The sequence below is a fragment of the Pseudomonas sp. KB-10 genome (assembly GCF_018221585.1).
GTDB lineage: Bacteria > Pseudomonadota > Gammaproteobacteria > Pseudomonadales > Pseudomonadaceae > Aquipseudomonas > Aquipseudomonas yangonensis.
Window position 1 is genome coordinate 565428 of the sequence record NZ_QYYB01000002.1, and the last position, 55683, is coordinate 621110.

At 64.6% G+C, this 55683-nt stretch carries 53 protein-coding genes (1 of these 53 cut by a window edge); 21 read left to right on the forward strand and 32 right to left on the reverse strand.

Annotated features, from left to right (window positions below):
• From DXK50_RS07615 to pap, 4 genes are all read right to left on the reverse strand, one after another.
• Positions 1-760, reverse strand: the 5' portion of a protein-coding gene (locus tag DXK50_RS07615; RefSeq protein WP_212629878.1) for a LysR family transcriptional regulator. It extends 164 nt beyond the left edge of the window; only the first 760 of its 924 coding nucleotides appear in the window; it begins with the start codon at positions 758-760; its stop codon lies beyond the left edge, outside the window.
• A 43-nt stretch (positions 761-803) separates the two neighbouring features.
• Positions 804-1424, reverse strand: a complete 621-nt coding sequence (locus DXK50_RS07620) for a LysE family translocator (protein WP_212629879.1) — start codon at positions 1422-1424, stop codon at positions 804-806.
• Positions 1425-1527: 103 nt separating this feature from the next.
• The gene (locus DXK50_RS07625; protein ID WP_212629880.1) at positions 1528-2715 is read right to left on the reverse strand and encodes a thiolase family protein; all 1188 of its coding nucleotides are present in this window, start codon (positions 2713-2715) and stop codon (positions 1528-1530) included.
• A gap of 279 nt (positions 2716-2994) precedes the next feature.
• Complete coding sequence (gene pap, locus DXK50_RS07630) at positions 2995-4482, reverse strand: polyphosphate:AMP phosphotransferase (RefSeq protein ID WP_212629881.1); 1488 nt, start codon at positions 4480-4482, stop codon at positions 2995-2997.
• Between the two features lie 145 nt (positions 4483-4627).
• Between pap and mnmC the strand changes: the two genes are divergently transcribed.
• Positions 4628-6589 carry a bifunctional tRNA (5-methylaminomethyl-2-thiouridine)(34)-methyltransferase MnmC2/FAD-dependent 5-carboxymethylaminomethyl-2-thiouridine(34) oxidoreductase MnmC1 gene (gene mnmC / locus DXK50_RS07635; protein ID WP_212629882.1) on the forward strand — a complete coding sequence of 654 codons (1962 nt, stop codon included), beginning with the start codon at positions 4628-4630 and terminating at the stop codon, positions 6587-6589.
• 35 nt (positions 6590-6624) lie between these two features.
• On the opposite strand, the gene DXK50_RS07640 is transcribed toward mnmC, so the two are convergent.
• On the reverse strand, positions 6625-7518 hold the full coding sequence (locus DXK50_RS07640; RefSeq protein WP_212629883.1) for a DMT family transporter: 894 nt from the start codon (positions 7516-7518) through the stop codon (positions 6625-6627).
• Between the two features lie 148 nt (positions 7519-7666).
• On the opposite strand from DXK50_RS07640, the gene DXK50_RS07645 reads away from it, so the two are divergent.
• From DXK50_RS07645 to DXK50_RS07660, 4 genes are all read left to right on the forward strand, one after another.
• Positions 7667-9580 carry a DEAD/DEAH box helicase gene (locus DXK50_RS07645; protein WP_212629884.1) on the forward strand — a complete coding sequence of 638 codons (1914 nt, stop codon included), beginning with the start codon at positions 7667-7669 and terminating at the stop codon, positions 9578-9580.
• A 20-nt stretch (positions 9581-9600) separates the two neighbouring features.
• A complete protein-coding gene (locus DXK50_RS07650; RefSeq protein WP_212629885.1) occupies positions 9601-10497 on the forward strand; it encodes a LysR family transcriptional regulator in 897 nt (298 codons plus the stop codon).
• Between the two features lie 106 nt (positions 10498-10603).
• A complete protein-coding gene (locus DXK50_RS07655) occupies positions 10604-11719 on the forward strand; it encodes an alkene reductase (protein WP_212629886.1) in 1116 nt (371 codons plus the stop codon).
• 9 nt (positions 11720-11728) lie between these two features.
• Positions 11729-12916, forward strand: coding sequence for an MFS transporter (locus tag DXK50_RS07660; RefSeq protein ID WP_161865119.1), 1188 nt, complete (start codon positions 11729-11731; stop codon positions 12914-12916).
• 217 nt (positions 12917-13133) lie between these two features.
• Here DXK50_RS07660 and DXK50_RS07665 read toward each other — a convergent pair whose 3' ends face one another.
• The 4 genes from DXK50_RS07665 to bglX all read right to left on the reverse strand — a co-directional run bounded on the left by DXK50_RS07665 (position 13134) and on the right by bglX (position 20551).
• On the reverse strand, positions 13134-13664 hold the full coding sequence (locus DXK50_RS07665) for a cytochrome b (RefSeq protein WP_161897887.1): 531 nt from the start codon (positions 13662-13664) through the stop codon (positions 13134-13136).
• A gap of 255 nt (positions 13665-13919) precedes the next feature.
• Positions 13920-16469: a glucans biosynthesis glucosyltransferase MdoH gene (gene mdoH, locus DXK50_RS07670; protein WP_212629887.1), complete on the reverse strand. Its 2550-nt coding sequence runs from the start codon at positions 16467-16469 to the stop codon at positions 13920-13922.
• Positions 16462-17997, reverse strand: a complete 1536-nt coding sequence (locus tag DXK50_RS07675; RefSeq protein ID WP_161865122.1) for a glucan biosynthesis protein G — start codon at positions 17995-17997, stop codon at positions 16462-16464. The genes mdoH and DXK50_RS07675 overlap by 8 nt, the downstream gene beginning before the upstream one ends.
• Before the next feature lie 259 nt (positions 17998-18256).
• Complete coding sequence (gene bglX, locus DXK50_RS07680) at positions 18257-20551, reverse strand: beta-glucosidase BglX (protein ID WP_212629888.1); 2295 nt, start codon at positions 20549-20551, stop codon at positions 18257-18259.
• A 219-nt stretch (positions 20552-20770) separates the two neighbouring features.
• Between bglX and DXK50_RS07685 the strand changes: the two genes are divergently transcribed.
• Both DXK50_RS07685 and DXK50_RS07690 read left to right on the forward strand, forming a co-directional pair.
• Positions 20771-21643 (forward strand): helix-turn-helix domain-containing protein, encoded by an 873-nt coding sequence (locus tag DXK50_RS07685; RefSeq protein ID WP_161865124.1) that lies wholly within the window; start codon positions 20771-20773, stop codon positions 21641-21643.
• A 146-nt stretch (positions 21644-21789) separates the two neighbouring features.
• The gene (locus tag DXK50_RS07690) at positions 21790-24420 is read left to right on the forward strand and encodes a DEAD/DEAH box helicase (RefSeq protein ID WP_212629889.1); all 2631 of its coding nucleotides are present in this window, start codon (positions 21790-21792) and stop codon (positions 24418-24420) included.
• Between the two features lie 15 nt (positions 24421-24435).
• Here the strand turns inward: DXK50_RS07690 and DXK50_RS07695 are convergent, their stop codons facing one another.
• Positions 24436-24930, reverse strand: coding sequence for a phosphate-starvation-inducible protein PsiE (locus tag DXK50_RS07695; RefSeq protein WP_024309068.1), 495 nt, complete (start codon positions 24928-24930; stop codon positions 24436-24438).
• Between the two features lie 261 nt (positions 24931-25191).
• Here DXK50_RS07695 and DXK50_RS07700 point away from each other — a divergent pair, with 261 nt between their 5' ends.
• On the forward strand, positions 25192-25455 hold the full coding sequence (locus DXK50_RS07700) for a YebG family protein (protein WP_013716633.1): 264 nt from the start codon (positions 25192-25194) through the stop codon (positions 25453-25455).
• Positions 25456-25494: 39 nt separating this feature from the next.
• On the opposite strand, the gene DXK50_RS07705 is transcribed toward DXK50_RS07700, so the two are convergent.
• Positions 25495-25737 carry a hypothetical protein gene (locus tag DXK50_RS07705; protein WP_161865126.1) on the reverse strand — a complete coding sequence of 81 codons (243 nt, stop codon included), beginning with the start codon at positions 25735-25737 and terminating at the stop codon, positions 25495-25497.
• Positions 25738-25819: 82 nt separating this feature from the next.
• Between DXK50_RS07705 and DXK50_RS07710 the strand changes: the two genes are divergently transcribed.
• Both DXK50_RS07710 and DXK50_RS07715 read left to right on the forward strand, forming a co-directional pair.
• Positions 25820-26224: a DUF488 domain-containing protein gene (locus DXK50_RS07710; protein WP_161865127.1), complete on the forward strand. Its 405-nt coding sequence runs from the start codon at positions 25820-25822 to the stop codon at positions 26222-26224.
• A 284-nt stretch (positions 26225-26508) separates the two neighbouring features.
• Positions 26509-27384 (forward strand): DMT family transporter, encoded by an 876-nt coding sequence (locus DXK50_RS07715; protein WP_212629890.1) that lies wholly within the window; start codon positions 26509-26511, stop codon positions 27382-27384.
• Here DXK50_RS07715 and DXK50_RS07720 read toward each other — a convergent pair.
• Positions 27381-28403 (reverse strand): Leu/Phe/Val dehydrogenase, encoded by a 1023-nt coding sequence (locus tag DXK50_RS07720; protein ID WP_212629891.1) that lies wholly within the window; start codon positions 28401-28403, stop codon positions 27381-27383. The genes DXK50_RS07715 and DXK50_RS07720 overlap by 4 nt on opposite strands.
• Before the next feature lie 100 nt (positions 28404-28503).
• Between DXK50_RS07720 and DXK50_RS07725 the strand changes: the two genes are divergently transcribed.
• Positions 28504-29307 (forward strand): SirB1 family protein, encoded by an 804-nt coding sequence (locus DXK50_RS07725; RefSeq protein WP_212629892.1) that lies wholly within the window; start codon positions 28504-28506, stop codon positions 29305-29307.
• A 16-nt stretch (positions 29308-29323) separates the two neighbouring features.
• Here the strand turns inward: DXK50_RS07725 and DXK50_RS07730 are convergent, their stop codons facing one another.
• The 3 genes from DXK50_RS07730 to DXK50_RS07740 all read right to left on the reverse strand — a co-directional run bounded on the left by DXK50_RS07730 (position 29324) and on the right by DXK50_RS07740 (position 30611).
• Positions 29324-29680 (reverse strand): PilZ domain-containing protein, encoded by a 357-nt coding sequence (locus DXK50_RS07730; RefSeq protein WP_017362687.1) that lies wholly within the window; start codon positions 29678-29680, stop codon positions 29324-29326.
• A 59-nt stretch (positions 29681-29739) separates the two neighbouring features.
• Positions 29740-30162: a DUF4124 domain-containing protein gene (locus DXK50_RS07735; protein ID WP_212629893.1), complete on the reverse strand. Its 423-nt coding sequence runs from the start codon at positions 30160-30162 to the stop codon at positions 29740-29742.
• Between the two features lie 74 nt (positions 30163-30236).
• Positions 30237-30611, reverse strand: a complete 375-nt coding sequence (locus DXK50_RS07740) for a tetratricopeptide repeat protein (RefSeq protein WP_212629894.1) — start codon at positions 30609-30611, stop codon at positions 30237-30239.
• Between the two features lie 151 nt (positions 30612-30762).
• Between DXK50_RS07740 and DXK50_RS07745 the strand changes: the two genes are divergently transcribed.
• The 3 genes from DXK50_RS07745 to pyk all read left to right on the forward strand — a co-directional run bounded on the left by DXK50_RS07745 (position 30763) and on the right by pyk (position 34070).
• On the forward strand, positions 30763-31569 hold the full coding sequence (locus DXK50_RS07745) for a tetratricopeptide repeat protein (protein WP_212629895.1): 807 nt from the start codon (positions 30763-30765) through the stop codon (positions 31567-31569).
• Between the two features lie 69 nt (positions 31570-31638).
• A complete protein-coding gene (locus DXK50_RS07750) occupies positions 31639-32547 on the forward strand; it encodes a universal stress protein (protein WP_212629896.1) in 909 nt (302 codons plus the stop codon).
• 71 nt (positions 32548-32618) lie between these two features.
• Positions 32619-34070, forward strand: coding sequence for a pyruvate kinase (gene pyk, locus DXK50_RS07755; protein WP_161865134.1), 1452 nt, complete (start codon positions 32619-32621; stop codon positions 34068-34070).
• 63 nt (positions 34071-34133) lie between these two features.
• Here pyk and DXK50_RS07760 read toward each other — a convergent pair whose 3' ends face one another.
• From DXK50_RS07760 to DXK50_RS07770, 3 genes are read right to left on the reverse strand one after another with little or no spacing between them, the layout of a single operon-like run.
• On the reverse strand, positions 34134-34907 hold the full coding sequence (locus DXK50_RS07760; protein ID WP_212629897.1) for an enoyl-CoA hydratase: 774 nt from the start codon (positions 34905-34907) through the stop codon (positions 34134-34136).
• Positions 34908-34964: 57 nt separating this feature from the next.
• Positions 34965-35903 carry an iron-sulfur-binding ferredoxin reductase gene (locus tag DXK50_RS07765; protein WP_212629898.1) on the reverse strand — a complete coding sequence of 313 codons (939 nt, stop codon included), beginning with the start codon at positions 35901-35903 and terminating at the stop codon, positions 34965-34967.
• Positions 35896-37023 carry a GGDEF domain-containing protein gene (locus tag DXK50_RS07770; RefSeq protein ID WP_212629899.1) on the reverse strand — a complete coding sequence of 376 codons (1128 nt, stop codon included), beginning with the start codon at positions 37021-37023 and terminating at the stop codon, positions 35896-35898. Before DXK50_RS07770 ends, DXK50_RS07765 begins: the two co-directional genes overlap by 8 nt.
• Positions 37024-37312: 289 nt before the next feature.
• On the opposite strand from DXK50_RS07770, the gene DXK50_RS07775 reads away from it, so the two are divergent.
• Complete coding sequence (locus DXK50_RS07775) at positions 37313-38836, forward strand: fumarate hydratase (RefSeq protein ID WP_024309079.1); 1524 nt, start codon at positions 37313-37315, stop codon at positions 38834-38836.
• A 364-nt stretch (positions 38837-39200) separates the two neighbouring features.
• Here the strand turns inward: DXK50_RS07775 and dsdA are convergent, their stop codons facing one another.
• The gene (gene dsdA / locus DXK50_RS07780; RefSeq protein WP_212629900.1) at positions 39201-40559 is read right to left on the reverse strand and encodes a D-serine ammonia-lyase; all 1359 of its coding nucleotides are present in this window, start codon (positions 40557-40559) and stop codon (positions 39201-39203) included.
• Between the two features lie 138 nt (positions 40560-40697).
• Between dsdA and DXK50_RS07785 the strand changes: the two genes are divergently transcribed.
• Positions 40698-41372, forward strand: coding sequence for a DUF1028 domain-containing protein (locus DXK50_RS07785; RefSeq protein ID WP_212629901.1), 675 nt, complete (start codon positions 40698-40700; stop codon positions 41370-41372).
• A gap of 237 nt (positions 41373-41609) precedes the next feature.
• On the forward strand, positions 41610-42950 hold the full coding sequence (locus DXK50_RS07790; RefSeq protein ID WP_212629902.1) for a beta-galactosidase: 1341 nt from the start codon (positions 41610-41612) through the stop codon (positions 42948-42950).
• Here the strand turns inward: DXK50_RS07790 and zapE are convergent.
• Genes zapE through DXK50_RS07805 form a run of 3 tightly spaced genes read right to left on the reverse strand, consistent with a single transcriptional unit; the run spans position 42945 to position 45528 of the window.
• Positions 42945-44060, reverse strand: a complete 1116-nt coding sequence (zapE, locus tag DXK50_RS07795) for a cell division protein ZapE (RefSeq protein ID WP_212629903.1) — start codon at positions 44058-44060, stop codon at positions 42945-42947. The genes DXK50_RS07790 and zapE overlap by 6 nt on opposite strands.
• Positions 44057-44941 carry a carbon-nitrogen hydrolase family protein gene (locus tag DXK50_RS07800; RefSeq protein WP_212629904.1) on the reverse strand — a complete coding sequence of 295 codons (885 nt, stop codon included), beginning with the start codon at positions 44939-44941 and terminating at the stop codon, positions 44057-44059. The genes zapE and DXK50_RS07800 overlap by 4 nt, the downstream gene beginning before the upstream one ends.
• Complete coding sequence (locus DXK50_RS07805) at positions 44941-45528, reverse strand: GNAT family N-acetyltransferase (protein ID WP_212629905.1); 588 nt, start codon at positions 45526-45528, stop codon at positions 44941-44943. The genes DXK50_RS07800 and DXK50_RS07805 overlap by 1 nt, the downstream gene beginning before the upstream one ends.
• Before the next feature lie 113 nt (positions 45529-45641).
• Between DXK50_RS07805 and DXK50_RS07810 the strand changes: the two genes are divergently transcribed.
• A complete protein-coding gene (locus DXK50_RS07810) occupies positions 45642-46040 on the forward strand; it encodes a nuclear transport factor 2 family protein (RefSeq protein WP_143500849.1) in 399 nt (132 codons plus the stop codon).
• A gap of 335 nt (positions 46041-46375) precedes the next feature.
• On the opposite strand, the gene DXK50_RS07815 is transcribed toward DXK50_RS07810, so the two are convergent.
• From DXK50_RS07815 to DXK50_RS07855, 9 genes are all read right to left on the reverse strand, one after another.
• Positions 46376-46678: a ribbon-helix-helix domain-containing protein gene (locus DXK50_RS07815; RefSeq protein ID WP_212629906.1), complete on the reverse strand. Its 303-nt coding sequence runs from the start codon at positions 46676-46678 to the stop codon at positions 46376-46378.
• A 90-nt stretch (positions 46679-46768) separates the two neighbouring features.
• Positions 46769-47353, reverse strand: coding sequence for a DJ-1/PfpI family protein (locus DXK50_RS07820; protein ID WP_212630003.1), 585 nt, complete (start codon positions 47351-47353; stop codon positions 46769-46771).
• A gap of 93 nt (positions 47354-47446) precedes the next feature.
• Positions 47447-48055 (reverse strand): DUF2846 domain-containing protein, encoded by a 609-nt coding sequence (locus DXK50_RS07825; RefSeq protein ID WP_212629907.1) that lies wholly within the window; start codon positions 48053-48055, stop codon positions 47447-47449.
• A gap of 136 nt (positions 48056-48191) precedes the next feature.
• Positions 48192-49103, reverse strand: a complete 912-nt coding sequence (locus DXK50_RS07830) for an SDR family oxidoreductase (protein ID WP_161865147.1) — start codon at positions 49101-49103, stop codon at positions 48192-48194.
• 112 nt (positions 49104-49215) lie between these two features.
• Entirely contained in the window at positions 49216-49548 is a 333-nt protein-coding gene (locus tag DXK50_RS07835; protein WP_161865148.1) for a hypothetical protein, read from the reverse strand.
• Positions 49549-49635: 87 nt separating this feature from the next.
• Complete coding sequence (locus DXK50_RS07840; RefSeq protein WP_212629908.1) at positions 49636-50166, reverse strand: DUF1569 domain-containing protein; 531 nt, start codon at positions 50164-50166, stop codon at positions 49636-49638.
• Positions 50159-51052, reverse strand: coding sequence for an alpha/beta fold hydrolase (locus tag DXK50_RS07845; protein WP_212629909.1), 894 nt, complete (start codon positions 51050-51052; stop codon positions 50159-50161). Before DXK50_RS07845 ends, DXK50_RS07840 begins: the two co-directional genes overlap by 8 nt.
• Positions 51049-51825 (reverse strand): class II aldolase/adducin family protein, encoded by a 777-nt coding sequence (locus tag DXK50_RS07850; protein ID WP_212629910.1) that lies wholly within the window; start codon positions 51823-51825, stop codon positions 51049-51051. Before DXK50_RS07850 ends, DXK50_RS07845 begins: the two co-directional genes overlap by 4 nt.
• A gap of 206 nt (positions 51826-52031) precedes the next feature.
• Positions 52032-52481, reverse strand: a complete 450-nt coding sequence (locus DXK50_RS07855; protein ID WP_161865152.1) for a flavodoxin — start codon at positions 52479-52481, stop codon at positions 52032-52034.
• A 102-nt stretch (positions 52482-52583) separates the two neighbouring features.
• Between DXK50_RS07855 and DXK50_RS07860 the strand changes: the two genes are divergently transcribed.
• Entirely contained in the window at positions 52584-53030 is a 447-nt protein-coding gene (locus tag DXK50_RS07860; RefSeq protein ID WP_161865153.1) for a PAS domain-containing protein, read from the forward strand.
• Positions 53031-53096: 66 nt separating this feature from the next.
• Positions 53097-53705, forward strand: coding sequence for a PilZ domain-containing protein (locus DXK50_RS07865; RefSeq protein WP_212629911.1), 609 nt, complete (start codon positions 53097-53099; stop codon positions 53703-53705).
• 26 nt (positions 53706-53731) lie between these two features.
• Here DXK50_RS07865 and DXK50_RS07870 read toward each other — a convergent pair whose 3' ends face one another.
• Positions 53732-54685, reverse strand: a complete 954-nt coding sequence (locus tag DXK50_RS07870; protein WP_212629912.1) for a MerR family transcriptional regulator — start codon at positions 54683-54685, stop codon at positions 53732-53734.
• A gap of 406 nt (positions 54686-55091) precedes the next feature.
• On the opposite strand from DXK50_RS07870, the gene DXK50_RS07875 reads away from it, so the two are divergent.
• Positions 55092-55658 (forward strand): antibiotic biosynthesis monooxygenase, encoded by a 567-nt coding sequence (locus DXK50_RS07875; protein WP_212629913.1) that lies wholly within the window; start codon positions 55092-55094, stop codon positions 55656-55658.
• The last annotated feature ends 25 nt before the right edge of the window (positions 55659-55683 follow it).

A 55683-nucleotide genomic window follows, 5' to 3' on the forward strand; every position in this document is an offset into this window, starting at 1 on the left:
CGATCTCGCCGCGCGCCACTGCGGCAGCCACCTGGTAGGACAGCACGCGGGTATAGCCCCAGCCCAGGCGCGCGGCGCTGATCGCCGCCTGGTTGGAGCTGACGGTAAAGCGTGGCGCAGGGGTGAAGCCGAAACCGCCATCGGCGCCAACGAAGTTCCAGTGCGTCAGCAGACCGCTGGCACTGGACATGACGATGGGCGCATCGCGCAATTCATCCGGGTGGCGCGGGCGCCCGACGCGGTCGAGAAAATCTGGCGAAGCGCATACAACCGGACGAATCTGCCCGACCTGCAATGCCGGGTGATCACCCTCAGGCAGCGAGCCGATGCGCACGGCAACGTCGATGCCCTCCTCCATCATGTTCACCACGCGGTCGACCAGCAGCGCATTGATCTCCACGTCCGGGTAGCTGTCGAGGTACTGGGTGATGCGCGGAATCAGGAACAGCTCGCCGAACATCACCGGCGCGGTCACGGTGAGCCGGCCACGCGGTCGCACGCTGCCACCGGCGGCCAGCTCCTCGGCTTCTTCCAGCTCCAGCAGGATGCGCCGGCAGTCCTCGACATAACGCTGGCCGGCTTCGGTCAGGCGCAGACTGCGGGTATTGCGCGCCAGCAGCAGCGTGCCGAGGCGCGCCTCCAGCGCCGCGACGGCGCGGGTCACGCTGGGCGGCGAGATGCCCAGCAGCTTGGCACCGCCGGCGAAGCTCTCGGCCTCGGTCACGGCCAGCAGCACCTTCATTTCCTGAAACCGATCCATCGTCACCGCCCGTTTCGTTGCCGCGAGAGCACAGGATAATGCCTCAGCGCCTGCTCAATGCCAGGCGCGCGGCGAACAGCAGGAAGATCAGCCCCGTGCTGCGATCCATCCACCTGATCACCGCCTCGCGCCGCAACCAGCGACCGAGCGGCTGGGTAGCGCCGATCAGCAGCGCCGCCCAGACCAGGCTGAGCGCCACATGGATGCCCACCAGGCCGAAGGTCCAGGCGATCAGCGGCTGCCCCTGCGGGATGAACTGCGGCAGAAAGGACAGGTAGAAAATGCCCACCTTGGGATTGAGCACGTTGCCCAGCAGGCCGCGCAGAAACCAGTTGGCGCCGGGCCGGCCGCCGGCCTGCGCTGGCGTCAGGGAGTTGCGCGGGCGCAGCAGCATGTTCAGCCCGAGCCAGGCCAGATAAGCCGCGCCGCAGTACTTGAGCAGGTTGTAGCCGAACTCGGACACCGCCAGCAGCGCGCCCAGGCCGAAGGCCACGGCGGCGCCCCAGATCAGGCAGCCGGCATTGATGCCCAGCGCCGCGCGAAACGCCTGTCGCCGGCCTTCGACCGCCGCGGTGCGCAGCACCAGTGCGGTGTCGATGCCCGGAGTAAGGGTCAGCAAGGTGGCCGCCAGGGTGAAGGCGATGAGGTTTTCGGCAAAGGGCATCGGCGCAGGCTCTGTCTAAGCAGGCGCCGATTATAGACAGAGCCGCGGGTGCGCCGCGCGTACCGGGAAAACCGCCCGGGGCGCACGACGTGCCCGCCGTCGCTTAACCGCGATAGGCCTCGAACAGCCCCGTGGCGCCCATGCCGCCGCCGACGCACATGGTGACGATGCCGTAGCGCAGCTCGCGGCGCTGCAGCTCGCGCACCAGATGACCGACCTGACGCGAGCCGGTCATGCCGAACGGGTGGCCGATGGAGATGGAGCCGCCGTTGACGTTGTATTTCTCGTTGTCGATCTCGAGCTTGTCGCGGCAGTACAGGCACTGCGAGGCGAAGGCCTCGTTGAGCTCCCACAGATCGATATCGTCGACCGTCAGGCCCTTGGCCTTGAGCAGCTTGGGCACCGAGAACACCGGGCCGATGCCCATTTCGTCCGGCTCGCAGCCGGCCACGGTGAAGCCGCGGAAGTACGCCTTGGGTTTGAGTCCCAGCTCCAGCGCTTTCTCCAGGCTCATCACCAGGGTCATGGAGGCGCCGTCGGACAGCTGCGAGGCGTTGCCGGCGGTGACGCTACCGGCCGGGTCGAACGCCGGCTGCAGCTTGGCCAGGGATTCGAGAGTGGTATCCGGACGGTTGCAGTCGTCGGCCTCGACCACGCCGTCGAGAATCTTCCTCTCGCCGGTGGCCTTGTCTTCCACCTGATACTTCACTGCCATCGGCACGATCTCGTCGGCGAACAGACCTTCGGCCTGGGCGCGCGCGGTGCGCTGCTGGCTCTGCAGGGCGTAAGCGTCCTGGGCCTCGCGGCTGATGCCGTAGCGGTTGGCGACGATCTCGGCGGTCTTGCCCATGGGGTAGTAGATGCCGGGGTTGTCCTGCTGCAGCAGCGGGTTGAACAGGTTGTCCATGTTCATGCTTTTCAGGGTCATGGTGATGGACTCGACGCCACCGGCGACGATGATGTCGCTGCAGCCGGATGCCACCTGGTTGGCGGCGATGGCGATGGCCTGTAGGCCCGAGGAGCAGAAGCGGTTCAGCGTCATGCCCGCCACTGGATTGCCCAGGCGCGACAGCACGGCGACGTTGCGGCCGATGTTCATGCCCTGCGCGCCCTCGTTGGAACCGGCGCCGACGATGCAGTCGTCCACCAGCGCCGGATCGATGCCATTGCGCACCAGCAGCGCATCGACGCAGTGGGCGGCCATGTCGTCCGGCCGGGTCATATTGAACTTGCCGCGGAAGGACTTGGCCAGGCCAGTCCGCACGCTGTCGACGATCACCACTTCACGCATGACGCACCTCGTTGTTATTGGATGGCGAATGGCGGGAAGATAAATCCAGCCCATAGCTTGGCGCGACCATCATTGATCTGGCGTATACGGGTCGATGCAGGACATAGCCCGGATGCAATCCGGGGCCACCGGGAACGAAACAAAAGCATCGCGGCTGAAGCCGCTCCTACAGAAGGTACACCCGTCCGTAGGAGCGGCTTCAGCCGCGATCAAAGCAGAAACCCATTGCAGCCTGCGGAAGCGGCCGGGCGGCATTCCGCTTCAGCCGCGAGTGAAGCTTCAATCCCTGGCGAACGCCGACTCGATGGCCTCGTTGATGGTGCGCAGCACCTTGACCCGGGCGAAGCGCTTGTCGTTGGCCTCGATCAGCGTCCAGGGCGCGATCTCGGTGCTGGTGCGGTCGACCATGTCCCCTACCGCATCAGCGTAATCGTCCCACTTGTCGCGATTGCGCCAGTCTTCTTCGGTAATCTTGAAGCGCTTGAACGGGATCTGCTCGCGCTCCTTGAAGCGCTCCAGCTGCGTCTGCTGGTCGATGGCCAGCCAGAACTTCACCAGAATCACCCCGGCGTTGATCAGTTGCTCCTCGAAGTCGTTGATTTCGCCATAGGCACGCAGCCAGTCGGCCTGGCTGCAAAAGCTTTCGACCCGCTCCACCAATACGCGTCCGTACCAGCTGCGGTCGAAGATGGTGAACTTGCCGCGCGCCGGAATGTGCCGCCAGAAGCGCCAGAGGTAGGGCTGGGCGCGCTCTTCCTCGGTCGGCGCTGCCACCGGCACGATGCGGTACTGGCGCGGGTCGAGCGCGCCGGTGACGCGACGGATGGCGCCGCCCTTGCCGGCGGCGTCGTTGCCCTCGAACACGGCGATCAGCGCGTGCTTGCGCATGCGCTTGTCGCGCATCAGGCCGGACAGGCGTGCCTGCTCGGTGGCCAGCTGCTCCTTGTAGTCGTCCTTGGCCAGCGCCTGGGCCATGTCCAGGCTGGCCAGCAGACCCCGATTCTCCAGACTGGAGGCCAGCGGGGCAGCATGCGGTTGCAACTTCGACCGCTGAGGGTTGGCCAGCGCCGCCTGCAGACCCTCGAGCAGAATGCGGCCGACGGTAAGGCTGCGGTAATAGTGGTCGACGCCCTCGACCACGTACCAGGGTGCGTAGTCGCGACTGGTGCGGCGCAGTATGCGCTCGCCATAGTGGACGAATTTGTCGTAGGTCTTTGATTGCTGCCAGTCCAGCGGGCTGATGCGCCAGCTGTGCAGCGGGTCATCCTTGAGCGCTTCCAGGCGCGCTTTCATGTGCTTCTTGGACAGATGGAACCAGAACTTGAAGATCAGCGCGCCCTCGTCGCAGAGCATGCGTTCCAGGCGCTCGGCGCCGTCGATGGCCTGGTCCAGTACGGCATCCTTGAAACGTCCATGCACGCGCCCCTGCAACATCTGGCTGTACCAGTTGCCGAAGAACACGCCGATGCGCCCCTTGGGCGGCAGCTGCCGCCAGTAGCGCCAGGCCGGCGGCCGCGCCAGCTCCTCGTCGGTCTGTAGATCGAAGGTACTGACCTGGATCAGCCGCGGGTCCATCCACTCATTGAGCAGCTTGACCGTTTCGCCCTTGCCGGCGCCTTCGATGCCGTTGATCAGCACGATCACCGGAAAGCGCGCCTGCTGCCTGAGCTCGTACTGCGCTTCCAGCAGCGCCTCACGCAGCGCCGGCTCTTCGGCCTCGAAGGTGGCCTTGTCGATACTGCGGCCGATCTCGGCGGATTCGAACATGCAGAAAACCTCCCTGGAATGATCGTTAAAGCGTAATGGATTGGCCGCGACTTTGCCTGGCGGCAGCTCGCCACGGATTGACCTGCGCCGGATAAAGCGCATGCGCAGCGGTTAGAATCGGCGCCTGTTTGATCGGGATGCAACCATGTCCGAAACCCTCAACGCCCAGCTCGACTGGGACGAACACGGCCAGCCGCTGTCGCGCAGCTATGGCGACGTGTACTTCTCCCGCGCCAACGGCCTGGAGGAAACCCGTCACGTCTTCCTCGCTCACAACCAGATCGTCGAACGCTGCCAGGCCCTGCCGGCCGGCGGGCGCCTGGTGATCGGCGAAACCGGCTTCGGTACCGGACTCAATTTTCTCTGCGCCTGGCAAGCCTTCGCCGAGCATGCTCCGTGCGATGCTCGGCTGCACTTCGTCAGCGTGGAGAAATTCCCCCTGACCCAGACGGATCTGCAGCGCGCCCTGGCCCTGTGGCCGGAGCTTGCGTCCTACGCCGAGCAGCTGGTGGCGCAGTACCGCGCCATCCATCCCGGCTTTCAGCGCCTGCTGCTCGACGGCGGCCGCGTGGTGCTGACGCTGATGGTCGGCGACGTGCTCGAATGCCTGCCGCAGCTGGACGCCAAGGTCGATGCCTGGTTCCTCGACGGTTTCGCCCCGGCGAAGAACCCGGAGATGTGGACAGAGGAACTGTTCACCGAACTGGCAAGACTGTCGGCGCCCGGCGCCACGCTGGCCACCTTCACCAGTGCCGGTTTCGTTCGTCGCGGGCTGATCGCGGCGGGCTTTGCCGTGGTGCGAGTCAAGGGCTTCGGCCACAAGCGCGAGATGCTGGCCGGCCCCTTCCAGGCGCAGCAGATGCAGCACACGGCGCCCTGGTTCTCGCGCCCGACGCAGACAGCCGACGCACGCCACGCGGTGGTGATCGGCGCCGGCCTGGCCGGTTGCGGCACCGCCGCCAGCCTGGCCGCACGCGGCTGGCGCGTGACCCTGCTGGAGCGCCATGACGATGTCGCCCGCGAAGCATCGGGCAACCCCCAGGGCGTGCTCTATCTGAAATTGTCGGCCCATGGTACGGCGCTGTCGCGGCTGATCGTCGCCGGTTTCGGCCATACCCGCCGCCTGCTCGAACGCCTGCAGCGCGGCGTCGACTGGGATGCCTGCGGCGTGCTGCAACTGGCCTTCGACGCCAAGGAAGTCGAGCGTCAGAACAAACTGGCCGCAGCCTTCCCCGGCGACCTGCTGCACGCGTTGCCCAAGACCGAAGCCGAGGATCGTGCCGGCATCGGCCTGCCGGCCGGCGGCCTGTTCTACCCGGATGCCGGCTGGGTGCACCCGCCAGCGCTGTGCCGGCAACTGGTGCAGCACCCGCGGATCGAATTGCGCCCCTATCAGGAGGCGCTGAGCCTCAGTCGTCAGCAAGAGCGCTGGTGCATCGAAGGACAGAACGGCGTGCTGGCCGAGGCGCCGGTGCTGGTCCTGGCCTGCGCCGCCGAGATCGGCCGCCTGCTGCCGGAGGCGAATCTGCCGCTCAAGCGCATCCGCGGGCAGATCAGCCGTCTGCCGGCCAGCGAGTCCAGCCGCGCGCTGCGCACCGTGGTCTGCGCCGAAGGCTACGTCGCCCCTGCGCGCGACGGCGAACACACCCTGGGCGCCAGCTTCGATTTCCACAGCGACGATCTCGCGCCCAGCGTGGCCGAGCACGCCGGCAACCTAGAGCTGCTGCGGGAGATTTCTCAGGACCTGGCCGAGCGCCTGGATACGCAGACGCTCGATCCGGCGACGCTGCTGGGCCGCGCCGCGTTTCGCTGCACCAGCCCGGACTACCTGCCGCTGGTGGGCCCGCTGGCCGCTGGCCAAGCCTTCGCCGAGGCGTACGCCGTACTGGCCAAGGACGCCCGCCAGGTGCCGGAAACGCCCTGCCCCTGGCTGGAGGGCCTGTATATCAATAGCGGCCATGGCTCGCGCGGGCTGATCACCGCGCCGCTATCGGGCGAGCTGATCGCCGCCTGGCTGGAGGACGAGCCGCTGCCGGTGCCGCGCGAGGTGGCCGAGGCCAGCCATCCCAACCGCTTTATGCTGCGCAAGCTGATTCGCGGTAGCTGATACGGTGCGCAGTGCGCACCGAAACGACCGCGCGATTACGCCCTGGCCTCGGCGAGTACCGGCTTGGGCTTGCGAAACACCAGCACGTTGCCCAGCATCACCAGGCCCAGGCCAAGCAGCGCCGGGGCCGTCCATTGATAGCCCTCGGCGAACACCGAAATGTTCAGCGCCACCACCGGGAACAACACCGTACAGTAGGCGGCGCGCTCCGGGCCCATGCGCCCGACCAGCGTCAGATAGGCGGTAAAGCCGATCACCGACCCCGGAATGGCCAGGTACAACAGCGAGCCGACATAGCGCGCGTTCCATTCGAAGGCGAACGGCGTGCCGCTGACCAGGCAGATGCCCACCAGCATCAGCGCGCCATAGAGCATGCCCCAGGCGTTGGTGGTCAGCGGCTTGAGCCCGGCCTTCTGCTGCAGGCTGGACAGCATATTGCCGGCCGAGAAGAACAGCGTGCCGCACAGCGCCAGGCCGATGCCCAGCAGGCTTTCGCGGCTGGCCTCGTGCCCGGCCAGTTCAGGCCAGAACAGCAGGCCAAGGCCGGCCAGCCCCAGCGCGCCGCCGAGCAGCACGTTGGCAGCGATGCGCTGTTTGAAGAACAGCCGCGCATTGATCGCATTCCACAAGGTCGCGGTGGAGAAGATCACCGCAATCAGGCCGCTGGGTATCCATTGGCTGGCGGTGTAGAAACACAGGAAGTTGAGGCAGAACAGGCACAGCCCCTGCACCATGCAGATGCCCTGCCCACGGCGATCCAGCCGCTGCAGGCGGCCGCTGAACCAGAGCATGGCGAACAGCACGGCCGAGGCCAGCGCGAAACGATAGGCGATGGAGGCGGCTGCGGCCACCTCGCCCATCTGCAGTTTGATGGCGATCCAGGTGGTGCCCCAGATCAGTACGGTCAGCAGGTAAAGCGACAGGTTCATGGCGTCCTCCGAAAACTGACTCCAGTCTGAAACCCGTACGCACCGGGCGCTTGCACAAAGTTGCGCATTTATCGAAGGGCCACCCTTGTCTGCCATCGCGCCCCAGGGCTTATCATTCCGGTTTTGCCAGCCAGGTCATCACCTCCGCATGCTGTCCGCCGTCGCGCGCTACAAACAACTGCTGTCCAGCGCCCTCGCCCGTTACTTCCCCCGCACCACCGCCTACCTGCGCGCCGAGCGCGAAGCTGCGCAGCCACGCAAGCCCGTCCGCAAACAGAACAAGAAGAAGTCCACCGGCAACAAGAAGGCCGGCAGTCGCAAGGCCCCCAGCGGCAAGCCTGGCCCCGCCGGCATCTACCCGGCAGTCCGACTGAAGATCGAAGATGCGCAGGTAAAGGCCATGCGCGAGCGCGTGGCCCAGGCGGTGAGCGCCGGGCTGATCGGCGCACCATCGGAGGAGCAGTGGGCGATGATCCTCTGCCGCGCCCCGCTGGCGCGCATCTTCGCCGGCGCCGGCTCGGGCAAGTCGAGCACCCTGGTACTGCGCGTGGTGTTCCTGCTCTGCCACCTGGAGATCGAGCCGAAACGCCTGACGGTGATCTCCTTCACCAACGCCTCCTGCCACGAGCTGCGCGAGCGCCTGCAACGCCTGCTCGACTTCTGGCACTACCCGCACGACGCGCGCCAGTGCGTACGCACCTTTCACGCCGCCATGGCGACGCTGGCCAAGGAAAGCCTGGGCAACCCGCGCTGGTTCGAGCAACTGGACGAGCCCGGCGACGAACCGGACAACCCGCTCGCAGGCACGCGCCTGCGCCCCGCGCAACAGCGCCTGCTCAAGCAGGCCTACCAGAACGCCTATGCAGGCGATGCGCGCTTTCGCGCCCTGACTCACCGCCTGCTCAAGCTGCCAGAACCCGAAGAGCCGCCACAAGGCAAGGCCAAGGCGCCGCTGGATGCCTGCAAGCTGCCCGGTGAGTTCGCCGCTCTGCCGCTGTTCGAGCTGCTGCACGGGCAGATCGACTTCGCCGAGAGTCTGGGCATTCGCCTCGACCGCCTGGACGTGAAAGCGCTGGGCTGCGGCCCCCGCGAGCGCGATTTCATCGAGGCCATGCAGCGTTTCCACCAGCATTTCAGCGCCCTGCTGCACAGCCAGGGGCTGACCAGCTTCAACGGTGCGTTCGCCCAGCTGAGCGAGCGACTGAGCAGCGACGGCGGCAAATGCGGCCCCGCCCTGCTCGCCCTGAGCCACCTGCTGATCGACGAATTCCAGGACATCTCGCCGCAGATCGTGCTGTGGCTCCAGGCCGTGCACCGTCGCCTGCACGCCACGGGCGAACGCATCAGTCTGATGGCCATCGGCGACGACTGGCAATCGATCTACGGCTGGCGCGGCAGCTCGCCGGAGCTGTTCATCGATTTCGACCGCCACTTCCCCAGTCGCGGACGCGGCAAGAGCACCACCCTGCTGCTGGGCACCAACTATCGCAGCATCGAACCGGTGATCCGCGATGGCGAGAAAGTGCTGGCGGAGGTAACGAACAAGCAGGCCAAGACCTGCATCGCGGCCAGGGCCATGCAACCGGGCGACCATGGCGTGAAGCTGATCCAGCGCTTCGACCTGGCCAACGGCCTGCCGCGCTTGCTCGAAGAGATACGCGCGCAATGCGCCCATGTCGCCAGCCGCCCCGGCGCCGACCGCACCGCCGTGCTGCTGCTCAGCCGGCGCAACGAGCCGTTGCAGCAGGTGCGCGCACAACTGGACAAGGCGCTGCCGGTCAAGGCGCTGACCATCCACCGCGCCAAGGGCCTGCAGGCCGAGGTGGCGATCATCCTCGACGACTGCCTGCCGGTAGAGAAACACCCGCTGCGCAACGCGCTCTACGCTCAATGCGGCTTCTTCGCCGGCAGCTACGACCAGGCCATGCAGGAAGAAGCCCGGCGCCTGGCCTACGTGGCCATCACCCGCGGCGTGAGTCGGGTCTTGTGGTACACGCGCAAGGCCCAGGGCGCCACGCAGTGCTTGGCAGCGAGCCGGCCAATCGCGCAAGCTTCAGGCTGATCGGCACTTCAGGCATTCCCATGGACAAACTGCTGGCTCTGCGCACCTTCGTCGCCACCGTTCGCTGCGGTGGTTTTTCCGCCGCGGCGCGGCAACTGGGGCTGGTCACCTCGTCGGTGACCCGCGCGGTCAACGCCCTGGAGCAGGAGCTGGGCTGCGTACTGCTCAACCGCAACACGCGGCAGATCAGCGTCAGCGAGGCCGGGCGCGACTATTTCGAGCGCGCCCTGGCCATACTCGAAGCGTTGGACGAAGCCGACGCTGCGGTGGCCGATAGCGACGGTGAAGTGCGCGGTCGGCTAGCAGTAAGCGTTCCGGTGGAGTTCGCCCGTCGGCTGATCGCCCCGCGCCTGGGCGAGTTGCTCGAGCGGCACCCGCAACTTGAAGTGACCCTGCGCGTCACCGACGAGGTCGTCGACCTGCTCAGTCAGCGCATCGACCTTGCCCTGCGCCTGGGTTCGTCGATCACCAGCGACGACGTGGTCAGCCAGCGGGTCGGCAGCTTTCGCCGCTGGCTGGTGGCGAGCCCGCAGTACCTGGCGCGCTCACCTGCCATCGAGCATCCCGAGGCGCTGCAGACTCATGCCTGCCTGCAGTTCGATTATGGTAGCCCGACCCGCTACTGGCGCTTCGAGCAGGACGGCGAACTGCTTCAGGTTCCGGTAACCGGCCGTCTGCTCAGCAATAACGCCGACATCCTGCGCCAGGCGGCGCTGGCCGGTCAGGGCGTGGCGCTGCTGGCCGACTGGCTGGTGCGCGAGGACGTCGCCAGCGGCCAACTGCTGCGCCTGCTGCCCGAGCACGAGGTCGCTCCCGGCCCGCATGACGGTGCCATCCACTTGCTGTATCTGCCCAATCATCGGGGCTCAAAACGCATCGCTGCATTCACGGCCTTTCTGCAAAGGGTGCTGGAGTGATCCATTGCGCAACACGCAATGCAGCGTTGCCGGCGCGCCGGATTATCCTTACCTCGCTCTGTCCCTAACCTTGAGTCTCCAGGCCAAACCACCACGGAGACTTCAGATGGCCCCTTCTCTGTTCGACCCCATCAGCCTCGGCGACATGCAGCTACCCCACCGGGTGGTGATGGCGCCGCTGACCCGTTCGCGTGCCGAGCAACCCGGCAACGTGCCAGGCGCGCTTAATGCCGAGTATTACCGCCAACGTGCCAGCGCCTCGCTGATCATCAGCGAGGCCACGCAGATATCCCGCCAAGGCCAGGGCTATGCCTGGACGCCTGGCATCCACAGCCGTGAGCAAATTGAAGGTTGGCGCCTGGTCAGCGACGCCGTGCACCAGGCCGGTGGACGCATGTTTCTGCAGCTGTGGCATGTCGGCCGCGTTTCCCATCCGAGCCTGCAACCCGGCGGTAGCCTGCCGGTGGCTCCAAGCGCCATGCAGGTGCCCGGTCAGACCTTTATCGAGGACGATAACGGCCGGGGCGTCTGGAGCGACATACCCGTTCCACATGAGCTGAGTGTCGATGAGATCTGCAACATAGTCGCCGACTACCGCCAGGCCGCGCGCAATGCCATGGAAGCGGGAATGGACGGCGTGGAGATACACGCCGGCAACGGCTACCTGCTCGATCAGTTCATCAACTCCAACAGCAACCGGCGCCGCGACGGTTACGGCCAGAGTATCGGCAACCGCGCGCGCTTCCTGCTGGAGGTGGTCAAAGCGGTGTGCGAGGAAATCGGCGAGCAGAAAGTGGCCGTAAGGCTGACGCCAATGGGCCGCTTCATGGGCATGGGCGACGACACCCCGGCAGCCACCTTCGGCTACATCGTCAGCGAACTGAACCGCTGGCGCCTGGCTTATCTGCATCTGGTGGAACCGGCGATTGTCGGCACCCAGCGCGATGAAGACAGCAATCCAGCCTGGGATCGCATCATCCGTCAGCTGCGACGCAGCTGGAACGGCGTGCTGATACTGGCTGGCGGCTACGACCTGCACAGCGCACGTCGCGCTCTGGCGGAAGGTCGCGCCGATCTGATCGCCTTCGGCCGGTTGTTCATTGCCAATCCGGATCTGCCACAACGCCTGCGTCAGCAAAGCCGTCTGAATGCGCCGGACAGCAGCAGCTTCTTCGGCGGTGGCGCTGCCGGCTATACCGACTATCCCGCCCTGAACGCCTGAGAAATCATCATGACCAGTCAGACTACGTCACTCACCCGAGAATCCCCCGCCCTGTCACAGGCACTGGTGCTGCTGTTCGCCCTGTGCTGTGGCGCCATCGTCGCCAACCTCTACTACGCCCAACCAATCATCGAGCTGATCGCCCCGGATGTCGGTCTCAACGCCGAACGCGCCAGCCTGATCGTCTCGCTGACGCAGATTGGCTATGCCCTGGGTCTGTTGTTTCTGGTGCCACTGGCCGACCTCATGGAAAGCCGCCGGCTGATGCTGATCACCACTGTCGCTGCCCTGCTCTGCCTAGCGGCCGCTGCGTTCGCCACGCAACCGGATCTGTTCCTCGCCCTGGCACTGCTGATCGGCCTCAGCTCGGTCTCGGTGCAGATGCTGATTCCCCTGGCTGCCAACCTGGCGCCGGAGGCCAGCCGTGGCCGCGTGGTGGGCAACATCATGAGCGGTCTGCTGCTCGGCATTCTGTTGGCACGGCCTCTGGCCAGTGTGGTGGCCGGCGAGTTCGGCTGGCGTGCGGTGTACCTGATGGCGGCCGCTCTGATGCTGCTGATCGTGGCCGTGATCGCCACTACCATTCCGCGTCATGCCCCCAGCCACCGCGCCAGCTACGGGCAACTGCTGGTTTCGCTCGTGCAGCTGCTGCGCCGCTATCCGACCCTGCGTCGTCGCGCGCTTTATCAGGGCCTGATGTTCGCCAGCTTCAGCCTGTTCTGGACGGCCGCGCCGCTGGAGCTTGCCCGCCATCTTGGCCTGAGCCAGCAGGACATCGCCCTGTTCGCCCTCGCCGGCGCCATCGGCGCGGTCGCGGCCCCCATCGCCGGGCGCCTCGCCGACGCCGGCCATACCTGGCGCTCCAGCCTGGTGGCGCTGGTCCTGGCACCACTGGCCTTTGCGCCCAACCTGCTCAGCGCCGGGCTGGGCTGGATCGGACTGGTCGCCACCGCCATCGTGCTGGATTTCGCCGTGCAGATGAGCATGGTGCTGGGCCAGCGCACCATCTATGCCCTGGAGCCGCAAAGCCGCGCACGGCTCAATGCGCTGTACATGACCAGCATCTTCGTGGGCGGCGCCATCGGCTCGGCACTGGCCAGCCCGGTCTACGAACGTTTCGGCTGGTCGGGCACGGCACTGCTGGCCGCCGGGCTGCCGCTGCTGGCCCTGCTGATATTCATCGGCAAAGAGGAGTGAGGAGGTTCGCGACGCAAGAATCGCAGGCAACAAAAAACCCGCCTAAGCGGGTTTCTTCCCAACCATCCGACATCCTGTCGGTAGCCATCTTGGCCTGGTCATCTTCCTTGATCCTCAGCGATCCGTCGCTGCAGGGGATGTGTATAGAGTAGGGACTTACCCTGAGCGGCAACAGCCGTTGTTGCCGTCTCAGCGTGTAAGCCTTTTGCCATAGCGCTCAGGAAGAACGCCCGATCATTCGCCCCAACACATCGACATCGCCCTGGCGGCGGTGCACGAAGGCCATGACGATATGGCCGATGATCAACACCAGCAGCAACCAGCCCAGATTGCCGTGCAACAGGTTGGCCGGGGCAAGCATCCATTCGATCTTGTCCCCGTCGAAACCGCTCATGATGGTCATGCCAAAGGCCTCGAAGGCGCGGCCGGAGCCATATTGACGCAGCAGGGCGAGCAGCGGGATCAGTACCATCAGGCCATAGAGCGCCAAATGGCCGAGCTTCGCCGGAACGCTGAGCGAGGCCGGTCGGCGACCGCGGTTGCTCAGCGCCCAGAGCAGGCGGATCACCACCAGCACCAGCAGTAGCAGCCCAACCGCCTTGTGCGTTCCGCCGACGATGCTTTCGAGAAAGTGCCCCTCGGGTACGATCACCGTGAGGTATTGCCATACCAGCAGCGCGGCCATGGCCCAATGCAACAGCCGCGAGACAGCGCCGTAACGCTGCGCGGAATCTTGGAGGTTCGACATATCAGGTTCCCTGTCAGGTTAAATCGGTGAAGCAGCCTCATAAGGCCTGGCTTGCGCACGCGGCAACGCATTATCGGGACTGCGACAGGAAGGCGCGGACACGGTTCCGCGCGCTTCGCTTGTTGGATGGTCGATGCTCTATCTCGGGCCTTTCAGACCATGTCCGGAGCCTATGGTGCCTGCAGCGAAGCGCATGTGGGTAGTCTGGCTGTAAGCAAGTGTGTCGCTGACAGGTCAGCGACACACGTTTTGCCGTCAACCGCCGCGCAGGCGGTCGCTGGCCTCGCGCCAGACATGATGTTGCGGCTCCTGCCAGATGCGCGCGTGCAGACGCGCCATACCGTCAGGATCGTTGAGCAGACGCCAGCGGGTCGCCTCGACCTTGCCTTCAGGTCCGGCGTTGAGGATTTCATCGATTCGCTCATCGCGCAGCGCTTCGGCAGCCGGCACCACCTTGGCGTGGCGGGCACGGGCCATGGCGCAGACCAGGGCGTTGTACAGCGGATCGACCACGGCGCGGAGGAAGCCCCGATGCAGCGCACGCGAGCTGTTCAGTTGCTCGTACTCGGCGGTATTGCTCAGCTCCACCGGCACCTTGTGCTCCTCCGGAATCAGGAACAGCTTGCCGCGCCGCGCCGCCAGGCCTGGAGCCGTGCGGCTGGTCAGTACCGACACCGCCGGCGACAGCACCAGGGACACGACAATGGGCGCCAGCCACCAGAGGAAGTCCGGGTTGAGCCAGGCTACCAGTGCGGTCCAGCCGATACCGATCAGCACTTGCGTACCGTGACGGCGGAAGGCTTCGCTCCAGGGCGTGGAATCATCGACGCGCTGCGGCGAGTTCCACTGCACCGACCAACCGAGGAAGGCGGCGGTCACGAACAGGCTGTGAAAAAGCATGCGCACCGGCGCCAGCAGCACCGAGCAGGAGGCCTCCAGCAGCATCGACAGCAGCACTCGCGTGCGCCCTCCATAGGCTTCGGCGCCCTTGATCCAGATCAGCAGCACGCTGAGCAGCTTGGGCAGGAACAGCAGCGTCATGGTCGCCGAGAACAGCGCCACCGCCTCTTGTGGCTGCCAACGTGGCCACAGCGGATAAAGCTGGTTGGGCTGCAGGAAATACTCCGGCACCATCAGGGTGTGGATCGCCAGCAGGCAGGTCGACAGCACCAGGAACAACAACCACAACGGCGCCGAAAGGTAGGACATGACGCCGGTGAGGAACACCACGCGATGCACTGCGTGCATGCCGCGCACCAGGAACAGACGAAAGTTCATCAGGTTGCCGTGGCACCAGCGGCGGTCGCGCTTGAGCTCGTCGAGCAGGTTCGGCGGCAGCTCCTCGTAGCTGCCCGGCAGGTCGTAGGCGATCCATACACCCCAACCGGCGCGACGCATCAGCGCGGCCTCGACGAAGTCGTGGGAGAGGATCGCACCGGCGAAGGAACCGGTGCCCGGCAACGGCGCCAGGGCGCAGTGCTCGATGAAGGGTTTGACGCGGATGATCGCGTTGTGCCCCCAGTAGTGCGATTCACCCAGCTGCCAGAAGTTGAGGCCGGCGGTGAACAGCGGCCCGTACACGCTGGTGGCGAACTGCTGCAGGCGCGCATACAGGGTGTCCATGCCCGAGGCCTTGGGCGCGGTCTGGATGATGCCGGCACCGGGGTTGGCCTCCATCAGGCGCACCAGGCTGGTCAGGCAATCACCGCTCATCACGCTGTCGGCATCGAGCACCACCATGTAGCGGTAGTTGCTGCCCCAGCGCCGGCAGAAGTCGTCGATGTTGCCGCTCTTGCGCTTAACCCGGCGCCGACGGCGGCGGTAAAAGATATGGCCGAAACCTTCCACGTCGCGACACAGCTCCATCCAGGCCTGTTGCTCGGCCACGCAGATGTCCGGATCGTTGCTGTCACTGAGGATGAAGAAGTCGAAGTGTTCGAGCTGCCCGGTTGCCTTGAGCGACTCGAAGGTCGCGCGCAGGCCGGCGAATACGCGCGGGACGTGCTCGTTGGCGATCGGCATCACCAGTGCGGTTCGCGCGTTTGGCGAAATCGGCTCGTTGCCGCAGCTGGTGGCCGAGATGCTGTAGCGATCACGCCCCTTGAGCAGCTGGAAGAAGCCCATCAGCGCGGTCCAGAAGCCCATCGACACCCAGCAGAACAGCAGGGCGAACAGCGCCAGGATGCTGGTCTGCACCACGTACGGCAAAATCTGCCGCGCCGACTCGCGCAGTGGCTGCTCGAACACAAGCCCCAGGTCGACCAGCGACCAGCCCTGATAGGGCAGTACCGACTTCATGTACCAGGTGGCGACCACGGTCTGCACGATCATCAGTAGCAGCAGCGCGGCGCGGCGCACCGCGGCGACATGCCGCCAGCGTTCTTCGGCGAAGTCCTCGCTTTCGCGCGTGCGCGGTCGCGGCGCAGGCTTCTCGCCCTTGAGGCGACGCCAGCCGCGCTGCAGGATATTGGTCTGCCAGGGTTCCGGCACCATGCGCGTGCGCTTGATCGGCGGCGTCGAATCGATGGTCGGACGCCCCTGGTGATCCTGCACGATGGGGCAGCCGCGCTCGAGCGCATCCGGCCAGCCCAGCGCCAGCCTCGCTGGCACCGAGTCGAGCATCTCGCGGGTTTCTTCCTGGGGCTCGGCGGTGACCTGATCGTCCTCATGCAGGGCGCGATGCAGTGTCGCAAGATCGCCGCCCTCCTCTTCGACTCGACTGGCCAAGGCCTGCTGCCGCTCGTGATCGAGCGGCAGTTCACCCAGGTAATCCTGGATCTGTGTAGCGTCTAGGGTGTTATTCATGGGAAGGCAGCTGATAGCTCCAGGTTTCCGACACAGGCTTGCCGTCCTCGACCAGCGCGGCACGCATCTCCACCGGCTGCGCCGGGTTCTTCACCTTGACCCGCAGCATCAGGCGCCAGCCCTTGCTCACCGGGTTGTAACGCAGGCTGTCTTCCAGCAACTCGGCGTTGTCATCGACGCTGACCTGCACCTGCGGCGCGGCATCGGGCGAACGCTTGGCCAGTTCCTCACCGACGAAGTCGACCACCAGCGCGGTGCTGCCATCGGCCTGACGGATCAGGTTGGCCTGCTTGATGTCGCCCTCGGACAGACGGGTCTGGCTGACCATGGCCAGCTGCGGATCGTGCAGCTTGGCGTCGTCACGGCTGAAATGTAGTCGATAGGCCACATCCAGCGACTCACCCGGTGCCGGCTGTTTCTCCGGGCGCCACAGGGCGACGATGTTGTCGTTGGTTTCGTCCGGGGTCGGAATTTCCACCAGCTCGACATGACCCGCGCCCCAGTCACCCACGGTTTCCACCCAGCCGCTCGGACGCAGCTCGTAGCGATCATCGAGATCCTGATACTGGTTGAAGTCGCGGCCACGCTGCATCAGGCCGAAGCCACGCGGGTTGTCGATGCGGTAGCTGCTGACGTTGAGACGCTGCGGGTTGTTCAGCGGACGCCAGATCCACTCGCCATTGCCGGCGGCGATGGCCAGGCCGTCGGAGTCGTGCAGCTGCGGGCGGTAGTTCGGGCGTGGCCAGGGCTGGTTGGCGCCGAACAGGTACATGCTGGTCAGCGGGGCGATGCCAAGTTTCTCGACGTTCTCGCGCAGGTAGACCTTCGATTGCACGTCGAGCACGCTGTCACGGCCCGGCTTGATCTCCATGCGGTATGCACCGGTGGCGCGCGGCGAGTCGAGCAGCGCGTAGATCACCAGGCTGCGGCGATCCGGCTGCGGCTTCTCGATCCAGAACTCGGTGAAACGCGGGAACTCCTCGCCGGACGGCAGCGCGGTGTCGATCGCCAGGCCGCGCGCGGAGAGGCCGAACACCTGGCCCTTGCCGACGATGCGGAAGTAGCTGGCGCCGAGCACGCTCATCACTTCGTCGTGGCGGCCGCCGGTGTTGATTTCGTTGATCACCTTGAAGCCGGCGAAGCCCAGGTCCTTGAGGTCATCCGAGTTCAGTTCGAGATCGCCGAAGTCGAACATCGACGGGTCGTACTTGATCTCCTGGGTACTGTCGGCAGTCACTTCGTTGATTTTCACCGGCAGGTCGAAGTGCATGCCCTGATGGAAGAAGTACAGCTGGAACGGCAGCTTGTCGTTGCGCCAGTGCGCCTTGTCTTCAACGAAGCGAACCTTCTGGTAATCGGCGAAAGGCAGTTGGCGCAGCGCAGCCGGCAAACGGCTTTGCGGCGCGCTATAGCGTTCGGCGGCAAGCGCCTTGGCCTTGACGGCCACATCATCCAGCTCGAAGGCCCAGCTCTGGGCAGCGAACAGCATAGGGAGCACACAGAGGGCCAGCTTGCCGGCCTTGCCCATAAGGGCTCCAGAACAACGACTCATCGACACACAGCCTCCAGGGCAACACGTACTGACGGGCAGCGGCCAGCCCATGAGGCGGTCGCTGCGAAGGTTGAAATCAGGCGAATGGTATAAAGACAACGCGAGCACAATGCAGACAGCCAACCGGACGGTGACGTCCCCGCATGCGCGGATTCTTTCTGCGCATTATTACCAGATCGTGAAGTCCGGCACAGGTGCCCGCGAAAGTATATTTTCGCCTCCTTGGGCCACACCCTCATTGGCGTGGCAACAGTTCGAAACGCGCCTCCTGCACGCTCTCCGAATCCAGCCCCAGCTGGACGCGGAAGGCACCTGGCTCGCTAACTTGCTGCAGGCTGGCGTCATAGAAACGCAGCATGTTTTCGTCGATCTCGAAACTCAGCTCACGCGCCTCACCTGCTTCAAGCTTGACCCTGCGAAAATCCTTGAGTTCCTTCAACGGACGGATCACCGAAGCGGCCTCGTCATGCAGGTAAAGCTGCACCACGGTCGCCCCAGCCCTCGGCCCTGCGTTCTTCAGGGTCACGCTGACACGGATCTTCTCGCCCGGCTTCATGCGCTCGGCAGAAAGCCTGGGCGCCGACAACTGGAAGTCGCTGTAGCTCAAACCATAGCCGAACGGGTAAAGCGGACCGTTGGGCTCCTCGAAATACTGCGAGGTGTAGTTACCCGGCGTGCCGGGCGTATAAGGGCGGCCCAGGCGCAGGTGGTTGTAGTAGGTGGGAATCTGCCCGACCGAACGCGGGAAGGTGATCGGTAACTTGCCCGAAGGGTTGTGCTCACCGAACAGCACATCGGCGATGGCATGGCCGCCCTCGATGCCGCTGTACCAGGCCTCCAGCATCGCGTCAGCGTTTTCCTTCTCCCAGCCGAGCGCCAGCGGGCGGCCGTTCATCAGCACCAGCACCAGCGGCTTGCCGGTGGCCTTGAGCGCGCGCAGCAGGGCCTGCTGGCTGTCAGGCAGATCCAGACGGGTGCGGCTGGAGGACTCGTGGGACATCCCGCGCGCCTCACCCACCGCGGCGACGATGACATCGGCCTGGGAAGCCACGCGCACGGCCTCCTCCAGCAGCGCCTGGGGCGTACGCTTGTCCGGCACGACCTCCGGGCGATCCCAGTTGAGCTGGTTGAGGTAATTGATCACATGGGCATCGTCGGTAACGTTGGCGCCCAGCGCGTAGAGCAGTTTGCCCTGCCCTTCGAGCGCCGCTTCCATGCCCTTGCGCAGCGTCACCGCCTGCTCGGCCACGCCGACCGCCGACCAGCTGCCGAGCATGTCCACCGGCGAGTCGGCCAGCGGACCGATCAGGGCGACGGTGGTCTTCTTGCTCAGGGGCAGCGTATCGCCATGGTTTTCCAGCAGCACCAGCGAGTCGCGTGCCATGGCCCGCGCATCGGCACGGTGCAGGCGGCTTTCGGCGTTGACATCGGCCGGGTCGTCCTCGGCGCGGCCGATGCGGCGGAACGGATCATGGAACAGGCCAAGGTCGTACTTGGTGTTCAGCACATGGGTGACGGCTTCATCCAGCACGCTCTGCGGCACCGCACCGCTGCGCACCAGCGCCGGCAGTTCCTCATCGTAAAGCGTGTCGGCCATGCTCATGCCGACGCCTGCGCTGATGGCCAGGCGCGCCGCCTCGCGGCCATCGGCGGCGACGCCATGACGCAGCAGTTCGGTGATCGCGCCGTGGTCGCTGAGCGCCACGCCCTTGAAGCCCCAGTCGCGGCGCAACAGGTCGCGCAACAGCCAGGTATTGGCCGAGGCCGGCACGCCATTGATCGCGTTCAGCGCCACCATTACCCCGCCGGCACCGGCATCGATGGCGGCGCGATAAGGCGGCAGATAATCCTGGTACATGCGCATCGGGCTCATGTCGACCACGTTGTAGTCGCGCCCTCCTTCCACCGCGCCGTACAGGGCGAAGTGCTTGACGCTGGCCATGATGCGCTGCGGATCGCTGGGGTCATCACCCTGGTAACCACGCACCATCGCCGCAGCGATACGCGACACCAGATAAGGATCCTCGCCGAAGCCTTCGGAAGTGCGGCCCCAACGCGGATCGCGGGAAATGTCGACGGTCGGCGCGAAAGTCATGTCCAGGCCATCGGCGCTGGCTTCGAACGCAGCGACCCGTGCGCTGTTCTCGATGGCCGGAATGTCCCAGCTGGACGCCAGCCCCAGGCCGATGGGGAAGGTGGTGCGATGACCGTGAATGACGTCGTAGGCGAAGAACACCGGGATACCCAGGCGACTGCGCAGCGCGGCCTCCTGCATCGGACGGTTCTCCGGGCGCACCACCGAGTTGAAGGTAGCGCCGATGCGCCCCGCGGCCATCTCCTCGCGGATGCGTTCGCGTGGCATGTCGCCGCCGATGCTGATCAGACGCAACTGGCCGACCTTTTCCTCAAGAGTCATGCGCCCCACCAGGTCGGCGATGAAGGCCGTTTTGTCGTCCATGGGCGGAGCGGCAGCCGACAGGCTGGGGGTGATCAGAACAGCGGCGAGAGCGAACGGGCGCAGGTATTTCATCGGGAGCGGCATCCGGGATGCGAATCATTGTTTGAATGGCCGCCACGATACTCCGAGTCCTCGCGCCGCGCCGCGGGTTGGCGCAAAAAAATACTTAAGCACCAGTCAAAGGCGTTCCAGAGATTAAGACCCCGGACTTGCGCAAACTTGCGCATTTTTTTCCCCGACGCTGGTTTTGCCTGCCGGCAGGCGTAGCATGGCTGCATTCGGGAGAAGGTGATGGCGCAATTCGAACATCTGCAGGTATTCCAGAGCATGAGCCGCTCGCCCAACGCGCGTCTGCACGCGATGGCCGAACTGGGCAACGGCATGGCCGTGGCCCGCTGGAGCAATGCCCATGACGCGCGCGACTACCTTGCCCCCAGTCATCACACGCTGTCCTGCTATCTGAGCGGCGGCACCGGCACCTTTCGCCGCGAGCAGCCCGGCAACAAGGGCGCGCCGGACAAGCTGTGCATCCTGCCGGCCGAGCACCAGTCGGCCTGGATCATCAACGGCGAGATTCAGCTTGCCCACCTCTATATAGAGCAGGAGCAATTCGCCCTCGGCGCGGTCGCCCTGCTCGACCGCGAGCCGCGCAGCCTGCAACTGGAGGAAGCGACCTTTCTCGAAGATGCCGAGCAGGCGGCGCGCTTTCGCCAGCTGTGTACCCTAGACTGGCAGGAGCCGGGCGAACGCCTGCTGGCCAGCAGTCTGGCCCACCAGTTGCTCGATCACGCCCTGCTCACCCAGGTAGGCCTGCGTCAGGGCCTGCGCCTCAAGGGAGGCCTGGCGCCCCTGCAACGCCGACGTGTTCGCGAGTTCATTGAGCAGCACCTGGAGACGCCACTGCCACTGAGCCAGCTGGCCGCGCTTTGCGCGCTGTCGGAATACCACTTCGCGCGCATGTTCCAGAGCAGTTTCGGCCTGCCGCCGCATCGCTACGTGCTCGCCCGGCGTCTGGCTCGCGCCTGCCGGATGCTGCGTCAGCCACAGCCCTCGCTGAGCGAGGTGGCGCTGGCCTGCGGTTTCGCCAGCGCCAGCCATTTCAGCAACCGCTTCCGTCAGGCACTGGGCGCCACGCCAGGGCAGTACCGCGCGGCGTTCCGGTAACTCGCGCAGGCGGTTTGCCCCGCCCTACTCGTCGACAATCTCGGCACCACGCCTGCTAATCGCCGCACAGCTATGCGAAAATCTGCGGCTTTGCATTGCCACGGCCCAGTCATGCGCCCATCCATTGTTGCCACGGGGCTTCGCTGATGCCCCTGGATATCCACCAGCTACGCCAGGAAGACTGGCGCTCGGAGTTCGGTGCCGGTGACCTGCGTCGCGGCCAGGGCTACGCCGAGGAAAAGCGCAGCAAACTGCTCAGCCTCAAGGACAACAGCCTGCTCGCCAACTGTCGCGGCTCGGCCGGGCAGACCTATCAGCAGCGCATCACCCTGCACCCCTATGGGCGCAAATGGAGCGTGACCGGCCACTGCAACTGCCCGGTCGGCTTCAACTGCAAGCACGTGGTCGCCGCGTTGCTCACTCTGGAAGCCCAGCAACGCGCCGGCAGCGATCTCTCGGACATCATCGTGGCGGACAAGGAAGTGGCGGAGACGCGCCTCGAAGGCATCGCTCCCACCGCCATCCTCAGCCTGGGCAGCCAGGTGCGCGTGCATTTCGACGCACGCAAGGGGCGCATGCAGGAGCAGACCCAGCACCGCGCGGCGCTGGCCTTCGACTACGCCGGGCACAAGGTCTTCGGCAAGCCGGCCAAGGATCTGGTCAAGCGCCTGGACGAACACAGCAACCTGCGCCTGATCCGCGACAGCACTGCCGAAGCCGCGCTGCGCAAGCGTCTGGAAGGCCTCGGCCTGCAGGTGGCGCTGCGTCAGAGCGAAGCGCTGCCGGCCGAAGCCGGTGAGCCGTTCGAGCTGGAACGCGAGCGCGACTGGCTGGATTTCGTCCAGCGGCATCTGCCGCAACTGCGCGCCGAAGGCTGGCAGATCCATATGCGCCCGGATTTTCAGTACAACCTCGCCGAGGTCGACGACTGGTACGCCGAGGTCGAGGAAGACCCACAGCAGAACTGGTTCGATCTGGAGCTGGGCATCGAGGTCGAAGGTCAACGCCTGAGCCTGCTGCCGATCCTGCTCCAGGCCATTCGCCGCACGCCCTGGCTGCTGGCACCCGAAGCGCTGGCGCAGCGCGCCGACGAAGATCGCCTGCTGGTCAGCCTGCCCCAGGGCGGCAAACGCATCGCCCTGCCCTTCGCCCGTCTCAAGCCATTGCTGGCCACCCTCGGCGAGCTGTATTTCCGCGATCCCGGCGAAGACCACCTGCCGCTGCGCCTGGGCCGCGCCGACGCTGCACGTCTGGCCGAACTGGCGCATGGCCCGCAGCTGAGCTGGCAAGGTGGCGATGAGCTGCGTGGTTTCGCCCAGCGCCTGCAGAACCTGGCAGTACGCGAGATTGCTCCACCCGAGGGGCTGCAGGCCGAACTGCGCACCTATCAGGTGCAGGGCCTGAACTGGATGCAGACCCTGGCCGAGCTGCGCGTCGGCGGCGTACTGGCCGACGATATGGGCCTGGGCAAGACCCTGCAGACCCTGGCGCACATCCTCTGCGAGAAACAGGCCGGGCGCCTCGACAAGCCCGCGCTGATCGTCATGCCTACCAGCCTGATTCCCAACTGGCAGGACGAGGCGGCGCGCTTCACCCCGCAACTGCGCGTGCTGGCCCTGCATGGCAGCAAGCGCAAGGCGCTGTTCGAGCAGATCGGCGAGCACGATCTGATCCTCACCACTTACGCCCTGCTACCGCGCGACCTCAAGGCGCTGAACCAGCAGCGCTATCGCCTGCTGATTCTCGACGAAGCGCAGAACATCAAGAATCCACGCAGCAAGGCGGCCACAGCTGCTGCTCAGGTACAGGCCGACCTGCGCCTGTGCCTGACCGGCACGCCGCTGGAAAATCACCTGGGCGAACTCTGGTCGCTGTTCCATTTCCTCATGCCGGGCTGGCTGGGCGACGCCAAGGCCTTCACCCGCGACTACCGCACGCCCATCGAGAAACGTGGCGACGCTCAGCGCCTCAATCACCTGAACGGGCGCATCCGCCCCTTCCTGTTGCGTCGCACCAAGGAGCAGGTGGCCAGCGAGTTGCCGCCGAAGACCGAGATCACCCAATGGGTCGAGATGACCCAGCTGCAGCGCGACCGCTACGAGACCCTGCGCCTGGCCATGGACCAGAAGGTACGCGACGAGATCGCCCGCCAGGGCCTGGCGCGCAGTCATATCGTCATCCTCGAAGCGCTGCTACGCCTGCGCCAGAGCTGCTGCGACCTGCGCCTGCTCGGCGAGGACGGCGGCGAGCTGAGCGCCGCCGACTCGGGCAAGCTCAGCGCCCTGCTGGACATGCTCCAGGAGCTGGTCGACGAAGGCCGCCGCGTGCTGCTGTTCTCTCAGTTCACCTCGATGCTGGCACTGATCGAAGCGGAGCTGCAGACGCGCAAGATCGCCTACGCCAAGCTGACCGGCAGCACTCAGGACCGGCGCACACCGGTGCAGCGCTTCCAGGCCGGGGAGTTTCCGGTTTTTCTGATCAGCCTCAAGGCCGGCGGCAGCGGCCTCAACCTGACCGCCGCCGACACCGTGATCCACTTCGACCCCTGGTGGAACCCGGCCGCCGAAGCCCAGGCCAGCGACCGCGCCTACCGCATCGGTCAGGACAAACCGGTGTTCGTCTACAAGCTGATCGCCCGCGGCAGCGTCGAAGAGAAGATCCAGCAACTGCAGCAAGCCAAGGCCAGCCTGGCCAGAGGCGTGCTCGACGGCGGTAACCAGGGCCAGTGGCAACTGAACGAGGACGATCTGGCGGCGCTGTTCGCGCCGCTCGACTGACAGCGCGACGGCGACTCAATCCGAGGTATCGTCGCGCTCGGCCTCGGCATCCTCACGGTTGCGCGCCTTGCTGCGGGGGTGCGGGCCAGCCACGGCCGGAAAGCGCGACGAGGCGTAGCGCACCACCAGAATCGCCAGCGCCAGCAGCAGGATGGCCCCGGATACCATCACCACGCCCCAGCTCGGCTTGTGAGTGTGGGAGATGTCGGAAATCAGCAAGCGGGTCAGCGCGGTGATCGCCACATAGATCATGAAGCGGATCGGCATGTGGTTGGTCTTGAAGTAGATGCCCACCATCGCCGCCAATTCCAGGTAGATGAACAGCAGCAGAATGTCATCGACCGTGATGTGGCCCTTCTCCAGCATGCCGATGAAGGTCATCACCCCTGCCCACGCCGTGATCGCCCCGATGGCGAACAGCGCCAGGTAATGGAAGGCCTCCATCAACAGATTGCCCAGCGACTCTGCCAGGCCATGCATGCCCTCACGCAGACGTTCCGCCCAATTCATCCTTCACTCTCCCCAAACAAGCATGAAGTCCGGGCATCCGACATGGATGCCCGCCGACGAGCATGCAGGAAAAACACCAGCTTGAGGATGATGCAGCGATGTGACGGAAAGACACAGGCGCAATGGCCGGTATCGGCCGAGACTTCTATCCTCTGTCGGACGCGATACTGGCCAAACGGCAGCGAGTCCTTTATCCTCGCCGACACTGTATAAAAAACCAGTTAAATCCAACGACACATATGAAGGCAGAAGAGGTGATGAATGGCCGTCGAAGTGGTGTACCGCAGCAGCCGCGATCCGGAGCGCTTGTTCATGGATAAGGCCGAAGCCGACCGTTACGACAAGATGCTGGAGCTGGCCGAGCGCCTGAGCGAGGTCCTGCACAAGGCGGTTCCGTCCCTGAGCGAGGAACAGGGCGAGGAGCTGGGTATCTTCATGGCCAAGAACCGCGATGTCTTCGCCAAGGCGTTCAAGAGCCAGCCGGATGCGCTCGACGAGCTGGAAATCGACACCGCCAGCGAATGATCGGGAGCCGCGGCCCCGTTCCTCCAACGGGGCCAGGACCTATGCGCGACTGACGGAATACTGCGCCGCGGCCTGCTCCAGCCAGACCGGTAAGTCCCGCCGCTTTATGCCCTCACGCCGGGCACGGGCCAACTGCTCCAGCATGTACTGACGCTTGTGCTCGTCGCCTTCGGCGAAGGACAGCGCAAGGTCTCGATCGGTCCACTGACGAATGCGGCGAAACAGCCACCAGTGAAAGTACAGGCCGGCCGCAGTGGTGACGACGATGATGAAATAGTCCATGGTGAATCCTCCTTTCACCACGCTAATCGAGCCCGCAGGCGTCGCCAAGTGCGGCATTGCCGCAGGCGATGGAGGCAGGTGCATGATCCAGTGCAAGCGGGTTTACCTCAAAGCCGAAGCCGGCGATGGTCAACGCGTCCTGGTTGATCGCCTGTGGCCTCGCGGTATGTCCAAAGACGCCCTGGCACTCGATGAATGGCTACCCGACGTGGCGCCATCCAGGGAACTGCGCAAGTCCTTCGCCCATCGCGCCGAAGCCTTTGAGGCGTTCCGTACGGCCTACCGCCGCGAACTGTGCGCCCACCCCGAATACTGGCAGCGCCTGTTGCACTGGGCCAAGAAGGGCACGCTGACGCTGCTCTACGCCGCGCGCGACGAAGCGCATAACAACGCACGCGTACTGGCCGAATTTCTCGAAGAGGAACTGCAGCGCCATGACTCACCCAGCTCGCCGGTATGCTACCAGGGCGAGTTCGACGGTCATTGACCAGGTGACAGCGGCAGGCTAGCCTTCGAACGTCTGCGACATATCCGAAGCTGTTTTCATGACCCTCATCGCGCATTGCCTCAACGACTTCGCCAGCGCCGCCTGTCGCGCCGCTGCCGACGGCTGCGCGCCGCCACCTGCCTGTCGCGCCGGCACGCCTCCACCGCCGGCCTCCGTCCAAGCGGGCTGATCCCGCTTTTTCCTCGCTCCGCTCCATCGGTCTTGCCGATGCGTGCCCTTGCGCGCCAGCGGAGCTCATGCGGATTTTCGACAGGTGTTCCCTCATGCATTTGGATTCGAGTTCCCTGCGCACCTATGGCGCGACTGCTCTGTTCGTGCTGCTCTGGTCCGGCGGTGCGATCTTCGCTCGCCTGGGCCTGGACCATGCTTCTCCCTTCGCTTTTCTGCTGCTGCGCTTTGCCCTCGCCTTTACGGCGCTGGTACTGATCGCCAGTCATTCAGGAGTCTGGCTACCCGAACGCGGTATGCGTTGGGCAACCGCCAGGGCAGGCCTGCTGATGATCGGCGGCTACAGCATCTGCTACATGCTGGCGCTGGCCGAAGGCATCACGCCCGGCGTGCTGGCCACCGTGCTCGGCGTACAACCCATCCTCACCCTCATGCTCCTGGAACGGCGCACCTCACTGCTGCGTGTGCTCGGCTTGCTCCTGGCTCTGGCCGGGCTGGCGACAGTCGTCGCAGACAGCCTGATGGGCAGCTCGATGCCGGTGTCCGGTGTGGCGCTGGCTCTTGGAGCCCTGCTCTGCATCACCGGCGGCACCATCGCCCAGAAGAACCTGCGGCAGACGCCCATGCGCGCCCTGCCGCTGCAGTACGGTCTTTGCCTGCTGGGTAGTCTGCTGCTGTTACCCAGCCAGGAGTGGCAGGTACGCTTTGACGTCGGGTTGATCGTGCCGCTGCTGTGGATGGGTCTGGTGATTTCGGTGGGCGCGCAATTGCTGTTGTACCGGCTGATTCAGGCCGGCAATCTGGTCAATGTCACCAGCCTGTTCTATCTGGTACCGGTAACGACGGCGCTGCTCGATTACGGGCTGCTGGGCAATCGTCTCTCAACCAGCGCGCTGCTCGGCATGGCCGCAATCCTGATCGGCCTGGCGCTGGTCTTTCGCTTCGCCCCTCACCTGCAACGCCTCGGCTAGGCGCCGTACAGCAGGCGCTCGGCGAGGTAGTCGGCGACGCGTGCCGGAGAGCGCTTTTCCGCCTGGGCATGGGCGTAGATTTCGGTCAGGCGTCGGCTGATCTGCGTCAGGTGCGCGGTGATCGCCGGCAGCGCCTCGCCGCGATGACGCAGCGCCACGTAGATCAGCCCGCCGGCGTTGAGCACGTAATCCGGCGCGTAAAGAATGCCGCGCGCCTCCAGTTGGTCGGCGACGTCAGGGCTGGCCAGTTGATTGTTGGCTGCGCCTGCCACGGCTGCGCAGCGCAGATGGGCGACCGTCTGCGCGTTCAGCACGCCACCGAGGCCGCAGGGTGCAAGGATGTCGCAAGGCGTGCCGAGCAACGCATCGCTGGCGACCGGATGCGCGCCCAGTTGTTCGACCGCCAGTTGCACGCGCCCGGCGTCGAGATCGCTGACCAGCAGTTCAGCGCCAGCGGCATGCAGTGCTTCGGCCAGGGCGAAACCGACGTTGCCCAGGCCCTGCACGGCAACCCGCAATCCTTCCAGATCGTCGCTGCCCAGGCGCGCCTGGGCAGTGGCGCGAATACCCGCGAATACACCGAGCGCCGTGTGCGGCGAGGGATCGCCCTCCTGGGTCGTACTGGTGGCGTGCTGCGTGTGCTGGGCGATGCAATCCATGTCGGTGCTGGACGTGCCGCTGTCGACTGCGGTGATGTAGCGCCCATTGAGCGTCTCGATGAAACGGCCGAAGGCCTCGAACAGCGCGGCACGGCTGGGCACATGCGCAGGCCGGATGATCACCGCCTTGCCGCCGCCATGGTCGATACCGGCAAGCGCCGCCTTGTAGCTCATGCCCTGAGCCAGACGGATGGCATCGGCAATGGCGCTCTGCTCATCGGCATAGGCCAGGTAACGGCAACCGCCGAGCGCCGGCCCGAAGCGGGTGTTGTGAATGGCGATAACGGCCTTGAGGCCGCTGGCCGGATCCTCGGCCAGGTGCAGGGCCTCGAGGCGGGCGGCTTGCATCATGCTGAACATGGCTGCGCTCCCGGTCGGACTTCAGGCCTCAGTATAGGAGAAGCCCACTGGACGAGGACTCCGTCTCGGACTACAACAGCAGAAATGAGCGGAGAATGCGATGAGCCCACGCCAAGCCTGCCTGCAGTGCCTGCAACGCGATCCTCCCGCCCTGTTCGAGGCGGCGCTGTGGATCGCCGCCGAACACGATGATCTGCTACAACCCGCCCAGGTCCTGAACGACCTGCACAGCCTGCTGCTGCAGATCAGCGCCGGACTCCCCGCCCTGCCCGCGCGCGAACTGGCGCAGCCGCTGTTGCGCCGGCTTGCCGAACTGGATTTTCAGGAAGACGACGAAGGTGTCACACGTCCGCAACACGCCCTGCTCCATGAAGTGCTGCGCCGCCGACGTGGCCAACCGCTGGCGCTGGCATTGATCGCCCTGGAGATGGCGCGCCGCCTGGACATTCCCTTGCAAGGGGTGAATTTTCCGGGGCATTTCATGTTGCGCGTACCGGGTGCCGACCACCTGCTCGATCCATGCGGCGGGCGCCGCCTCTACACCCGCGACTGTCGTGATCAGCTGCTTCGCCAACTGGGCCCGGGCATCGAACTCAGCGCCGAGCACCTGCAAACGGCCGACGCCCAGGCCATGCTGCGGCGCCTGTCACGCAATCTGCGCATGCTGCACATGCAGCACGATGCGCCCGAGGCGGCACTCAAGGATGCCGAGCGCGTCCTGCAACTCGGCCCGGCGACCCTGGTCGACCACCTGGCCCGCGCCGACGTGTATCGGCAGCTGGACTGCCCGCAGGGCGAACGCTACGACCTGGAGCACGCCCTGCTGTTCTGTGACGAGGACGGCCTGCGTCTGAAACTGAGCGAGCGCCTGCGCAACCTGGCCCGTGTTCCGGCGATGCATTGATTCGAAGCGGTAACTATCAGGCCGAAGCCGCCAGGCTGTGAAAGCTGAAGTAGTAACGCAGGGCGTCGATCATCTCGACGTAATCGGCAGGTGGTGCGACCAGTGCGAAGCCGGAGTCGTAGACGCCAGGGTTGACGTCTTCACGGCACCATTGACAGTTGGCGGAAAAATCAATGAAGTGAATGCCATGCTGACCTGGAATCTTCAGGCGCATGTCGAAGCGTGCGCCAACCAGCATCGGCAACTGACTGATCAGCATCAGGCCGTCCAGAGAGACATTGCCGATGGAGCCCATCGGTTTGTCGGTGATGCGGTTGAACACCTTCAGGTAGTAGGGCAGCTGATGGCGTTCGATTCGGCGCTGGCTACGCATGGTGGCATATCGCTACAAAGGGTCTTGAGTATGGCCCTACTGCGGCCACTAAACCACCCTCAATTACAGCGTTGGGCTATCCGCTCACGTAACTGGCGACGAGCGGTGTCTGTTTCCTCATCACTGTAGTAGATGCGTTCACCGCCGGCGCCCTCACGGTAATAACGGTAGCCCTCCGGCATCTGCTCCAGGCGCCGGCGCAGCTCGCGACATTCACCTGCTCGCTCTTCGCGCTGCGCGGCTGCCGTGGCCGCTGCCTGCTGCTGCTCCTCGCGCCTTGCCTCGTAGAAGCGCTGCGCGCGCGCCTCGCGCTCACGCGTATGGGCGTCGCGCTCGACCACCTGAGGTTTCACCTGCACGGTTTGCGCCCCTACGAAGGGACGCTGACCGAAATGCACGCGCCCCTGCTCGTCCGTCCAGCGATAGATCTCGGCAATCGCCAGCGTCGGCAGCAACGCGGCGATCAGCAATAAGTGACGCATGTTCATCCTCCGTGAAGGCCATGCGCCAGCTTATACCGTGCCTCGGTGCCAGGAAATGCCGGGCGACCGAAGGCTCAGAGGGCGGCAGGGCTGGCCTTGGCCGCGGGTGTCGGGCTGTGGTGGCCCAGTTGTTCCAGCGTCTGCAGACGTGCACGCGCGCGGTAGGCGTACTCACTGGCCGGGTAGCGCGTGATGATGAACTGATAGGTCTGCGCCGCATCGACGAACAGACTTTCCCGCTCCAGGCATTGGCCACGCAACAGGGAGATCTCCGGCTGCAGGTAGCTGCGCGAGCGGCTCTTGCGCTCGGCCTGCGACAGCTCCAGCGCGACCTGGGCGCAATCGCCTTCGTTGTAGGCGCGATAGGCGTTGTTCAAATGATGGTCGAGCGAGACGCGGGTACAACCCGTGGCAGCCAGGGCCACGGCCAGAATGATCAGGGTACGCATGGGCAAGTCCTCCAGTGAGCAGTGTATCGACAGCGCAGGGAAAAACTGAACAGCGACAAACCTCCGATGGGTTTTGCCGGCAGCGCCTTGGCGCTGACCGATGTGCTGACTAGACTGCGCCGCATCGGCCCGTTTCGGCCAAGGAGCCCGCATGCAGCTCGCCCGCCTGCTTACCCTCGTCATCGGTGCCAGCCTGCTGAGCGCCTGCGCCCCGACCACGCCGCTGTTCATCGCCCAGGTCACCACCAATGAAGTAGTGGAATACAAGGCGCTGAAGACCCAGCGCATGACCGCCGCCATCGAAGAAGAAGGCGACCTGCTGACCTACAGCGCCCTGGCCATTCGCGACGCCCACAGCGCCAAGGCCGAAGCGCTGTATCTGGACGGTTATCGCGACCGCCAACTGAGCGGCGAGGTGCGCGCGATCGCCCTCTATCAGATCGGCCTGATCTACATGAGTCGCTTCAATGAGCAGCGCGACGATGCCAAGGCACTCAACTATTTCTACAAGGTGCTCAACGAATTTCCTGCCAGCCAGGCCGCCAGCCGCGCCGAGGAGCGTATCTCGACGATCCGCCAGCGAGCTGACGAGCCGATCCAGCAGACCTCGCGCGAGCTGCTGGCGAACTGGCAACCGAGCCAGAACCTCGATCTGTACAAACCCAGCCTGGATCCGGACATGACCCTGCTGTCACGTCGAGCCGTACTCAAGGGGCGCGTCGAGGAAGCCGAGCAGCTTTACCTGCTGGGTCTGGCCGACCCGCACGTGCCAGCGGACATCAAGGAAAAGGCGCTGTATCAGCTGGCGCTGATGCACATGGCACCGGACAACCCCAACGCCAACCGCGACAAGGCCATCGCCTATCTGCGCCGCCTGCTGGTGCAGTTCCCCGAAGGCGAGCTGAGCGCCAAGGCCGCTCGTCATCTGGACCTGGCGCTCAATCCGGGCCAGCGCTGACCCATATCAATGCCGCGCGCCACCACCAGGTCTGTAATACCCATACAGACACCTGGCGAGGCCGCTGCCATGAAACTGCAACGACTGTTGGTCGTCATCGACGCCGAACACCAGCAACAACCTGCCCTGCAACGCGCCGTCGACATCGCGCGCCAAGTCGGTGCCGAGTTGCACCTGCTGAAGATCGAATACCACCCGAGCCTGGAAAGCGGCCTGCTGGACAGCCAGTTGCTCAACCGCGCCCGTGAAGCCATCCTGCGTCAGAGCAATGAGGAGCTACGCGCCAGCGTCGCCCATCTGAGCGATGAAGGATTCAGAATCGACGTGGACGTGCGCTGGAGCAAGCGCCGACATGAAGAGATCCTCGCCCGCGTTGCCGTGCTGCAACCGGACATCCTGTTCAAGTCGACCCATCCCGGCAATGCGCTACGCCGCCTCCTGTTCAGTGATACCAGCTGGCAACTGATCCGCCGCTGCCCTGTGCCGCTGTGGCTGGTGCACGATGCCGAGCCCCGCGGGCAAAGTCTGTGCGCGGCACTCGACCCGCTGCACAGCGCGGACAAGCCTGCCGCCCTCGATCATCAGCTGATTAGTACCAGCCAGGCCCTGCAGGCTGCGCTCGGCCTGCATGCCCAGTACCTGCATGCGCAGGCGCCACTGCCACGTTCGCTACTGTTCGACGCCGAGGTAGCGCAGGCGTATGACGACTACGTGAACCAGTGCAGCCGCGAGCACCGCGAGGCCTTCGACAAGCTGATTGGCCAGTACGCCATTGATCGGGCGCAGGCCCACCTGCTGGACGGATTTGCCGAGGAAGTCATTCCGAAATTCGTGCATGAGCACAATATCGGTCTGCTGGTGATGGGCGCCATCGCCCGTGGCCATCTCGACAGTCTGTTGATCGGCCACACCGCGGAGCGGGTGCTGGAACGCGTCGAGTGCGATCTGCTGGTGATCAAACCGGACAGCAAAGGGTAGTGCACAGGAACAATGACTACAGCTGAACGTCGTAGTAGCCTCCCTGACATAGTTCACTAGGGAGTTCGTGCATGACCTTTCGCCGCACCAAAATCGTCGCCACCCTGGGCCCGGCCAGCAGCTCGCCGGAAGTGCTGGAGCAACTGATCCTCGCCGGTCTCGACGTGGCCCGTCTGAACTTCTCCCATGGCACGCCGGACGACCACAAGGCGCGCGCCGCCCTGGTCCGCGAGCTGGCCGCCAAGCACGGCCGCCACGTTGCCCTGCTCGGCGACCTGCAAGGCCCGAAAATTCGCATCGCCAAGTTCGAGAACAAGCGCATCGAGCTCAAGGAAGGCGACCTGTTCCGTCTCTCCTCCAGCCACTCGCGCACGGCCGGCACCCAGGAAGTGGTCGGTATCGACTACCCGGCGCTGATTCAGGATTGCGATGTCGGTGACGAACTGCTGCTCGACGACGGCCGCGTGGTCATGCGCGTCGAACTCAAGGGCGCCGATGAACTGCACTGCCGCGTGGTGATCGGTGGCCCGCTGTCGGACAACAAGGGCATCAACCGCCGTGGCGGTGGTCTGACCGCACCGGCGCTGACCGACAAGGACAAGGCCGACATCAAGGTCGCTGCCGAGATGGATCTGGATTACCTGGCCGTCTCCTTCCCGCGTGACGCCGCCGATATGGACTATGCCCGTCGCCTGCTCACCGAAGCCGGCGGCACTGCCTGGCTGGTGGCCAAGATCGAACGCGCCGAGGCGGTGGCCGACGACGAAGCCCTCGATGGCCTGATCCGCGCCAGTGACGCGGTGATGGTGGCTCGTGGCGACCTGGCCGTGGAAATCGGCGATGCCGAGCTGGTCGGCATCCAGAAGAAGATCATCGCCCACGCCCGTCGCCTGAACAAAGCGGTGATCACCGCCACGCAGATGATGGAGTCGATGATCCACAGCCCGATGCCGACCCGTGCCGAAGTCTCCGACGTGGCCAACGCCGCGCTGGACTACACCGATGCGGTGATGCTGTCGGCCGAAAGCGCCGCCGGCGAATACCCGGTCGAGGCCGTGCAGGCCATGGCGCGTGTGTGCCTGGGCGCCGAGAAGCACCCGACCAGCAAGCAGTCCAGCCACCGCCTGGGTCGCACCTTCGAGCGCTGCGACGAAAGCATTGCCCTGGCGACCATGTACACCGCCAACCACTTCCCGGGCGTCAAGGCCATCATCAGCCTCACCGAGAGTGGCTACAGCCCGCTGATCATGTCGCGCATCCGCTCGTCGATCCCGATCTTCGCCTTCACCCCGCATCGCGAGGCGCAGGCCCGCGTGGCCCTGTTCCGCGGCGTCTACACCGTGCCGTTCGACCCGGCCTCGCTGCCGGCGAACAAGGTCAGCCAGGCGGCAGTGGACGAGTTGCTCAAGCGTGGCGTGGTAGAGCCGGGCGACTGGGTGATCCTGACCAAGGGCGACAGCTACCATGGCACCGGCGGCACCAACACCATGAAGATCCTCCATGTCGGCGATCCAATGGTGTAATCCACCTGTCAATGCAAAAGGCCGCTCGATGAGCGGCCTTTTGTTTTCCGAGGCGGGCGCAGCCTATGCGAAGCGAGAGAAATCCGGCTTTCTGCGCTGCATGAATGCCGTCAGCGCCTCGATGGCCTCGGGCGAGCGCAGGCGCTGACCGAACAGGGCACCCTCCTCCTCGATCACCTTGCGCAACTCCTCGCGTCCCGGTGCACGCATCAGGCGTTTGCTGTCGGCAACGGCCGATGGCGCCAGTTCGAGAAAGCATTGCGCCATCTCACGGGCCTTGCTCAAGGTCGCCGCACCATCATCGAGAGCCTGATTGGCGATGCCCCAGGCAGCCGCCTGCTCCCCTGTGAATGACTGGCCTAGCATCAGCAGCTCGGCAGCACGCGCGTGCCCCAGCAAACGCGGCAAAATCTGGCTTGAACCGTACTCGGGGCACAGCCCCAGGTTGACGAAAGGCATCTTCAGCTGTGCATCGCGGGCGACATAGACCAGGTCGCAATGCAGCAACAGGGTGGTACCGATGCCCACCGCCGGGCCGGCCACAGCGGCGACCACCGGCTTGCTGAAGTCGAACAGCGCGCGCATGAACTGGAATACTTCACTGTTCAGCCCGTTCGGCGGCGCCTGGATGAAGTCGGCGACATCGTTGCCGCTGGTGAAGCAGTCCTCGCCACCGGTCAGCAGCACCACGCGCACACTCGTATCGCGCTCGGCCTCGTCCAGCACCTCGGCCATGCCGGCGTACATGGCGCGGGTCAGCGCATTCTTCTTGTCCGGGCGATGCATGCGCAGGGTCAACAGACCGCCGTCGCGTTGGATATGCAGGTGTTCGCTCATGCAAGGCTCCAGGCCAAGGTGCGGGCCAGCCTGGCAGCAAGAGCGGTCAGGTGCAGCCTACGCGCGGGTGAGAAAGACGTCGGCGAGCATCTGACTGCGCGGCAAACCTGCCATGTAGAGGCGCCGCGCGAAGCCGTCGACCGTCTCCGGATGGCCGCAGAGTAAGGCGAGGGTCTGCCGTGAAACAAGGCGCAGTTCGGCCAAAGCAGCCGGCAACTGCGCCGCCGTCACCAGCTCCACCTGCAGCTTGCCGTGCTGCGCTGCCAGCGCCTGCAGTTCGTCGGCCAGATAGTGCTCGGCCGCGTCATGCGCCACGTGCAGCAGACGAATGGCCCCCTGATGTTCCTGGCGCAATGCCTCGCGCAGCACCCCGTACAAGGGCGCCAGCCCGGTACCTGCGGCGAGCAGCCAGAGCGGACGCGACTGCCAGTCGGCATCGTAATGCAGCGCACCACCGCGCAACTCGCCCAGGCGCAGCCCATCGCCCGGCTGCAGGCGCCGCGCTGCATCACAGAACGCCCCGGGCTTGCGGCAATCGATATGAAACTCCAGCCAGTCGTCTTCGCCCGGCACGCTGGCCAGCGAATAGGGCCGGGCGACTCCCTCTTCGCTCCACAGCAACACATGCTGACCGGGGCGATAGCGCAGTGGCCGCTCCGGCTGCAGGCGCAGACGCAGGACCTGCGGACTGGGCCAATCAAGGGCAACCACTCGCGCGGCCAGGCCATCGCGCTGTGGATCGAAGGGTTCGACCTGCAGATCACCGACCACCTGGCACTGGCAAGCCAGACGCCAGCCCTCGGCGCGCTTGTCGTTAGCCAGCGCCTCGGGTTGCAGATCCAGCGGCTCGCCGTCCACGCAACGCACCAGACAGGCGTGGCAACTGCCAGCCCGGCAGCTGTAGGGCACGGCCACACCGCCGCCGAGCAGCGCATCGAGCAAGTTGGTTTGCTGGGCCACCTGCAGCTGTCGGGCGCCCACACGCAGCTCAGGCACCCGCGCGCTCCCAGCTGGCATCGCAACGATTGCGCCCGCCGCGCTTGGCCTGATAGAGCGCCTGATCCGCGCGTTGCAGGGCTTCGTCGAGGTCATCGCCAGCGAACAGCAGCGTCATGCCGGCGGACAGACTGAGGCTGTCGATTTTCATCCCCACCGGCTCGGCGCTGGCGAACGCCTCGCGCAGTCGCTCGCAGCAGGCGGTGAACTGATCGGCATCGGTATTGGGCAGTAGCAGGACGAACTCCTCACCGCCGTAGCGGGCAATGATGTCGCCGTCACGCAGACAGGCTCGGGCCACCGCGGCGAAGGTCTGCAGCACCCGGTCGCCAGCGGCATGACCATGAGCATCGTTGATTCGCTTGAAATGGTCCAGGTCGATCAGCGCCAGGCCGTGTTGCCGCCCATGCCCGAGATGCTCCAGCTCACGACTGGCCAGACGCAGGAAATGCCGGCGATTGAACAGCCCGGTCAGCTCGTCGGTGGCGACCAGTTCCTCGAGCTGACGCATCATCCCGCGCAGGGTGTCCTGATGCGCCTGCAAGGCGAACCGACGCTGACGCATGCGTTTACGCATGGCCTGCACGTAGCTGGAGAACAGGCACAGCCAGACCAGCAGAATGAACAGCACCCACACCTGCAACCAGGCCATGCTCGGGTCCACCAGCTGCATGCGATAGGCCTCCACCAGCACCATCGCAGTAAACCCGAAAAAGGCGAAGGCAGCGCACCGCGCGAACACCCGGGGCGGCAACTGGAACACGCCGAACAGCAGGATCAGCACGTAGAAGACCATCATCACGCCGCGTGCGCTGTCGAACAGCGCCAGCAACGGCGGCTGCCAGGCCAGCGCGACCAGCACCTGCGCCTGGGTCAGGCTGGGGTCTTCGTAGCGCAGGTTGCGCCCGGAAAGAAACAGCCAGAGAAACACCAGCTGACTGCCGAACACGCCGAGGGTCAACCAGGCGGCCGTGCTGATGGAGCCGAGAAACAGACCATTGAATACAGCGAACCAGCAGACGAGCGCCATCATCGCGTAGGTAGCGAAGGCCATGGCGAAGCGTTTGAGCAGAAGGCTTTGCAGGCTGCGCTGCGTGCCCCGACGAGTGGTTGAGCTCATGGGCTCCATCCCATACTGGCATCTGGCCGTTACTCTACCCCTGTGATCACAGATTGCCTAGCGAGCCGATCACCGCCCACCCGGCTAACATCATCGACCTTAAGCGACTGTGCCCTATACGACCGCCGCGGTATACTGCCGCGCCTTTTTTGTTGCTGCCCTGTGTGGCGGCCACCTAAGCAGACCGTCGCGGGCGACGTGAAAAATCGCTCTCGACCGTTTTTCGCCGTTGCGCCGGGTCGTTGTCCGGCGCTTCCTTGTAGATGTTCCCTGATAGAGGAGCGCCCCAATGACCGTGATCAAGCAGGACGACCTGATTCAGAGCGTTGCCGACGCACTGCAGTTCATCTCCTATTACCACCCCGTCGACTTCATCCAGGCGATGCACGAGGCCTACCTGAAGGAGGAGTCGCCAGCCGCCAAGGACTCCATGGCGCAGATCCTGATCAACTCGCGCATGTGTGCCACCGGCCACCGCCCGATCTGCCAGGATACCGGCATCGTCACCGTGTTCATCAAGGTTGGTATGGACGTGCGCTGGGACGGCGCCACCATGAGCGTCGACGACATGATCAACGAGGGCGTGCGCCGCGCCTACAACCTGCCCGAGAACGTCCTGCGCGCCTCGATCCTGGCCGACCCGGCAGGTGCCCGCAAGAACACCAAGGACAACACCCCGGCAGTGATCCACTACTCCATCGTCCCCGGTGACAAGGTGGAAGTGGACGTCGCGGCCAAGGGCGGCGGCTCCGAGAACAAGTCGAAGATGGCCATGCTCAACCCGTCCGACTCCATCGTCGACTGGGTGCTGAAGACCGTGCCGACCATGGGCGCCGGCTGGTGCCCGCCGGGCATGCTCGGCATCGGCATCGGCGGCACCGCCGAGAAGGCCGCGGTGATGGCCAAGGAAGTGCTGATGGAGCACATCGACATCCACGAGCTGCAGGCCCGCGGCCCGCAGAACCGCATCGAGGAGCTGCGTCTGGAGCTGTTCGAGAAGGTCAACCAGCTGGGCATCGGCGCCCAAGGCCTGGGCGGCCTGACCACCGTGCTCGACGTGAAGATCATGGACTACCCGACCCACGCAGCAAGCCTGCCGGTGTGCATGATCCCCAACTGCGCCGCCACCCGCCACGCCCACTTCGTGCTCGACGGCTCTGGCCCGGCCGTACTGGAGGCACCAGATCTGGATGCCTACCCGGAAATCGTCTGGGAAGCCGGCCCGAGCGCGCGCCGCGTCAACCTCGACACCCTGACCCCGGAAGAGGTACAGAGCTGGAAGCCGGGCGAGACCGTGCTGCTCAACGGCAAGATGCTCACCGGCCGCGACGCCGCGCACAAGCGCATGGTCGACATGCTGAACAAGGGCGAGCAGCTGCCCGTCGATCTCAAGGGCCGCTTCATCTACTACGTCGGCCCGGTCGATCCGGTCGGTGACGAAGTGGTTGGCCCGGCTGGCCCGACTACCGCCACCCGTATGGACAAGTTCACCCGTCAGATCCTCGAGCAGACCGGTCTGCTGGGCATGATCGGCAAGTCCGAGCGCGGCCCGATCGCCATCGACGCGATCAAGGACAACAAGGCCGTGTACCTGATGGCAGTCGGCGGCGCCGCCTACCTGGTGGCCCAGGCGATCAAGAAGTCCAAGGTGCTGGCCTTCGAAGAACTCGGTATGGAAGCCATCTACGAGTTCGAAGTCAAAGACATGCCGGTGACCGTCGCGGTCGACACCAAGGGCGAGTCGGTGCACATCACCGGCCCTGCGATCTGGAACAAGAAGATCGCCGAAAGCCTGGCGGTGGAAGTGAAGTAAGCAGCTGCAAGCGACCAGCTTCAAGCTGCAAGGAGAAGCCCGGCCAAGTGCCGTAATGCTGTTCACATAAGAAATGGTCGGACACGATCAGCCCCCTCCCCCCCTTTGAGGAGAGGGTTAGGGAGAGGAGAAAACAGGCAGTTTTGCGATGTTTTCAGCCCTCTCCCAGCCCCTCTCCCATAAATGGGAGAGGGGAGTCAAACGTGTACAGCCTTAAGTGAACAGCGTTACGGCCAAGTGCCGGGCTTCTACGTTTTCAGGCGCCCTCTTATCACTCATGAGTAGGAACCGCGCCCCGCGGCGAATTGGCCCGGGCACGCGACGGAGAAGCTTCGCCCGAGGGCGGGGCCCCTACAGGTATGCGTCAATCTACGCCCGAACCCTGCAACAGTTGCCGCCCTCGCGCCAGGTAGCTGTCCATTTCAGCCTGCGGCACCATGCTGCCGCCCGTTGCCCAGACCAGATGCGTCGCCTGCGCCATACGCTGCGGCGTCAGGCCCAGGCGCTTGCGGTAACCCTGCTGCTCGCCCAGCACACGCAACACACCCGTCAGTCCGGCCAGGGCCGAAGGCTCCAGGCGCTGACCCTCGGTCTGCTGCAGCAACGCCAGGTAGCGGAACAGCTGCTCGTCGCTGACCGTGTAATAGCCGTCGATCAGCCGCTGCATGGCGCGGCCGACGAAACCCGATGGCCGCCCTACCGCCAGGCCATCGGCCGCGGTGCGGTTGTCGATGCCGAAATCCTGCACCGCCAGTTCTTCATGTCGGCCGGTATGCACGCCGAGCAGCATGCACGGCGAATGCGTGGGTTCGGCGAACAGGCAGTGCACCGCATCGCCGAACGCCAGCTTCAGGCCGAAGGCCACGCCGCCCGGCCCGCCACCGACGCCACAGGGCAGGTAGACGAACAGCGGATGCTCGGCATCGACCACGACATCGGCCGCCGCGAGTTGCTGCCTGAGGCGTTCGCCAGCCACCGCGTAGCCGAGAAACAGGTGCCTGGAGTTCTCGTCATCGACGAAGTGGCAGCGCGGATCGGCCTCGGCCTGGCGGCGTCCCTGCTCCACGGCAACGCTGTAGTCACTGGCGTACTCGACCACGGTCACGCCATGGGCGCGCAGCTTGTCCTTCTTCCACTGACGGGCATCGGCGGACATATGCACCGTGGCCTGAAATCCCAGACGTGCACTGATGATGCCGATGGACAGGCCGAGGTTGCCGGTAGAACCGACCGCCACCTGATAGCCAGCGAAGAAGGCGCGCATCGCATCGCTGTCGAGGCAGGCGTAATCGTCATCGAGCCTGAGCAGACCGGCCGCCAGTGCCAGGTCTTCGGCATGCTTGAGTACCTCGTAGATGCCGCCACGGGCCTTGATCGAACCGGAGATGGGCAGATGGCTGTCGCGCTTGAGCCACAGCGCGCCGATTTCTTCTTCGGCCTCTTCACGCAGCAGCGCCTGCATCTGCGGCAAGGGCAGAATATCCGACTCGATAATGCCGCCGCTGGCCACCGTCTGCGGGAACGCCCGGGCCAGGTAGGGCGCGAAGCGCTCGAGACGCGCGCGGGCGTCGGCCACATCGGCAGCGCTCAAACCGACATCGGCCAGTGCTTCGGCAGCAGGCGCCACGGCGGGGTTGAACCAGCTGGTTTCGCGCAGGGCGATCAGCTCGTCGAGCAGCGGAAACTCCGCGCGCCATTGCGCGAGCGACTGGCCAAGAATCATGCGCATCCCTCATAACAGGCAGTGAACAGTACGCATTAGACGACGCCCGGGCTGATCTGGCAAAGGCAGCAGCGGCCAGCCAAGCGGAACGATACCGGCCTGGTGATGGCCTAAGCTGAAAATCGTCCAGGAGTCGCCATGACCTTTTCCATCATCGCCCGTTGCCCGCGCAGCGGTCAGTTCGGTGTCGCCGCGGCCACCGCCATGCCCGCCGTGGGCAAGCTGCTCAGCCACGCGGCGGCCGGCGTCGGCGCGGTGGCGACCCAGGCGCAGGTCAATCCCTATCTGGGCCTGGACGGTCTTGCGCTGCTGCGCCAGGGGCATTCGGCGCAGGATGCGCTGGAGCGACTCAAGGACACCGATCCCTGCATGGAACTGCGCCAGTGCGCGCTGATCGACGCCCAGGGCGATTCGGTCTGCTGGACAGGCGAGAAATGCATTCCCTGGGCCGGTTCGCTGAACGGCGAGCAGTTCTCCGTACAGGGCAATCGCCTGGTCGGCCCACAGGTGCTCGAAGCGGTAGCCGAGGCCTTTCGCCAGGCGCAAGAACGCCCGCTGATCGAGCGTCTGATCGAGGCGCTGGCGGCCGGTGACCAGTGCGGTGGCGACCGCCATGGCGAATCCTCGGCAGTGATCTACGTGGTCGATCGGGAGGAGTACCCACTGTGGGACATCCGCGTCGACCACCATCTCGATCCAGTGGCCGAGCTGCGCCGCCTGCATGACGTATTCGCCCGTGAAGTGCTGCCCGAAATTCTTGCCATGCCGACCCGTGACAACCCGGCAGGCAAGGCGGCGGAAGACGCCGTCTAAGGCAACGCCGCCGATAAATAGCGGACGACAGCACCACAGTCGCCACCGAGCGGACCGATACGCTGGCAACGCCAAGTGACAACTCCAAACGTCAATCTTCTGGCTTTGCAAAACGCCATCAAGCCGTCAGTCGCGTTATCGCTGCCCTCCATCACCAAGCCTGGCATAGCCAGGTTTGCAGCCGATGGGCCGATCTTAAGCTGCTATTCCGAGTAACTCTCGCAAGGGAGAGCAGCCATGTTCAGTATCCCCTCCTTCCGCCTGCGTCGCGCCCTGGGCACGGGCCTGTTGTCTCTGTCACTGCGCCTCGGTCTGAGCGCCCAGGCCGCCCCCTCGAACTCGATGAAGGCGCCGCGACCGGTGGTTTGGTCGGACTTCCTGGGTCTCAACGTACAACTGCAGTGGTTTCCCGAGCAGACCTATCGACAGCAGATCGCCAAGTTGAAGGCGCTCGATTTGCGGTGGATTCGCCTGGGCCTGCACTGGGAACGCCTGGAGCCCGCCCCGGGACAATGGCAATGGACGGACCTTGATCGCCTGATGCAGGTGATCGAGCAGGAACAACTCAAGCCCCTGGTGTACCTGGTCGGTTCGGCCCCCTTCGCTACGTCCGCACCGGCCGGCGTGAGCAACCCAGACCAGTACCCGCCAACCAACCCGCAATTGTTCGCCAACAGCTTCGCCGCACTGGCCAGCCGCTATCCCCATGTCGATGCCTGGCAGGTCTGGAACGAGCAGAACATTCCGCCCTTCTGGCAGCCGGCCGAAGATCCAGTCCAGTACCGGCAGTTGCTGGAAAGCAGCCTCGGCGCACTGACCGCCGCCCGCCCGGACGCCACCCAGGTGATAGGCGGCCACGCCTACTACAGCCAGATGCCCGTACGTGGCGGCCTGATGCTGCAGGCCATTACCCAGCTGGGCAGCGTGAGGCCGGATAGAGTGACGGCCTACCACCCTTACAGTCACCAGCCAGAGGGCGACGTGCCCGGTGCCTTCGATTTCGTTACCCACGCCAATACGGTCAACCAGTATCTGCGCCATTCTGGTAGCGGGCCAATCTGGGCCACGGAGTTCGGCTGGTCGAGCTATGCCGGGCCGGTGGAACTGCAACCGATCATCGGCGAACAGGGCCAGGCCGACTACATGCTGCGGCGCCTGGCGCTGATGAGCGCGATGGATTTCGACCGCATCTTTCTCTTCACCCTCAGCGATCTGGATGCTCGCGCCACGCCACGCGACCAGTTCTATGGCCTCCTGCGCCTGAACGGCAGTGAGAAAACCGCCTACCAGGCACTCAAGCGCTTCCTGCAGATCAGCGGCCCCAGCCTCACGCCACTGGACCCGCCGGCCTTCACCAGTGCGCCGGCCGACATGTTCAGCATCGCCTGGCAGCGCGCCGATGGGCGCTGGCTGTGGATGTTCTGGGCGCAGGAGAACGGTACCGTGCGCCTGCAACGCAGCGGCAGCGGCAGCGGCACCCTCTACAACCCGCTGCGCGGCACCAGTCAGAGCGTGCGCTCGAGCGGCGGCAGCATCAACGTCACGGTCGGCCGCGAGCTGCAGATGCTGATCTTATGAACAGCCAAAACGCTCCAGCTGCATCTCGCGCAAACGGCTCAACGTGCGGCGAAAGGCAAAGCCGAGGTAGCCCTGGGTGTACAGCTCATCCAGCGCCACCTCGGCTTCGATATACAGCGGCACGCGGCGGTCGTAGCACTCGTCAACCAGGGCGATGAAACGGCGTACCGCATCGTCGTTACGCGACAGCGCCGGCAGTTGCCGATCCCCGGCGTCGACCCGCTCGGCACCGTCCTCGGTGCCACGGGCGATACGCCCCTCGCGTTGCTCGCCACCCAGGCACGGCACTTCACCAAGAAGAATCGCCGGGAAGCGCTCGCACAGCTCGATGAAATCCGGCGCGGCCAGCGGCCGTTCACACAGCTCCCGGAAGCGGCACCAGAGCGCTGCCGGGCTATGGCCGAGGTTTTCGATACGGCGATGGCTGAGTTCGACCGGCTCGCGGCTGACGCTTTGCCCCTCGCTCAGACGAGCGAAAAGCTCACCCAGCGCCTGCGGCTGCTGCACCCAGTAGCGCTGCACCTCGGCACCGGGATGCAGACGATGATCCTGCTCGCCGTCCACGGTCACCACCTGCATGTGCGCCTCGAGCGCAGCGATGGCCGGCAGGAAGCGCTCGCGGTTGTAGCCATCGGCATAGAGCTGATCCGGCGGCTGGTTGGAGGTCGCCACCAGCACCACGCCCTGCTCCACCACCAGGCTGAGCAGGCGACCGAGCAGCATGGCATCGCCAATATCGCTGACGAACAGCTCGTCGAAACACAGCACGCGCACTTCGCGCCCCAGTTCTTCGGCCAGCAGGCGCAGCGGATCGGCATTGCCGGTGAGCTGAAACTGGCGGCGATGCACCCACTGCATGAAATGATGGAAATGCTGCCGCCGTGCCGGTATGCGCAGGCTGTTGTAGAAGCCGTCCATCAGCCAGGTCTTGCCGCGCCCGACCGGCCCCCAGAGGTAGACGCCGAGTGGGCGCTCACCACGATGCACAGCCTCATGACAGTGCTGCAGCGCATCCACGGCACGGCGCTGCGCGGCATCGGCGACGAAACCGCCCGCCAGCGCCCGTTGGTAGGCGGCCAGCGGGGAATCCGGTGACTGCGGGGCGTTCACCGCAGCACCAGCCGACCGCCTTCGAACTGCCGTGGCCAGTCGCGGCGGGTGAATACCTGGCCCTGCTCGCGCACGCGACGTACCTCGGCCAGATCCAGCTCGGCGATCAGCCAGTGGCTGCGCACGGGGCACAGCTCCTCGCTCTCGGCGATCACGCCATTGGCCGGCATGCCATAGTCCGACGGCACGTACAGCGCGGCGCGGCCGATGTTCTCGTCCAGTGCCGGCGACCAGGGTGCCAGGCCGACCGTGGGCGACTGCAGCACGGCAATCTGGTTTTCCAGGGCACGGGCCTGGGCACCAATGCGTACGCGATGGAAGCCCGCTTCGGTATCGGTGCAGCTGGGCGCCAGGATCAGATCGACGCCAGCCTCGGCCAGGGTGCGCGCCAGCAGCGGGAACTCGTTGTCGTAGCAGATCAGAATGCCCAGCTTACCCAGCGGCGTGTCGAACACCTTGAGCCCGCTGCCCGCCGCGATCTGCCACTGCTCCAGTTCGAAGCGCGTCATCATCAGCTTGTCCTGACTGCCCAGGCAGCCGTCCGGACCGAACAGCCAGGCGCGGTTGCGGTAGACGCCATCATCATCCAGCACGGCCACCGAGCCGGGTTGCAGATAGACCTTGAGCCGGCGCGCCAGGCTTTCGCACAGTTCCAGCCAGCGCGGCAGCAGCGCCTGGATGCCGGCGATGGAGCCGTGCAGGTCGCTGCGCTCAGCTTCCGGTAACTGCCCGGTGAGCACCAGGCCGGCGTATTCCGGCAACAGCAGCAACTCGGCGCCCTGCCCGGCCGCCTCCTCGCACAAGGTGGTCAAATGTTCGGCGTAGGCCTCCCAGCTCGTCAGCAGGTCGATGTGATATTGGCAGGCGGCAAGCTTGATCATCAGGTGAGTTCCTTGAGCCAGAACGACATGGGTTTGGCCGACTCCTCGGCTTCGTCCAGGTCACGCCAGTGGTACTGGGTGTGCAATTCGGGATGATGGCGATAGCCGCGGCGCGCCCAGAAGGCGTCCAGCGGCTGATAGTCCGCGGGCCGACGCGGGTGATCGGCCGGGCGCTGCACGGCGCAGAAGGCGCACCAGTGGAAACGACCCAGCTTGCGCGCATGGGCCTCGCGTTCGGCGAAGAAGCGCACGCCCAGGCCACGTCCGCGCCAGTCCGGCAACACCACCGACTCGGCGCAGTAGAAGATGCGCGCGGGATCCCAGCCTGCCGAGAGGAACGGCTGCTGGAATTCCACGGTTTCGTCAGCCAACGGCAGCGCCGTGGACGCACCGACCACGCGCCCATTGTCGCGCACCAGCACGCACAGACTATCGGCGCTGCGCACGTAGGTGTCGAGGTACTCGGCCTCGTAATCGAGGCTGCCGTCGTAGAGGTAGGGGAATTCGCGGAAGACCGTGATCCGCAAATGCGCCAGGTCTTCGATGTGGGGCGCTATCTGCGGCCCCTGGAGCAATTCGATGTCCATCTGGAGTCGTTCGCCAGCAGCAAGGTGACGCCGGCGGCTATGCCGGCACGAAAGCGCGAACTTATCATGCGTGCCAACCCCACCACTAACCACGCTACGAAAGGAACTTAGCCATGACCGCCACCGAACTGGTTCAGGCCTACTACGCCGCCTTCAATGCCGGCGACATGCCCGCCTTCCTCGACCTGCTGGCCGAGGACGTGGTGCACGACATCAACCAGGGTGAACGTCAGGTCGGCAAGGCCACCTTCGCCGCCTTCATGGACAAGATGAACCGCTGCTACCGTGAGCGCCTGGCCGACATCGTGGTGATGCAGAACGCGGCCGGCGACCGCGCCGCAGCCGAATTCGTGGTGCACGGTGAATACCTGGCCGACGATGAAGGTCTGCCACCGGCCAACGGCCAGACGTACGTGCTGCCGGCCGGCGCCTTCTTCGAAATCAGGAACGGCAAGGTCGCGCGCATCAGCAACTACTACAACCTCAACGACTGGGTTGCGCAGGTCGGCTGACAGACTCGGCTGGACGCGCGCACTGAGCAATCCGCCGATGCCCTGGTTTGCTCACCGCCAGCGTCCCCTGCGCCCGGGGGCGACCGCCTATATCTGGCCGTCTCGATTCGGACTGCGGTTTCGGCGAGCGACATAGATTTATCCAATTGAAGAAATAGGGATAATCCGTTTTCTAAATCGAAGCGCTTTTTCGATCATGCAGACCTGTTCATCAGCCCTACAGGAGTAACCTCGCATGAGCCTGATCAAGCGTTTCTTCCAGCCCGCCCAACCGACCCAACAGGCAGCCACGCCGAGCCTGCAGGAACATCCGAACTTCTGGATGTACCAGTGATTCAACCGGCTGCGCCAACCATCCGCAGCGGCACCTGTCGCCCTGCCTTCTGCGCCAGGTAGCGGGTGCAGCTGACGCGCAGGAACGAGGCGAAGTTGACCACTTCGCCACGAAAATCCATGACCTCCTCGTAGAGTTTGGCGATCAGCTGGTTGGTGGTCATGCCATCGACTTCGGCGATTTCGCGCAGGATGTCCCAGAACTGGTTTTCCAGGCGCAGGGTGGTCACCACGCCGGGGATGCGCAGTGAACGCGAGCGCGACTCGTAGAGGATGGGGTCAGCCTTTACATAGAGCTCGCACATCCGCTTTATCTCCTCACTAGCCTCGTAGCCCGGATGCAATCCGGGATGCCGGAAATGGTGAGACCCCGGATCGCATCCGGGCTACGTGGGTTAAAGGCGGATCTCCGTGCCAAGCACCTTGAGAAACGCCGCCAGCCAGGCCGGGTGCGCAGGCCAGGCCGGAGCAGTGACCAGCTTGCCCTGCACATGCGCCTGGTCCACCGCAATATCCACGTATTTGCCACCGGCCAATGTCACTTCCGGCGCACAGGCAGGATAGGCGCTGCATTCGCGCCCTTCCAGCACACCTGCGGCCGCCAGCAGCTGAGCCCCGTGGCAGACGGCAGCGATGGGTTTGTCAGCCGTGGCGAACGCCTTCACCAATGCCACGACCTCGCCATTGAGGCGCAGATATTCCGGCGCGCGGCCACCGGGAATGACCAGGGCGTCGTAATCCTCGGCGCGCGCCTTGGCGAAATCGAAGTTCAGCGCAAAATTGTGCCCCGGCTTCTCGCTGTAGGTCTGGTCGCCCTCGAAATCGTGGATGGTGGTGCGTACCGTCTGTCCGGTGACCTTGTCCGGGCAAACGGCATGCACGCTGTGGCCGACCATCTGCAGTGCCTGGAACGGCACCATGGTTTCGTAATCCTCGGCGTAGTCGCCGACCAGCATGAGAATCTTCTTGGCAGCCATGATCGTCTCCTGAAGGTAGGTGGAACGAACGCCATTATTCGCCCCTGTTTCTTCCGACAGGTAACAGCCGGGTACTACTCCCGCGGCTGCTTGCGGTCAGATGCCGACCTTGTCCAGCGCCTCGCCGATCGAGCGCCAGAAACCGCGCTGCGGGCGCTCCGGTTCCTGCTCACTGGCGGCGATGCGGGCCATCGGCTGCACCTGGCGGGTCGCACCCAGCTCGGCCTGTGCCAGCTCGGCCGACTCCAGTTGCAAGGGCCCATCACCGCCACCTTCCAGCGCCCCGCCCATGGGCGGCGGACCATCTTCGTCGTAACGCAGGTAATAGGTGGCGCCGACTGCGGCGTCGAGAGTGAAGCTGGCGATCAGGGTGAAATCGAATGGCCCGTCGGCCAGCAGCGTCCAGAAGCTGCCGGCCAGCGGGCGGCGCATTTCCAGTTTGTAGCTGGCGGCATCGAACTCCAGCACAAGGTAGGCATTGCTTGGCAGGCTGCCGATCAGCTGGTTGTCGAGAAACAGCCCGGGCGCCTCCAACTCCTGATCGGCCCAGTCGTTGCGCGGGCGGTACAGATAGACCAGGGCATGATTTTCGTCACTGAGGACATGAGGCGCGAAGGCTTCGCCTTTCACGGCGCCGAAGAAGGCTCCCGGGGTGGAACAGGCGGCAAGCAGGACGATGGGCAGCAACTGCAGCAGACGGCGCATCGGTCATTCCCTTTTTATGGTTATGCGCCCAGCTTAGCTTCGCTGCGCGGCCGTATCACCCGACGAAAGTGGGGGGCCTGCAGCGGAAAAGAAAAGGGCCGACATCGCTGCCGGCCCTTGTCCATTCGCATGTCGCTCAGAGCGCGTACTTCTGCAGGTTCGCCATCATTTCCTTCAGCGCTTCGACGTTGTCCGCCGGGTGCGCAGCACCTGTGAAATCGCAGATACGCTGCCAATTCGCTGCGACGTCCTCCGGGCTGAATCCGGACTTTGGATCGAAACCTGCACCCAGGCTGCGCTCCCAGCGCACCTTGCCGATCCAGCCGCCGCCAACTTCGAACAGGCCGCCGGTGTCCTGGCATGCCGCGCTAGCGAGATACACCACCAACGGGCTGACCAGTTCGGGTTTGAGCTGTTCGAACACCTGCGGCGGGATCAGGCCTTCAGTCATGCGTGTGGCGCCAGTCGGGGCGATGGCGTTGACCAGAATGTTGTTCTTGCGCCCTTCGATGGCCAGGGTGCGGGTCAGGCCGTAGAGGCCGAGCTTGGCCATGCCGTAGTTGCTCTGGCCGAAGTTGCCGTAAATACCGGAAGTGGAAGAGGTGAAGATCACACGGCCGAAATTCTGTTCGCGTAAATGCGGCCAGGCGGCGTGAGTGGTCTTGAAGGCGCCTTCGACGTGAACCTTGTAGACCAGGTCCCAGTCGGCGTCTTCCAGTTTGTGAAAGCTCTTGTCGCGCAGAATGCCGGCATTATTGACCAGCACGTCGATACGACCGAAATGGTCCAGCGCGGTCTGTACGATCCTGTCGCCATCGGTGACCGAATCGTGGTTGGCCACCGCGGTACCACCAAAGGCCCGGATCTCTTCAACCACCTTGTCGGCAGCCGAGGCGTTGGCGCCTTCGCCGTGCGTGCTACCACCCAGATCGTTGACCACCACCTTGGCGCCATGACGGGCAAACAGCAGTGCATGGGCGCGGCCCAGGCCACCGCCAGCACCGGTGACTATGACCACTTGATCTTCGAAACGGATGGCATCGCTCATCGACAGCTTCCTCGGGCAGATTGTGAATGGTCCCGAGTGTCAGGCAGCCCCGCGTGCTTCACAAGGCGCGCGGGGCCCCTGAATGACGGCCGATAATGCGACCTTATGCGCCTCAGCTACCGGAGCCGGAGCCGGAGCCGCTGCCACCAGTACCACCAGTACCGCTGCCACCGGTGCCGCTACCGCCGGTACCAGAACCCGTACCAGTGCCATTGGAACCGGCACCGTCACCACCCGGGTTGCCGTCGGTGTTAGGGCCCTGTACCGGTGGGATGCCGTCGCCATCATCGCCCGGGTTCATCGGTGCATCACCAGGAGCGGAGGGCATGGTCGGACCTGGAGAGCTGGTGCCATCGGACTCGGTTTCGGCAAAAGCCGGCAGGGCCATAGCGCCCAGAATCCCGCTCAACAGCAGTGCAGATAACTTCTTGTTCATGTTGTTCATGAGTAACCTCGACTTTTCTGTGAGTGACACAGGTACTGAGTGGCACGTCAGGCAGGAGGTTCGACAAGAATTTATTGCAGAGTGTATTCAGGCCAAGCGAATCAGGCTCAGGTGGTTGTACAGGTGCAGTACATGCGCCTCGGCATATCCGGCACGATCCAGTGCACCGTAGGCGAAGTGCGGCTGCAGCGCCCCCTGATGCTCAGCGAAACGCTCGAAGGCTGCCCGCAACCGCTGCAGGGCCAGCGCCTGGCTGGCCGGCTCGGTCAATGCGCCGGCACCGGGAATGGCTTCATCGAGGGGATGGCGCATGGCGCCGCGAGCACTGAACACGGCGAACGCGGCAGGCCCCAGCGTATGACGAAACCAGGCTGGCTTCAGCTCGGGATAGCCGTCGATGGAATAGTCGATGCTCTGGGCACAGTGATTGAACACCTCGCTCGGGCTCCAGCCGCTGATGCTTCGCAGCGCCCTGCCCTGCAGCTCCGCCAATACCTGGCGTGCTCCATCCAGGCTAACTTCGGCCGGCCGTGGGCCGGCTGGCAAAGCCCAGTAGCCGGCGCTTGCTACGGCAACTCCGCTTACCACCGCGCCTTTTAGCAGGCTACGTCTACGCATGAGCGCTCCTTGCGTCGCGAAACTCAAGATAATGCTCGAGTACCGCAGACGGAGCCTCGAGTTGCGGGTAATGGCCGATACCCTCGAGCAGAACGGTGTCAGCCTCAGCGATCAACTCGCGGTAGCGCGCCACCATGTGCGCGCCGGAGATCGGGTCGAAGGCGCCATCGATTACCCGCATCGGCACGGCGGTCTCCTGCATGGCAGTGACCCAGCGCTGCCGCTGCCGGCGCCGCTCGGGCATGTAGCGAATCAGCCGATGCATGACAGCCGGGCCGTTGTTGTGCTCCACAAGTTGCCATAGCGCGTCCAGCTCGGCGTCGCTGGGCTGGGTCTGCGGGCCGAATATGCGCGCGAAACTCTGCGCCAGCTTGCGCCGCGAGAACAATCGGCCGATCAACGGCCCGAGCGGCCCAAGCAGCAGCTTCTGCACGCGCACCGGATGATGGGTTTCGGGGAACAGGCCGCCATTGAGAAATACGCAGCTGGCCACCCGCAGCTGTCCGTCCTGATGCCGCGCGATCAGCTCCTGCGCCACACTGTCGCCGTAGTCGTGGGCCAGTACGTGGATTGGCCGTCGTTCATCGATATGCGCCAGCAGCACCTGGTGCAGGTCGGCCTGTTCCAGCAGGCTGTAGGCGTGGCCGCGAGGCTTCGCCGAATAACCGAAACCGAGCATGTCGCAGGCGATCAGCCGATAACGCGCAGCCAGCGGCGCCCACAGGCGGTGCCAGTCCCAACTGGCACTGGGAAACCCATGAATCAACAGCAGCGGTTCGGCCGCGGCGTCACCTGCAACCCAGTAACGGATCGCGTGGCCGCGAAAGTCCAGCATCCGACCTTGCGCGCGCCATTCGTCCAGGGCGATACCTGGCAGCTCGCTCACTGGTCGTAACCCGGCATCTGCTGATCCAGCTTGCGCAGCAGCGCCGGCCAGGGCAGCGAGCCGCCCATTCCCTGCGGCGTTTTCATCACCCCGGCGATCATCGCGCGCGCACCGTCAAGAATCTGCTGCGGGATATGGATCAGCTCAGCACCGCCACTCTGTGCCATGACCTGAATCTCGCAGGCACGCTGCAGGATGAACATGCCGAGGAACGCATCGGCGACGTTGCCGAAGGCGGTGAGCAGCCCGTGGTTGGGCAGAATCATGAAGTTCTTGTCGCCCAGGTCCGCCTGCAGCCGCGCCTTCTCGTCATGATTCAGCGCTACACCTTCGTAGCCGTGATAGGCCAGGCTGGCGAGGACAAACAGCGACTGCTGCGACAACGGCAGCAGCCCCTGCTTCTGCGCCGATACGGCGATACCGGCTGGCGTGTGAATGTGCAGTACGCAACCGACATCCTCACGCACCTCGTGCACCGCGCTGTGGATGGTGTAACCGGCGGGATTGATGTCGAAGGGGCTGTCCATCAGCTTGGTGCCGGCCAGATCGACCTTGACCAGGCTGGAGGCCGTGATTTCGTGGAACATCAGGCCATAGGGGTTGATGAGAAAATCTTCGGTCCCCGGCACCTTGGCGGAAATATGGGTGAAGATCAGGTCATCCCAACCGTACAGCGCGATCAGTCGATAACAGGCGGCAAGATCGACGCGCGTACGCCATTCGGCTTCGGAGACCTGATTTTTCACAGCGGGGAGTTTCAGCGGAGCATTCACGGCGACACCTCGATGTTCTTGTTGGTCGGTGGTGTCCGCAGTCTAGCCATGCGCCCGCATGGCGGTAGTTGCCCTGGCAGCCATCTTGATGGCTTTGCGGGTCAAGGCGCCCATGCCCCCTGGTGCGATAAGGGCCTATTCGCTGCCCTTATCGGCCGCTCCGGCCAGCCCTGGGCCGCGAGCAACACTGAACGCACCGTTGCAGATCAAGCCTTCAGCGCGACCGCGAGGGTTTGCAGCCAGGGCTCGGCGTCCGTCTCCGGGGTAACGGTTTCGCTGGAGTCCAGGCGCAACATCTCGACCACCTCGCGCAGCCCCAGCTCGGCATAGAGTTCGCGAATCATCTCACCTCCGCCGCAGAAGGTGTCGTAGCTGGAGTCGCCCAGGGCCAGCACCGCAGCCGGCTTGCCAGCCCAGGCCGGCAGTCGATCGCGGATTTCGCTGTACAGCGGCAGCAGATTGTCCGGCAACTCGCCCATGCCCGTCGTGGAGGTCACGGTGAGCAAGGCGTCCGGCGCGAAAGCCAGCAACTCATCGAGACTCATGTTCGTTTTGTACCAGGCCTCCAGCCCGGCGGCCTTGAGCTGACGCTCGGCGTGACGTGCGACTTCTTCGGCCGTACCGTAAACCGAGCCCGAGACAATGGCGACTTTCATGACAACTCCGGAAACAGGAAAAACGCCGCGCATTATGCCGCAAGTGGACAGCCCGACCCGATGTTTTAGAATGCAGCGCACAACTCTCGCGGAATCGCATCCATGATCAATGCCAAGCTGCTGCAACTGGTAGTCGACGCCTCCAACGACGGAATCGTGGTGGCCGAGCAGGAGGGCGAAGACAACATCCTGATCTACGCCAACGCAGCATTCGAACGCCTGACCGGCTACCCCTGTGACGATATCCTCTATCAGGACTGCCGCTTCCTGCAGGCAGGTGATCGAGCGCAAATCGGCTTGCAAGCCATCCGCGATGCGGTCAAGGCGAACAAGCCTTGCCGGCAGATAATCCGCAACTACCGCAAGGATGGCAGCTCCTTCTGGAACGAGCTGTCGATCACTCCGGTGCTCAACGAGAGCGATCAGCTGACCTATTACATCGGTATCCAGAAAGACGTCACCGAGCAGGTCGAAGCCAAGCAGCGCGTGCGCGAGCTGGAGATCGAAGTGGCCGAACTGAAGGCCGAGCTGGCACGCCTGAAAAGCTGACGAACGGCTAAAACTATCGTCCAGCGCGGCAGTCAAAAAGGTTTGCCCCCTTGCAGTACCTAATCCATGCAAAGCGACCCGCTGCTGACCCAGGACGAGCTGGACTTCATCCAGCAGACCCTCTCCAAGCCTCCGCATACACGGCGCCCGAGCGCAGCGCCGCAATTGACGCTGGGTGAAAGACTCAGTGAATTGTTGAGCCGTCTGGGCGACGAGGAGCATCTGAGCCTGGACACCCACAGCGATAATCAACACCTCAGTTTTCCGCTGCGCCTTATCCAGGATGAACAGAGCCATTCACGCCTGGAGCTGGGAGCGCCGCTGATCTTCGAGCAAGGCCTTAGCGAGCGGCCGTGGCGGCTGGTCCTGCCCACAGCGCTGGTGCTGCTGGATAGCAGCGAACGGCCCAGCGGCCTGCAGGCGCTGGAGCTGTCCAATAGCGGAATGCTGGTGGAATATAGCAAGGCTGGCACACCAGCCAAGGATCAGTTGCTGCAGCTACTCCTGCCTCAGGAACATCGCGTGCAACTGCGCGCGCGGCTGGTCAGACGGGTCAGCAAAACGCGCTATGCCTACAGCCTGCAGACGCTGCATGCGGAGGATGAGCAAACATTACGCCAGTACCTGTTCGATCGGCACAGCGAGCAGCAGCTGCAAACCGCAACCGTCGACTGAAATCCGAGCCTGCAGGCCAGGCCGTCTCAGGTGTCGAGATGACCTGCAAGGTACTGCTGCAGGCGACGCTGCATCATACGACCCTCATTACCCAGGCAGGCGATAGGCGAGCCGGCGAGGCTTTCCTCAGCCAGATCGGCGCTGTCACCAGCAAGCGCCAGCGGACATTCCAGGCCGAGCGCCAGGCGCCCCAGTTGCCGTGGAAATTCCTCACCTGGCGGCAGATTGCTGAAAATCACCAGAGCTTGCGGCTTTATGCGTTCGCAGACCAGGGCCAGATCGGTCATCGGCACTCCCGGCCCCATTACCCTGATGTCGACGTCCTGACTGCCGAGCAGCAAGGCCGCAACCAGCAACTCCAGCTCGCGGCAGTGGCTGGGTAATGCCACAAGAAGCACAGTGTCACAGGACTCGCCTCGCCCCAGCTGCAAACGCTGCCAGCAACGGCCGCGCAGGAAGCCATCGAGCATCAGCCACTCGCCACGCTGCCCCACCTCGTCCTGACGCAGCAGCAACTCCTGCCAGATCGGCATAAGAATGTCCTGAAACACCACGGGCAGCGGATAACAGGAAAAAATCTGCCCGTACAGGCGCTCAAGACGAGGCTCGTCGAAGTGATGCAACGCGCTGCGCAGTTGATCCTGCCACTGGCCCCAGTCGTCACTGCTGACGTCATCGTAAGCCGGCGTGGCCACACTGCGACTGCTGGCGCTCTTGGCCAGAATCGAGCCGACCTTGCTGACCGCCACGCCGCGCTCGATCCAGGCCAGGATGCTGCGCACCGCGTCGATATCGGCCTGCGAATAGAGACGATGGCCGCTATCGGTACGCGTCGGCTGGATCAGCCCATAACGCCGTTCCCAGGCGCGCAAGGTGACCGGGTTGACGCCAGTCAGACGAGAGACCTCGCGGATGGGGAACAGCTCTTCCTGCTTCAAAGCACTGGACGCAAGCGATGTGACGGAGGCGAATTCAGGCATGGCTTCGGGCATCACGGCAATGAATTAAGGCGGCATTGTAACCCAGCACCGCAAGCAGTCATTGTGCAAAAATTATACAAATTGAGCCAGTGCATAATTGTCCCTGTCATTCGATCCGTTATAACGATCTTGATCGCCCCAGCCTATCGACTCGTGCGGCGCCGCTAGCTTGATGATTACACCAAAGTTCGAAGAATAGCGACCGCCTGCGTCCATTTGGCACATCCTGCGCCCTCAGAAGGGGCGGCGCCGGTAGCCCCGCTCGGGCAGCGCCCCGTCAGGCGGGACTGGCTAATTCTGATAAAACCGGAATAATCCTTGCTGTTGTTCATCGAGCACGTCACCCCCGTGCTCGATCACGCCTACGCCAGACCCCGGCTGACGGCAACTTTCGAGGAGATACACAATGTCCCCCGTTACCCTGATGGTGGCGCGTCGCGTCGCCAATGGCCGTTATCACGACTTCATCGCCTGGCTGCGTGAAGGTGAGCACCTGGCCACCGATTTCCCTGGCTACCTCGGTTCCGGCGTACTGGCACCGCCCGCCGGCGATGATGAATTTCAGATCGTGTTCCGTTTCAGCGACGAACAGACCATGGCCTCATGGGAGCATTCCGCTTCACGTCAGGCCTGGCTGCAGCGCGGCGCTGGACTCTTCGCCCAACCGCAGGAGAAACGCGCAGTGGGTCTCGACGCCTGGTTCGGCAATGCTCACCGCCAACCGCCGCGCTGGAAACAGAGCGTGGCCATCTGGCTGGCGTTCTTTCCGGTGTCCCTGGCCTTCAACCTGCTGTTCGGCCCCTGGCTCGCCGACCTCTCGCTGGTGGCCCGCGTACTTCTGTCGACGCTGGCCCTGACGCCGCTGATGACCTACCTGTTCATCCCGCTTTCCACTCGCCTGCTGGAGCCCTGGCTGCAAGGCAACTGCTCGCAACGCCTTGGCAGACGAGCCGCCAGCATCGGCAAATCCTGAAATTGCCCGCCTTACTTCGTATCGG

Bases quoted from the DNA above. Each gene is read 5' to 3' on its own strand.
- DXK50_RS07620 (WP_212629879.1), bottom strand. From the start codon at position 1,424: ATGCCCTTTGCCGAAAACCTCATCGCCTTCACCCTGGCGGCCACCTTG.
- DXK50_RS07625 (WP_212629880.1), bottom strand. From the start codon at position 2,715: ATGCGTGAAGTGGTGATCGTCGACAGCGTGCGGACTGGCCTGGCCAAG.
- pap (WP_212629881.1), bottom strand. From the start codon at position 4,482: ATGTTCGAATCCGCCGAGATCGGCCGCAGTATCGACAAGGCCACCTTC.
- mnmC (WP_212629882.1), top strand. From the start codon at position 4,628: ATGTCCGAAACCCTCAACGCCCAGCTCGACTGGGACGAACACGGCCAG.
- DXK50_RS07640 (WP_212629883.1), bottom strand. From the start codon at position 7,518: ATGAACCTGTCGCTTTACCTGCTGACCGTACTGATCTGGGGCACCACC.
- DXK50_RS07645 (WP_212629884.1), top strand. From the start codon at position 7,667: ATGCTGTCCGCCGTCGCGCGCTACAAACAACTGCTGTCCAGCGCCCTC.
- DXK50_RS07650 (WP_212629885.1), top strand. From the start codon at position 9,601: ATGGACAAACTGCTGGCTCTGCGCACCTTCGTCGCCACCGTTCGCTGC.
- DXK50_RS07655 (WP_212629886.1), top strand. From the start codon at position 10,604: ATGGCCCCTTCTCTGTTCGACCCCATCAGCCTCGGCGACATGCAGCTA.
- DXK50_RS07660 (WP_161865119.1), top strand. From the start codon at position 11,729: ATGACCAGTCAGACTACGTCACTCACCCGAGAATCCCCCGCCCTGTCA.
- DXK50_RS07665 (WP_161897887.1), bottom strand. From the start codon at position 13,664: ATGTCGAACCTCCAAGATTCCGCGCAGCGTTACGGCGCTGTCTCGCGG.
- mdoH (WP_212629887.1), bottom strand. From the start codon at position 16,469: ATGAATAACACCCTAGACGCTACACAGATCCAGGATTACCTGGGTGAA.
- DXK50_RS07675 (WP_161865122.1), bottom strand. From the start codon at position 17,997: ATGGGCAAGGCCGGCAAGCTGGCCCTCTGTGTGCTCCCTATGCTGTTC.
- bglX (WP_212629888.1), bottom strand. From the start codon at position 20,551: ATGAAATACCTGCGCCCGTTCGCTCTCGCCGCTGTTCTGATCACCCCC.
- DXK50_RS07685 (WP_161865124.1), top strand. From the start codon at position 20,771: ATGGCGCAATTCGAACATCTGCAGGTATTCCAGAGCATGAGCCGCTCG.
- DXK50_RS07690 (WP_212629889.1), top strand. From the start codon at position 21,790: ATGCCCCTGGATATCCACCAGCTACGCCAGGAAGACTGGCGCTCGGAG.
- DXK50_RS07695 (WP_024309068.1), bottom strand. From the start codon at position 24,930: ATGAATTGGGCGGAACGTCTGCGTGAGGGCATGCATGGCCTGGCAGAG.
- DXK50_RS07700 (WP_013716633.1), top strand. From the start codon at position 25,192: ATGGCCGTCGAAGTGGTGTACCGCAGCAGCCGCGATCCGGAGCGCTTG.
- DXK50_RS07705 (WP_161865126.1), bottom strand. From the start codon at position 25,737: ATGGACTATTTCATCATCGTCGTCACCACTGCGGCCGGCCTGTACTTT.
- DXK50_RS07710 (WP_161865127.1), top strand. From the start codon at position 25,820: ATGATCCAGTGCAAGCGGGTTTACCTCAAAGCCGAAGCCGGCGATGGT.
- DXK50_RS07715 (WP_212629890.1), top strand. From the start codon at position 26,509: ATGCATTTGGATTCGAGTTCCCTGCGCACCTATGGCGCGACTGCTCTG.
- DXK50_RS07720 (WP_212629891.1), bottom strand. From the start codon at position 28,403: ATGTTCAGCATGATGCAAGCCGCCCGCCTCGAGGCCCTGCACCTGGCC.
- DXK50_RS07725 (WP_212629892.1), top strand. From the start codon at position 28,504: ATGAGCCCACGCCAAGCCTGCCTGCAGTGCCTGCAACGCGATCCTCCC.
- DXK50_RS07730 (WP_017362687.1), bottom strand. From the start codon at position 29,680: ATGCGTAGCCAGCGCCGAATCGAACGCCATCAGCTGCCCTACTACCTG.
- DXK50_RS07735 (WP_212629893.1), bottom strand. From the start codon at position 30,162: ATGCGTCACTTATTGCTGATCGCCGCGTTGCTGCCGACGCTGGCGATT.
- DXK50_RS07740 (WP_212629894.1), bottom strand. From the start codon at position 30,611: ATGCGTACCCTGATCATTCTGGCCGTGGCCCTGGCTGCCACGGGTTGT.
- DXK50_RS07745 (WP_212629895.1), top strand. From the start codon at position 30,763: ATGCAGCTCGCCCGCCTGCTTACCCTCGTCATCGGTGCCAGCCTGCTG.
- DXK50_RS07750 (WP_212629896.1), top strand. From the start codon at position 31,639: ATGAAACTGCAACGACTGTTGGTCGTCATCGACGCCGAACACCAGCAA.
- pyk (WP_161865134.1), top strand. From the start codon at position 32,619: ATGACCTTTCGCCGCACCAAAATCGTCGCCACCCTGGGCCCGGCCAGC.
- DXK50_RS07760 (WP_212629897.1), bottom strand. From the start codon at position 34,907: ATGAGCGAACACCTGCATATCCAACGCGACGGCGGTCTGTTGACCCTG.
- DXK50_RS07770 (WP_212629899.1), bottom strand. From the start codon at position 37,023: ATGAGCTCAACCACTCGTCGGGGCACGCAGCGCAGCCTGCAAAGCCTT.
- DXK50_RS07775 (WP_024309079.1), top strand. From the start codon at position 37,313: ATGACCGTGATCAAGCAGGACGACCTGATTCAGAGCGTTGCCGACGCA.
- dsdA (WP_212629900.1), bottom strand. From the start codon at position 40,559: ATGATTCTTGGCCAGTCGCTCGCGCAATGGCGCGCGGAGTTTCCGCTG.
- DXK50_RS07785 (WP_212629901.1), top strand. From the start codon at position 40,698: ATGACCTTTTCCATCATCGCCCGTTGCCCGCGCAGCGGTCAGTTCGGT.
- DXK50_RS07790 (WP_212629902.1), top strand. From the start codon at position 41,610: ATGTTCAGTATCCCCTCCTTCCGCCTGCGTCGCGCCCTGGGCACGGGC.
- DXK50_RS07800 (WP_212629904.1), bottom strand. From the start codon at position 44,941: ATGATCAAGCTTGCCGCCTGCCAATATCACATCGACCTGCTGACGAGC.
- DXK50_RS07805 (WP_212629905.1), bottom strand. From the start codon at position 45,528: ATGGACATCGAATTGCTCCAGGGGCCGCAGATAGCGCCCCACATCGAA.
- DXK50_RS07810 (WP_143500849.1), top strand. From the start codon at position 45,642: ATGACCGCCACCGAACTGGTTCAGGCCTACTACGCCGCCTTCAATGCC.
- DXK50_RS07815 (WP_212629906.1), bottom strand. From the start codon at position 46,678: ATGTGCGAGCTCTATGTAAAGGCTGACCCCATCCTCTACGAGTCGCGC.
- DXK50_RS07825 (WP_212629907.1), bottom strand. From the start codon at position 48,055: ATGCGCCGTCTGCTGCAGTTGCTGCCCATCGTCCTGCTTGCCGCCTGT.
- DXK50_RS07830 (WP_161865147.1), bottom strand. From the start codon at position 49,103: ATGAGCGATGCCATCCGTTTCGAAGATCAAGTGGTCATAGTCACCGGT.
- DXK50_RS07835 (WP_161865148.1), bottom strand. From the start codon at position 49,548: ATGAACAACATGAACAAGAAGTTATCTGCACTGCTGTTGAGCGGGATT.
- DXK50_RS07840 (WP_212629908.1), bottom strand. From the start codon at position 50,166: ATGCGTAGACGTAGCCTGCTAAAAGGCGCGGTGGTAAGCGGAGTTGCC.
- DXK50_RS07855 (WP_161865152.1), bottom strand. From the start codon at position 52,481: ATGAAAGTCGCCATTGTCTCGGGCTCGGTTTACGGTACGGCCGAAGAA.
- DXK50_RS07860 (WP_161865153.1), top strand. From the start codon at position 52,584: ATGATCAATGCCAAGCTGCTGCAACTGGTAGTCGACGCCTCCAACGAC.
- DXK50_RS07865 (WP_212629911.1), top strand. From the start codon at position 53,097: ATGCAAAGCGACCCGCTGCTGACCCAGGACGAGCTGGACTTCATCCAG.
- DXK50_RS07870 (WP_212629912.1), bottom strand. From the start codon at position 54,685: ATGCCTGAATTCGCCTCCGTCACATCGCTTGCGTCCAGTGCTTTGAAG.
- DXK50_RS07875 (WP_212629913.1), top strand. From the start codon at position 55,092: ATGTCCCCCGTTACCCTGATGGTGGCGCGTCGCGTCGCCAATGGCCGT.